Source organism: Pseudomonas sp. Root562, assembly GCF_001427125.1.
Classification (GTDB): Bacteria; Pseudomonadota; Gammaproteobacteria; order Pseudomonadales; family Pseudomonadaceae; genus Aquipseudomonas.
The window spans coordinates 57,672-111,874 of the sequence record NZ_LMGK01000025.1 but is presented as its reverse complement, the minus strand read 5'-3'; the positions used below and the strand labels follow the sequence as shown (position 1 = coordinate 111,874).

59 protein-coding genes (1 of these 59 only partly in view) are annotated in these 54,203 nt (G+C 58.3%); 30 read left to right on the top strand and 29 right to left on the bottom strand.

Annotated features, from left to right (window positions below; all coding sequences use genetic code 11):
* The 3 genes from ASD60_RS24210 to ASD60_RS24200 form a co-directional block, all read left to right on the top strand.
* On the top strand, window positions 1–7 hold the 3' portion of the coding sequence (locus ASD60_RS24210; protein WP_056856409.1) for an arylesterase. 599 nt of this gene lie to the left of the window's left edge; only the last 7 of its 606 coding nucleotides appear in the window; its start codon lies beyond the left edge, outside the window; the stop codon is at window positions 5–7.
* 56 nt (window positions 8–63) lie between these two features.
* Window positions 64–357, top strand: coding sequence for a hypothetical protein (locus tag ASD60_RS24205; RefSeq protein ID WP_003226812.1), 294 nt, complete (start codon window positions 64–66; stop codon window positions 355–357).
* A 639-nt stretch (window positions 358–996) separates the two neighbouring features.
* Window positions 997–1,968, top strand: a complete 972-nt coding sequence (locus ASD60_RS24200; protein WP_056856408.1) for a L,D-transpeptidase family protein — start codon at window positions 997–999, stop codon at window positions 1,966–1,968.
* Between the two features lie 123 nt (window positions 1,969–2,091).
* On the opposite strand, the gene oprI is transcribed toward ASD60_RS24200, so the two are convergent.
* On the bottom strand, window positions 2,092–2,343 hold the full coding sequence (oprI, locus tag ASD60_RS24195; RefSeq protein ID WP_003183784.1) for an outer membrane lipoprotei OprI: 252 nt from the start codon (window positions 2,341–2,343) through the stop codon (window positions 2,092–2,094).
* Window positions 2,344–2,980: 637 nt separating this feature from the next.
* Here oprI and ASD60_RS24190 point away from each other — a divergent pair.
* Entirely contained in the window at window positions 2,981–3,268 is a 288-nt protein-coding gene (locus ASD60_RS24190; RefSeq protein ID WP_020800382.1) for a GNAT family N-acetyltransferase, read from the top strand.
* A 72-nt stretch (window positions 3,269–3,340) separates the two neighbouring features.
* Here ASD60_RS24190 and ASD60_RS24185 read toward each other — a convergent pair whose 3' ends face one another.
* On the bottom strand, window positions 3,341–4,417 hold the full coding sequence (locus ASD60_RS24185; protein WP_056856407.1) for a 3-deoxy-7-phosphoheptulonate synthase: 1,077 nt from the start codon (window positions 4,415–4,417) through the stop codon (window positions 3,341–3,343).
* A 128-nt stretch (window positions 4,418–4,545) separates the two neighbouring features.
* Complete coding sequence (locus ASD60_RS24180; protein WP_056856406.1) at window positions 4,546–4,989, bottom strand: PilZ domain-containing protein; 444 nt, start codon at window positions 4,987–4,989, stop codon at window positions 4,546–4,548.
* Here ASD60_RS24180 and ASD60_RS24175 point away from each other — a divergent pair.
* From ASD60_RS24175 to cysB, 5 genes are all read left to right on the top strand, one after another.
* Window positions 4,988–5,374 (top strand): thioredoxin family protein, encoded by a 387-nt coding sequence (locus ASD60_RS24175; RefSeq protein WP_056856405.1) that lies wholly within the window; start codon window positions 4,988–4,990, stop codon window positions 5,372–5,374. The two genes, ASD60_RS24180 and ASD60_RS24175, sit on opposite strands and share 2 nt — an antisense overlap.
* Window positions 5,371–6,324, top strand: a complete 954-nt coding sequence (locus tag ASD60_RS24170; protein ID WP_056856404.1) for a putative 2-dehydropantoate 2-reductase — start codon at window positions 5,371–5,373, stop codon at window positions 6,322–6,324. The genes ASD60_RS24175 and ASD60_RS24170 overlap by 4 nt, the downstream gene beginning before the upstream one ends.
* A gap of 26 nt (window positions 6,325–6,350) precedes the next feature.
* Complete coding sequence (locus ASD60_RS24165) at window positions 6,351–7,256, top strand: 5'-nucleotidase (RefSeq protein ID WP_056856403.1); 906 nt, start codon at window positions 6,351–6,353, stop codon at window positions 7,254–7,256.
* Between the two features lie 94 nt (window positions 7,257–7,350).
* Window positions 7,351–7,854 carry a universal stress protein gene (locus tag ASD60_RS24160; RefSeq protein WP_056856402.1) on the top strand — a complete coding sequence of 168 codons (504 nt, stop codon included), beginning with the start codon at window positions 7,351–7,353 and terminating at the stop codon, window positions 7,852–7,854.
* A 113-nt stretch (window positions 7,855–7,967) separates the two neighbouring features.
* Complete coding sequence (gene cysB, locus ASD60_RS24155) at window positions 7,968–8,942, top strand: HTH-type transcriptional regulator CysB (protein WP_007899921.1); 975 nt, start codon at window positions 7,968–7,970, stop codon at window positions 8,940–8,942.
* Window positions 8,943–8,948: 6 nt separating this feature from the next.
* Here the strand turns inward: cysB and ASD60_RS24150 are convergent, their stop codons facing one another.
* Together ASD60_RS24150 and ASD60_RS24145 are read right to left on the bottom strand one after the other, a co-directional pair.
* Window positions 8,949–9,431 (bottom strand): GreA/GreB family elongation factor, encoded by a 483-nt coding sequence (locus ASD60_RS24150; protein WP_056856401.1) that lies wholly within the window; start codon window positions 9,429–9,431, stop codon window positions 8,949–8,951.
* Window positions 9,432–9,433: 2 nt separating this feature from the next.
* On the bottom strand, window positions 9,434–9,841 hold the full coding sequence (locus ASD60_RS24145) for a hypothetical protein (RefSeq protein WP_056856400.1): 408 nt from the start codon (window positions 9,839–9,841) through the stop codon (window positions 9,434–9,436).
* A gap of 124 nt (window positions 9,842–9,965) precedes the next feature.
* On the opposite strand from ASD60_RS24145, the gene earP reads away from it, so the two are divergent.
* Both earP and ASD60_RS24135 read left to right on the top strand, forming a co-directional pair.
* Window positions 9,966–11,108 carry an elongation factor P maturation arginine rhamnosyltransferase EarP gene (gene earP / locus ASD60_RS24140; protein WP_056856399.1) on the top strand — a complete coding sequence of 381 codons (1,143 nt, stop codon included), beginning with the start codon at window positions 9,966–9,968 and terminating at the stop codon, window positions 11,106–11,108.
* A gap of 48 nt (window positions 11,109–11,156) precedes the next feature.
* Window positions 11,157–11,726 (top strand): elongation factor P, encoded by a 570-nt coding sequence (locus tag ASD60_RS24135; protein WP_056856398.1) that lies wholly within the window; start codon window positions 11,157–11,159, stop codon window positions 11,724–11,726.
* A 327-nt stretch (window positions 11,727–12,053) separates the two neighbouring features.
* Here ASD60_RS24135 and ASD60_RS24130 read toward each other — a convergent pair whose 3' ends face one another.
* From ASD60_RS24130 to ASD60_RS24115, 4 genes are all read right to left on the bottom strand, one after another.
* Window positions 12,054–13,067, bottom strand: coding sequence for an alpha/beta hydrolase (locus ASD60_RS24130; RefSeq protein ID WP_056856397.1), 1,014 nt, complete (start codon window positions 13,065–13,067; stop codon window positions 12,054–12,056).
* A 35-nt stretch (window positions 13,068–13,102) separates the two neighbouring features.
* Window positions 13,103–13,522: an organic hydroperoxide resistance protein gene (locus tag ASD60_RS24125; RefSeq protein WP_056856396.1), complete on the bottom strand. Its 420-nt coding sequence runs from the start codon at window positions 13,520–13,522 to the stop codon at window positions 13,103–13,105.
* 344 nt (window positions 13,523–13,866) lie between these two features.
* On the bottom strand, window positions 13,867–14,328 hold the full coding sequence (locus tag ASD60_RS24120) for a MarR family winged helix-turn-helix transcriptional regulator (RefSeq protein ID WP_056856395.1): 462 nt from the start codon (window positions 14,326–14,328) through the stop codon (window positions 13,867–13,869).
* 64 nt (window positions 14,329–14,392) lie between these two features.
* Window positions 14,393–15,355, bottom strand: coding sequence for a LysR family transcriptional regulator (locus tag ASD60_RS24115; RefSeq protein WP_056856394.1), 963 nt, complete (start codon window positions 15,353–15,355; stop codon window positions 14,393–14,395).
* A gap of 109 nt (window positions 15,356–15,464) precedes the next feature.
* Between ASD60_RS24115 and ASD60_RS24110 the strand changes: the two genes are divergently transcribed.
* On the top strand, window positions 15,465–16,214 hold the full coding sequence (locus ASD60_RS24110; protein ID WP_082557657.1) for a sulfite exporter TauE/SafE family protein: 750 nt from the start codon (window positions 15,465–15,467) through the stop codon (window positions 16,212–16,214).
* Here ASD60_RS24110 and ASD60_RS24105 read toward each other — a convergent pair.
* The gene (locus ASD60_RS24105; protein WP_056856392.1) at window positions 16,204–17,058 is read right to left on the bottom strand and encodes a LysR substrate-binding domain-containing protein; all 855 of its coding nucleotides are present in this window, start codon (window positions 17,056–17,058) and stop codon (window positions 16,204–16,206) included. The genes ASD60_RS24110 and ASD60_RS24105 overlap by 11 nt on opposite strands.
* Before the next feature lie 95 nt (window positions 17,059–17,153).
* On the opposite strand from ASD60_RS24105, the gene ASD60_RS24100 reads away from it, so the two are divergent.
* Together ASD60_RS24100 and ASD60_RS24095 are read left to right on the top strand one after the other, a co-directional pair.
* Entirely contained in the window at window positions 17,154–17,369 is a 216-nt protein-coding gene (locus tag ASD60_RS24100) for a DUF1127 domain-containing protein (RefSeq protein WP_056856391.1), read from the top strand.
* An 81-nt stretch (window positions 17,370–17,450) separates the two neighbouring features.
* Window positions 17,451–18,680, top strand: a complete 1,230-nt coding sequence (locus tag ASD60_RS24095; RefSeq protein WP_056856390.1) for a winged helix-turn-helix domain-containing protein — start codon at window positions 17,451–17,453, stop codon at window positions 18,678–18,680.
* Between the two features lie 146 nt (window positions 18,681–18,826).
* Here ASD60_RS24095 and ASD60_RS24090 read toward each other — a convergent pair whose 3' ends face one another.
* Window positions 18,827–20,173, bottom strand: a complete 1,347-nt coding sequence (locus tag ASD60_RS24090) for a class II 3-deoxy-7-phosphoheptulonate synthase (protein ID WP_056856389.1) — start codon at window positions 20,171–20,173, stop codon at window positions 18,827–18,829.
* Window positions 20,174–20,321: 148 nt separating this feature from the next.
* Here ASD60_RS24090 and ASD60_RS24085 point away from each other — a divergent pair, with 148 nt between their 5' ends.
* On the top strand, window positions 20,322–21,077 hold the full coding sequence (locus tag ASD60_RS24085) for a spermidine synthase (RefSeq protein WP_056856388.1): 756 nt from the start codon (window positions 20,322–20,324) through the stop codon (window positions 21,075–21,077).
* 127 nt (window positions 21,078–21,204) lie between these two features.
* Here ASD60_RS24085 and ASD60_RS24080 read toward each other — a convergent pair whose 3' ends face one another.
* Entirely contained in the window at window positions 21,205–21,996 is a 792-nt protein-coding gene (locus ASD60_RS24080) for a crotonase/enoyl-CoA hydratase family protein (protein WP_056856387.1), read from the bottom strand.
* Between the two features lie 420 nt (window positions 21,997–22,416).
* Between ASD60_RS24080 and ASD60_RS24075 the strand changes: the two genes are divergently transcribed.
* On the top strand, window positions 22,417–24,090 hold the full coding sequence (locus tag ASD60_RS24075; protein ID WP_056856386.1) for a DEAD/DEAH box helicase: 1,674 nt from the start codon (window positions 22,417–22,419) through the stop codon (window positions 24,088–24,090).
* A gap of 81 nt (window positions 24,091–24,171) precedes the next feature.
* On the opposite strand, the gene ASD60_RS24070 is transcribed toward ASD60_RS24075, so the two are convergent.
* A complete protein-coding gene (locus ASD60_RS24070; protein ID WP_056856385.1) occupies window positions 24,172–24,939 on the bottom strand; it encodes a DODA-type extradiol aromatic ring-opening family dioxygenase in 768 nt (255 codons plus the stop codon).
* 102 nt (window positions 24,940–25,041) lie between these two features.
* On the opposite strand from ASD60_RS24070, the gene ASD60_RS24065 reads away from it, so the two are divergent.
* The gene (locus ASD60_RS24065) at window positions 25,042–25,698 is read left to right on the top strand and encodes a thiopurine S-methyltransferase (RefSeq protein WP_056856384.1); all 657 of its coding nucleotides are present in this window, start codon (window positions 25,042–25,044) and stop codon (window positions 25,696–25,698) included.
* Window positions 25,699–25,870: 172 nt separating this feature from the next.
* Here the strand turns inward: ASD60_RS24065 and htpX are convergent, their stop codons facing one another.
* Entirely contained in the window at window positions 25,871–26,761 is an 891-nt protein-coding gene (htpX, locus tag ASD60_RS24060; RefSeq protein WP_007973520.1) for a protease HtpX, read from the bottom strand.
* Between the two features lie 319 nt (window positions 26,762–27,080).
* Window positions 27,081–28,292, bottom strand: coding sequence for a pyridoxal phosphate-dependent aminotransferase (locus ASD60_RS24055; protein ID WP_056856383.1), 1,212 nt, complete (start codon window positions 28,290–28,292; stop codon window positions 27,081–27,083).
* A 225-nt stretch (window positions 28,293–28,517) separates the two neighbouring features.
* Here ASD60_RS24055 and msrB point away from each other — a divergent pair, with 225 nt between their 5' ends.
* The 3 genes from msrB to ASD60_RS24040 all read left to right on the top strand — a co-directional run bounded on the left by msrB (window position 28,518) and on the right by ASD60_RS24040 (window position 30,017).
* Window positions 28,518–28,913: a peptide-methionine (R)-S-oxide reductase MsrB gene (gene msrB / locus ASD60_RS24050; protein WP_056856382.1), complete on the top strand. Its 396-nt coding sequence runs from the start codon at window positions 28,518–28,520 to the stop codon at window positions 28,911–28,913.
* 160 nt (window positions 28,914–29,073) lie between these two features.
* Entirely contained in the window at window positions 29,074–29,559 is a 486-nt protein-coding gene (locus tag ASD60_RS24045; protein ID WP_056856381.1) for a glutathione peroxidase, read from the top strand.
* The gene (locus ASD60_RS24040; protein ID WP_056856380.1) at window positions 29,556–30,017 is read left to right on the top strand and encodes a MarR family winged helix-turn-helix transcriptional regulator; all 462 of its coding nucleotides are present in this window, start codon (window positions 29,556–29,558) and stop codon (window positions 30,015–30,017) included. The genes ASD60_RS24045 and ASD60_RS24040 overlap by 4 nt, the downstream gene beginning before the upstream one ends.
* On the opposite strand, the gene ASD60_RS24035 is transcribed toward ASD60_RS24040, so the two are convergent.
* Entirely contained in the window at window positions 30,001–32,328 is a 2,328-nt protein-coding gene (locus ASD60_RS24035) for a hybrid sensor histidine kinase/response regulator (RefSeq protein WP_177336605.1), read from the bottom strand. The genes ASD60_RS24040 and ASD60_RS24035 overlap by 17 nt on opposite strands.
* Before the next feature lie 163 nt (window positions 32,329–32,491).
* On the opposite strand from ASD60_RS24035, the gene ASD60_RS24030 reads away from it, so the two are divergent.
* Together ASD60_RS24030 and ASD60_RS24025 are read left to right on the top strand one after the other, a co-directional pair.
* On the top strand, window positions 32,492–33,382 hold the full coding sequence (locus tag ASD60_RS24030) for an ATP-binding protein (protein ID WP_056856378.1): 891 nt from the start codon (window positions 32,492–32,494) through the stop codon (window positions 33,380–33,382).
* Window positions 33,379–33,861, top strand: a complete 483-nt coding sequence (locus tag ASD60_RS24025) for a GAF domain-containing protein (protein ID WP_056856377.1) — start codon at window positions 33,379–33,381, stop codon at window positions 33,859–33,861. The genes ASD60_RS24030 and ASD60_RS24025 overlap by 4 nt, the downstream gene beginning before the upstream one ends.
* Here the strand turns inward: ASD60_RS24025 and ASD60_RS24020 are convergent, their stop codons facing one another.
* The 8 genes from ASD60_RS24020 to ASD60_RS23985 all read right to left on the bottom strand — a co-directional run bounded on the left by ASD60_RS24020 (window position 33,862) and on the right by ASD60_RS23985 (window position 44,454).
* Entirely contained in the window at window positions 33,862–36,807 is a 2,946-nt protein-coding gene (locus ASD60_RS24020) for an HD domain-containing phosphohydrolase (protein ID WP_056856376.1), read from the bottom strand. It abuts the gene before it with no gap.
* Between the two features lie 48 nt (window positions 36,808–36,855).
* Window positions 36,856–40,497: a transporter substrate-binding domain-containing protein gene (locus tag ASD60_RS24015; protein WP_056856375.1), complete on the bottom strand. Its 3,642-nt coding sequence runs from the start codon at window positions 40,495–40,497 to the stop codon at window positions 36,856–36,858.
* A gap of 8 nt (window positions 40,498–40,505) precedes the next feature.
* Window positions 40,506–41,132 carry a response regulator transcription factor gene (locus ASD60_RS24010; RefSeq protein WP_056856374.1) on the bottom strand — a complete coding sequence of 209 codons (627 nt, stop codon included), beginning with the start codon at window positions 41,130–41,132 and terminating at the stop codon, window positions 40,506–40,508.
* Between the two features lie 246 nt (window positions 41,133–41,378).
* Window positions 41,379–41,765 (bottom strand): response regulator, encoded by a 387-nt coding sequence (locus tag ASD60_RS24005; protein ID WP_056856887.1) that lies wholly within the window; start codon window positions 41,763–41,765, stop codon window positions 41,379–41,381.
* Window positions 41,766–41,937: 172 nt separating this feature from the next.
* Complete coding sequence (locus tag ASD60_RS24000; protein ID WP_056856373.1) at window positions 41,938–43,266, bottom strand: deoxyguanosinetriphosphate triphosphohydrolase; 1,329 nt, start codon at window positions 43,264–43,266, stop codon at window positions 41,938–41,940.
* A gap of 140 nt (window positions 43,267–43,406) precedes the next feature.
* The gene (locus ASD60_RS23995; RefSeq protein WP_056856372.1) at window positions 43,407–43,751 is read right to left on the bottom strand and encodes a hypothetical protein; all 345 of its coding nucleotides are present in this window, start codon (window positions 43,749–43,751) and stop codon (window positions 43,407–43,409) included.
* Complete coding sequence (locus ASD60_RS23990; RefSeq protein WP_056856371.1) at window positions 43,748–44,137, bottom strand: phage holin family protein; 390 nt, start codon at window positions 44,135–44,137, stop codon at window positions 43,748–43,750. The genes ASD60_RS23995 and ASD60_RS23990 overlap by 4 nt, the downstream gene beginning before the upstream one ends.
* A 2-nt stretch (window positions 44,138–44,139) precedes the next feature.
* On the bottom strand, window positions 44,140–44,454 hold the full coding sequence (locus ASD60_RS23985) for a DUF883 family protein (protein WP_008055105.1): 315 nt from the start codon (window positions 44,452–44,454) through the stop codon (window positions 44,140–44,142).
* A gap of 327 nt (window positions 44,455–44,781) precedes the next feature.
* On the opposite strand from ASD60_RS23985, the gene ASD60_RS23980 reads away from it, so the two are divergent.
* The 5 genes from ASD60_RS23980 to ASD60_RS23960 all read left to right on the top strand — a co-directional run bounded on the left by ASD60_RS23980 (window position 44,782) and on the right by ASD60_RS23960 (window position 48,220).
* A complete protein-coding gene (locus tag ASD60_RS23980; RefSeq protein WP_056856370.1) occupies window positions 44,782–45,990 on the top strand; it encodes an ammonium transporter in 1,209 nt (402 codons plus the stop codon).
* A gap of 141 nt (window positions 45,991–46,131) precedes the next feature.
* On the top strand, window positions 46,132–46,368 hold the full coding sequence (locus ASD60_RS23975; RefSeq protein ID WP_056856369.1) for a glutaredoxin family protein: 237 nt from the start codon (window positions 46,132–46,134) through the stop codon (window positions 46,366–46,368).
* A gap of 167 nt (window positions 46,369–46,535) precedes the next feature.
* Complete coding sequence (locus tag ASD60_RS23970; RefSeq protein ID WP_056856368.1) at window positions 46,536–46,853, top strand: hypothetical protein; 318 nt, start codon at window positions 46,536–46,538, stop codon at window positions 46,851–46,853.
* Window positions 46,854–46,924: 71 nt separating this feature from the next.
* Window positions 46,925–47,815 carry a pseudouridine synthase gene (locus ASD60_RS23965; RefSeq protein WP_056856367.1) on the top strand — a complete coding sequence of 297 codons (891 nt, stop codon included), beginning with the start codon at window positions 46,925–46,927 and terminating at the stop codon, window positions 47,813–47,815.
* 126 nt (window positions 47,816–47,941) lie between these two features.
* On the top strand, window positions 47,942–48,220 hold the full coding sequence (locus ASD60_RS23960; protein ID WP_056856366.1) for a hypothetical protein: 279 nt from the start codon (window positions 47,942–47,944) through the stop codon (window positions 48,218–48,220).
* A gap of 79 nt (window positions 48,221–48,299) precedes the next feature.
* Here the strand turns inward: ASD60_RS23960 and ASD60_RS23955 are convergent, their stop codons facing one another.
* A complete protein-coding gene (locus ASD60_RS23955; RefSeq protein WP_056856365.1) occupies window positions 48,300–48,521 on the bottom strand; it encodes a YgdI/YgdR family lipoprotein in 222 nt (73 codons plus the stop codon).
* A 77-nt stretch (window positions 48,522–48,598) separates the two neighbouring features.
* Window positions 48,599–49,201, bottom strand: a complete 603-nt coding sequence (mobA, locus tag ASD60_RS23950; protein ID WP_056856364.1) for a molybdenum cofactor guanylyltransferase MobA — start codon at window positions 49,199–49,201, stop codon at window positions 48,599–48,601.
* Between the two features lie 81 nt (window positions 49,202–49,282).
* On the opposite strand from mobA, the gene moaB reads away from it, so the two are divergent.
* A complete protein-coding gene (gene moaB / locus ASD60_RS23945) occupies window positions 49,283–49,822 on the top strand; it encodes a molybdenum cofactor biosynthesis protein B (protein ID WP_046816112.1) in 540 nt (179 codons plus the stop codon).
* The gene (locus ASD60_RS23940; protein WP_056856363.1) at window positions 49,806–51,032 is read left to right on the top strand and encodes a molybdopterin molybdotransferase MoeA; all 1,227 of its coding nucleotides are present in this window, start codon (window positions 49,806–49,808) and stop codon (window positions 51,030–51,032) included. Before moaB ends, ASD60_RS23940 begins: the two co-directional genes overlap by 17 nt.
* A 62-nt stretch (window positions 51,033–51,094) precedes the next feature.
* On the opposite strand, the gene ASD60_RS23935 is transcribed toward ASD60_RS23940, so the two are convergent.
* Window positions 51,095–51,406 (bottom strand): hypothetical protein, encoded by a 312-nt coding sequence (locus ASD60_RS23935; RefSeq protein WP_056856362.1) that lies wholly within the window; start codon window positions 51,404–51,406, stop codon window positions 51,095–51,097.
* Window positions 51,407–51,634: 228 nt separating this feature from the next.
* Between ASD60_RS23935 and yegS the strand changes: the two genes are divergently transcribed.
* Window positions 51,635–52,552, top strand: a complete 918-nt coding sequence (gene yegS / locus ASD60_RS23930; RefSeq protein WP_056856361.1) for a lipid kinase YegS — start codon at window positions 51,635–51,637, stop codon at window positions 52,550–52,552.
* Here the strand turns inward: yegS and ASD60_RS23925 are convergent.
* Both ASD60_RS23925 and ASD60_RS23920 read right to left on the bottom strand, forming a co-directional pair.
* The gene (locus tag ASD60_RS23925) at window positions 52,536–53,192 is read right to left on the bottom strand and encodes a response regulator transcription factor (RefSeq protein WP_056856360.1); all 657 of its coding nucleotides are present in this window, start codon (window positions 53,190–53,192) and stop codon (window positions 52,536–52,538) included. The genes yegS and ASD60_RS23925 overlap by 17 nt on opposite strands.
* On the bottom strand, window positions 53,189–54,082 hold the full coding sequence (locus ASD60_RS23920; protein WP_056856359.1) for a sensor histidine kinase: 894 nt from the start codon (window positions 54,080–54,082) through the stop codon (window positions 53,189–53,191). Before ASD60_RS23920 ends, ASD60_RS23925 begins: the two co-directional genes overlap by 4 nt.
* Between the last annotated feature and the right edge of the window lie 121 nt (window positions 54,083–54,203).

The window sequence follows — 54,203 nt, the reverse complement described above, 5'->3', positions numbered from 1 at the left end:
GTTATGACACTTTTCTAGCGGCAGGCTTTCGGCTAAGGTGGCGCCCCCGATTTGGAGCCCCCGATGCCGCGTCCTGCCTGGTCACTATTTGCCTATCAACTGATCGAGCCTGACGAACAGCTGGATCTGTTCGCCTGCCAGGAAGTACGGGTACATCTTGTGACACGGCAACTGGAGTTGGGCGGCTCGGCGGACCGGACCTTGTGCGGCAGCCTGTTGCCGGCGCAGCCTCGTTGGTCGAGTGTTGATCGTCGGGTGTTCCAGGATCAGCGCCTGTGTTCGCTGTGCCGCGCCATTCTCGAATCGCAAAAACGCGGGACTTCGCCGATCTGGCCTGAGTTGCGGTTTGAGCTTTGATCTGACATCGCGTCTTGACGGTGTACATATCCATTTCTGCGGTAACGGCGGCTTAGGGTTTCGCCCTTACGGCGAGTCACTTTTTTTACAAACGCCTAAAAAAAGTAACCAAAAACTCCGGCATTCATCCGGGGGCATCGCCTCCGGTCTGCTTCGCGACGACCTCCTCTCGATGTGTGCGGCTACGCCGCACGGCGCTGCGCGCCCACCCCCAGGATGAACGCCTCCACTCAGCCTGCCGAGGGGGCGGGTGAATCAAAAGCGGCAGGCGAGCTAACGCTCGGCCTGGAGTGGTTAAAAGCAACGGCAGGCGAGCTAACGCTCGACCTAGAGTGGTTAAAAGCAACGGCGCTTGTGTGGCGTTGTGCTGTTGCTTTTTGATGTGAGTACCACAAGACCCTGTGGGAGCTGGCTTGCCAGCGATGGGGGCCTCACAGCCGACCAATCTCTACCAACTGCCGCCAATCCAACTGTAGGAGCCAGCCTGCTCGCAAAAACGTCCAGACTCCACTTTCATCCCGACAGGGCACATCATCGTTGAGACCATCGCCAGCAATCAGGCAACCTCCCCGAAATAACAGACAGCGGTGTACAATCGCGTTCTTATACCCTCTGTTGATCATGCGAAGGATTTTCCGGATGTTGCCGCGCTTTCCTGCCGTCACCCGCTGCCTGACACTTGCCGCTCTCTGTGTAGCGGGCCCCGTCGCAGCATTGGAGCTGCCACTACCACCGCCTGGGGAAGACATCGTCGGCCAGGTGCAAGTGATCAAGGCCAAATACGAAGATACCTTCGCCGACCTTGGCACCACCTACGACCTGGGCTACACGGAAATGGTCGCGGCCAACCCGGGCGTGGACCCATGGCTGCCGGGCGCCGGCACCGAAATCGTGCTGCCGACCCGCTTCATTCTGCCGCCGGGGCCGCGTGAAGGCATCGTCATCAACCTCGCCGAGTACCGCCTCTACTACTTCCCGAAAGGCCGGAACGTGGTCTACACCTTCCCGCTGGGAATCGGTCGTGAAGGCTGGGGCTCGCCGATTGCCCACACCAGCATCATCGCCAAGACGCCAAACCCGACCTGGACGCCTCCAGCATCGATCAAGGCCGAGCACGCCGCCGACGGCGACCCGTTGCCGAATGTGGTGCCGGCCGGCCCGGACAACCCGCTGGGGCCGTTCAAGTTCACCCTGGGCACCCCGGGCTACCTGATCCACGGTTCGAACAAGAAATTCGGCATCGGCATGCGCACCAGCCACGGCTGCTTCCGCATGTTCAACAACAACGTGCTGGAAATGGCCGGCATGGTGCCAGTCGGGACGTCGGTGCGGATCATCAACGACTCCTACAAGTTCGGCGTGAGTGGCGGCAAGGTTTACCTGGAAGCGCACACACCACTGGACGACAAGGGCAATCCGTCGGTGGTCGACAAGCACACGGCTGTGATCAATGCGATGCTCAAGCGTGAAGACATCACCAATAATCTGCGCATGAATTGGGATGTGGTACGTGATGTAGTGGCAGCCGAAGATGGTCTGCCGGTGGAAATCGGCGTACCGAGCACGGCCGCTCCGATGGTATCGAGCGCACCCCTCGACCCGCTGCAGTAATGCTTGAAAGGAGCCCGTCGATGTTGCTCGCATCGACGGGTTTTTTTATGCCTGCATCAAAAGCCGGGCAATAAAAAAGCCGACCCAAAAATGGGTCGGCTTGATAACAATCCCGAAGGACTATTACTTGCGGCTAGCTTTTTCCAGCATGCGCAGAGCACGCTCGTTAGCTTCGTCAGCAGTCTGTTGTGCTTTTTGAGCAGCAGCCAGAGCTTCATCAGCTTTACGGTAAGCTTCGTCTGCACGAGCCTGGGAGCGAGCAGCTGCGTCTTCAGTAGCGGTCAGACGTGCTTCGGTTTCTTTCGATGCGCTGCTGCAACCGGTAGCCAGAACTGCGGCCAGAGCCAGAGCAGAGAATTTCAGAACGTTGTTCATCGTGTTCCCCTTCAAGGACTTTCTATTAAGTAGCTGTCTCCTCAGAGTGAGGAAATAGCCGGCGTACATACTACCCATAAGTTGTAGTAAGTAAAACTGACGTGACGCAAGAAGCCTAAAAAATTGTAGGCGTTGATTCTTTTTCGAGCAACTTTTAACTGCGCTGTATAAAAAATATCCAGCTAGAAGGCCCGAGCTGAGCGAGCCGGCGAAGAAAAGTTCCCGAGGTTCGAGGCTCTTTTTCCAGTCTTGGCTAAAGTCTGGCTAGATGGACTGTCTACACTTTTGTTCGAATTCTGCGTGGCGCCTCTCAATATCTTTCTCCTTATTCAGGTGACTTTAACAACGGGCGCTCGTCTTAAGTCTCAATATCCGGCAATGTTCAGGCTTGCGACCTTGGTGATCTTCGGTCGAGCCCGTCCTGCGTGACCCGGAGCGGCACCTGCCAACCTGCATGATGACGAGCGTACCTTGAGCATTTCTGCCAATGGTGCCTACTATTTGTACGTGCTCGGTTGCGCGAGATCGGTGTAGCTCTTCTCGGTGTCCATTCAGGCACGGGGTGGCGTAGATGTTCCTTCGCCGGAAAAACATCGGTAAGGTAGGGGTCGGAATCCAAGACCCGCGAGGAGTAGTGATGAGCGAGGCGTTGTCCATCCACCATGACCAGGCTGGTCATCAGTTCGAGACCAATGTGGACGGTCATCGTGCCTACCTGACTTATATGGATCTGGGGAAACAGACCCTGGATATCTATCGCACGTTCGTGCCTAACGCACTGCGTGGTCGGGGTATTGCAGCGGCACTGACCGAGCAGGCGTTGCAGTACGCCGAAGAGATGGGCTACACGGTTATCCCGTCGTGTTCCTACGTCGAACGCTACATGGAGCGTCACCAGCGGCATGCGGCCAAGCTGAGCCAGTGACCTTCAACAAAACGAATGCATAAAAAAACGCCGGGTTCAGCCCGGCGTTTTTTTGTCTGCCGCAAATGGCGATCAGGTGCGTTTGCGTTTCGGCAGCACGTCCTTGAGCTTGGCATGCATGCTGCGCAAGGTGTTTTCGGTCGCTGTCCAGTCGATGCAGGCATCGGTGATCGACACACCGTATTGCAGGTCGGCGAGGTCTTTCGGGATAGCCTGGCAACCCCAGTTCAGGTGGCTTTCGACCATCAGGCCGATGATCGACTGGTTGCCTTCGAGGATCTGGTTGGCGACGTTCTCCATCACCAGCGGTTGCAGGGCCGGATCCTTGTTGGAGTTGGCGTGGCTGCAATCGACCATGATGTTCGGCTTGATCTTCGCTTTGTTCAGCGCTTGCTCGCACAGAGCGACGCTGACCGAGTCGTAGTTAGGCTTGCCGTTGCCGCCGCGCAGCACGACGTGACCGTAGGCGTTGCCCTTGGTGGTCACGATCGACACGCCACCTTCCTGGTTGATCCCCAGGAAGCGGTGCGGGCTGGAAACCGATTGCAGGGCGTTGATCGCCACGGTCAGGCCGCCATCGGTGCCGTTCTTGAAGCCGACAGCCGAGGACAGGCCGGAGGCCATTTCACGGTGAGTCTGCGATTCGGTGGTGCGCGCGCCGATGGCCGACCAGCTGATCAGGTCCTGCAGATATTGCGGGGAGATCGGATCGAGGGCTTCGGTGGCGGTTGGCAAGCCCATTTCGGCCAGGTCCAGCAGCAGTTGACGACCGATGTGCAGCCCGTCCTGGATCTTGAACGAGTCGTCCAGATACGGATCGTTGATCAAGCCTTTCCAGCCGACGGTGGTGCGTGGCTTCTCGAAATACACACGCATGACCAGATACAGGGTATCGGACACTTCTGCGGCGAGAACCTTCAGGCGCTCGGCGTATTCGTGGGCTGCCTTGATGTCGTGGATCGAGCAAGGCCCGATGACGACGAACAGGCGATGGTCGGTGCCATCGAGAATATTGCGAATGACTTCGCGGCCCTTGGTCACGGTGCGCAACGCAGCGTCGCTCAGGGGAATATCGCGCTTGAGCTGATCGGGGGTGATCAGTGTCTCGTTGGAGGCGACGTTTAGGTCGTTGATCGGTAAATCAGCCATCGTTTACTCGTCAGGTCACGGGTGCCGGCCGCCAGCGAACCCGCGCGGCGGAGCACAGCAAATTAAGCGCGTCGGGGAGCCGAACCTTAGCGCGTTACACCGTGGCTAGACAATGGGCTGGCAGCGCTTTAATCCAGTACAGGCTGTGCAAATGCCTTGCGAACCGTTTCGTGAGAGAACTCGTCGGCGTGTTCCTGGACCCACTCGAGCGCCAGTGCCTGAACTTCCTGCAGGTCATTGTGGGGATCGTGCTGGCGGCAATAACGCTCGATCTGGCACACCTGCTCACCCATTCGGGCACTGAACAGCGTCTGTTCGTCGACGAAGGCAATGCCAACCAGATAGCCATGTTTTCGTCGCAGGCACCAGGCTACATAGCCCGGAAAACGCAGGTCGGGATTGAGCGTCGGCATGCGCACTTCGAGCGCCGTGCCGTGGCGCCACGCGCGGTGATAATTGCATGCCATGCCCCCGAGGCTGATAGTGTGCAGCTGTCGTCGCGAAATACACTCGGGTTTGAGCAACGTTAATTCCACGGGTACATCGTCAGGATGAGGAATGAATCGTCCCATGAACACGGACTCCATGTGTCGGCCATCTGACATTGTTTCTCCCAGTATAGTGGTCGAATCGGAACTGACCGATTTCGACGCCGACCAACGGCTGCTGACGATGAACGGTGTGTCGCTGGTGATTTTCACCAGTGTCGGCTGTTCCAGTTGCCGTTTCGCCCGCGAGCAATTGCCGTCACTCGATCTGGCAGTCGATCGCCTGTGCTGGATCGATGCCGGGAACAATGGCGGGGTGGTCGAGCGATATCAGGTTTTTCATTTGCCGGCGCTGTTCGTGGTACGCGACGGTGAATTCTTCGGGGCATTGCATTCGCGCCTGACCGGCACCGAACTCAATCGGGCGATACGTCAGGCGCTGAGTCGAACAGCAGAGGAGTTGCCATGATAGGGACAGTTGCGAAACCGACCATCGGTATGATCGGAACCGGTGCAATCGGTGGTTTCTACGGGGTGATGCTGGCGCGAGCCGGTTTCGATGTGCATTTTCTGCTGCGCAGCGAGTTTTCCGTGGTGGCCGAACGCGGGTTGCTGGTGAACCATGCAGCCCATGGTGCGCTGACATTGAATCCGGTCAAGGCCTATTCGAGCGCAGAAGACATGCCACCGTGCGACTGGTTGCTGGTCGGCGCCAAGACCACCAGCAACGCGGATCTGGCACCGGCGATCCTGCAAGCCGCCGCACCGAATGCAAAGGTCCTGTTGTTGCAGAATGGCCTGGATGTCGAAGACAGCCTGCGCGAACTGCTTCCTGACTCGCTGCATCTGCTGGGTGGGCTTTGCTATATCTGCGTTCATCGGGAAGGGCCGGGCGTCATTACCCATCAGGCGCTCGGTGCCGTGCATGTCGGCTACCACAGCGGCCCCGCCGATGAATCGGCGCGGATTGCGATCGTCGAAGAAGGTGTCGGCTTGTTCCAGGCCGCGGGCATCGACTCTCAGGCCATGGCGAACCTGCATCAGGCACGTTGGCAAAAACTGGTCTGGAATATCCCTTACAACGGTCTGTCGGTGTTGCTCGGGGCCAGCACCACACCCTTGATGGCCGATGCCGACAGCCGGGAAATGATCAAGGCGCTGATGGCCGAGGTGGTGCAGGGCGCAATCGCCTGTGGTCACGAGGTGCCAGCGGGTTACGCCGAGCACCTGTTCCTGATGACCGAGAAAATGCCTGACTACTGGCCGAGCATGTATCACGATTTTCTGCACAAGCGACCGCTGGAGCTACAGGCTATCTATGCCCGGCCACTGGCCGCGGCCAAAGCGGCGGGATGTGAACTGCCACGAATCGAGGCGTTGTATCGCAGCTTGAGTTTTATCGATCGACGTAATACTTGAGTTGATCAAGGCAATGGGGGAAGGGGATGCCAAACGTAATTGACGACAAACTGGTGCTGGCGATTTCGTCGCGCGCATTGTTCGACCTGAGTGACAGCCACAAGGTCTACCTGTCGAGCGGCGTCGAAGCTTACCGGCAATATCAGATCGAACACGAAGACGAAATCCTCGAGCCCGGTGACGCGTTTCCCTTGGTGCAAAAACTCCTGAATCTCAACGCCAGCCTTGGACGTGCCCGGGTCGAGGTGGTCCTGGTGTCGCGCAACAGCGCCGATACCGGTCTGCGGGTATTCAATTCGATTCATCACTACGGGCTGGCGATCTCCCGCGCGGCATTCGTTGGCGGGCGCAGTCCTTACCCATACCTCAAGGCGTTTGGCTGCGATCTGTTTCTTTCGACTCACGCCGAAGACGTGCGCAGTGCGCTGGACGCGGGTTTCGCCGCGGCAACCATTTTGTCCGGCGGTGCCAGCCGCGCGGCCAGCGACGAACTGCGCATCGCGTTTGACGGCGATGCGGTGCTGTTTTCCGATGAGTCGGAGCGCGTTTACCAGGCCGGTGGTCTGGAGGCATTTCAGGCCAGTGAACGCGAAGCGGCGCGCCAGCCTTTGCGCGGCGGGCCGTTCAAGGGCTTCCTCGCCGCTCTCAATTTGTTGCAGCGCGAGTTCCCGGATGGCGAATGCCCCATCCGCACGGCGCTGGTGACCGCACGTTCGGCGCCGGCCCATGAACGGGTGATTCGCACATTGCGCGAATGGGATATTCGTCTGGACGAGTCGCTGTTCCTCGGTGGCCTGACCAAGTCGGCATTCCTCGAAGCCTTTGCCGCGGATGTGTTTTTCGATGATCAGGCCGGTCACTGCGAGCTGGCCCGTGAAGTCGTCGCCACCGGTCATGTGCCACATGGCATAAGCAACGAACAAAAGATTTAAGCCTGCCGTTCAACGCGTTACACCGGACGTCGTACTCGCCAAGGCGCTGCTAAGCTGAATCAATCTCCGCCATGTTGGCATTCGAGGAGGTCATATGATCCGTTCGATGCTGTATGCCACTGACCTCGGCCTGTACGCCCCCGTGGTGATGCAACACGCCCTGGAATTGGCTCGGACATTCGATGCCGACTTGTACGTAGTGCACGCGGTGGAACCCATGGGCCTGTTTGCCGAATCGGTGCTTCAGAGCTACCTCGACGAGCAAGCGTTGAACGAGTTTCACAGCCAGGGCTTGAACACGGTCATTGCGAGTATCGAGCAGCGGGTGCTGGATAGCTTTCGTGAGGAGTTGGGCGGCGAGGGTGAGTTGGACCTGAAAAGAATCCAGGCAGTACGGGTGCTGCAGGGCGATCCGTCGCAGGTGATTCTCGACCAGGCGCAGAAACTCTCTGTGGATTTGCTGATCGTAGGTAGTCACAGCCACGGGGCTGGTGCGGAAACGCCATTGGGCCGCACCGCGGCGCGGGTGTTGCAGTTGGCCAAAGTGCCGGTTTATCTGGTGCCGCTGGTGCAACGCCGTCGCCAAGGGGATCGCTAGGCTGCGAATAGCAGGACTTTGATAAAAAAGTTCTAGATTTATTCTTCAAACCATTAATATAGTTATATACCGTCGCTGATGCCCGTGGCGTCCAACTGCTTTGAGGGATTCATATGAAGCTTCAACAACTGCGCTACATCTGGGAAGTGGCGCACCACGACCTCAACGTTTCCGCTACAGCCCAAAGCCTTTACACCTCGCAACCGGGCATCAGCAAACAGATCCGCCTGCTGGAAGACGAATTGGGCGTCGAAGTGTTCGCCCGCAGTGGCAAGCACCTGACCCGCGTCACCCCGGCCGGTGAGCGGATCATCACCACCGCTGGCGAAATCCTGCGCAAGGTTGAAAGCATCAAGCAGATCGCTCAGGAATTCTCCAACGAGAAAAAGGGCACCCTGTCGATCGCCACCACCCACACCCAGGCGCGTTATGCGTTGCCGCCGGTGATCAGTAATTTCATCAAGCAGTACCCGGACGTTGCCTTGCACATGCACCAGGGTTCGCCGATGCAGATCGCCGAAATGGCCGCTGATGGCACCGTGGATTTCGCCATCGCCACCGAAGCGCTCGAGCTGTTCGGTGATTTGGTCATGATGCCGTGCTACCGCTGGAACCGCTGCGTGGTCGTGCCTCAGGGCCACCCACTGACCAAGCTGTCGAAGCTGACCCTCGAAGCCCTCGCTGAATACCCGATCGTGACTTACGTGTTCGGTTTCACTGGCCGTTCGAAGCTCGACGAAGCCTTCAGCCATCGCGGCCTGACGCCGAAAGTGGTGTTCACCGCTGCCGACGCCGACGTGATCAAGACCTACGTTCGCCTGGGCCTGGGTGTGGGTATCGTGGCGAAAATGGCCGTCGACACCAAACTCGACAGCGACCTGGTGGTGCTCGATGCCAGCGAATTGTTCGAATCCAGCATCACCAAGATCGGCTTCCGTCGCGGCACCTTCCTGCGTGGTTTCATGTGCGACTTCATCGAGAAGTTCGCCCCGCACCTGACCCGCGAAGTCATGGCCAAAGCCATCCAGTGCCACAACAAGCAAGAACTGGAAGAACTGTTCGACGGCGTCGAACTGCCGGTTCACTAAGCCTGTTTATACGACCTCGGTAACAGCGAACTGTTGCCGAGTGCCCGCCACCAGAATCTCCACTTCATCACCTTCGAACTTGCCCAGCAGGCTTTTGCCCAGCGGTGAGCGCGGGGTGATGACAGTAATCAACTGCCCCACCAGATCGACCTTCAGACCCGCCGCATCAGGCGCCAGAAACAGCCATTGCTCTCGACCTTTTTCGTCTTCCAGACCCAGCAGGGCGCCGACTTCAATGCCGCGTCGCTCGTCATACGCACGCAGCACCAGGTTTTGACACAACGCCAGTGACTGGCGAATTTCCTCCACACGCCTGGCCTGCCCGGCTGCCAGATATGACGCCTCGAGCCCCAACGTGTCGTATTTGTTCTCGGCGATGTTTTCTTCATGGGTCGCGGTTTCGTAAGCGGTCTGTGCGGCCCGTTCAGCGATGTCGAGATCGACTCGCAGCTTGTCGAGAATCAGTTGGTGGACAGTTTGTTTGTTCATGATCAATCGCAGAATTGCAGGACATTGGCGCGGCTTTTTTCGCTGGGTGCCGTCTGGTCCTGTTGCAGCCAGAACTGACATTTGGCGTTCGACAGATTGCGGTTGCTGCTGCGCGCCTGATCGAGTCGTTGCGCCTGTTCGTCCTTGCGCAGGTTCTGTTCATACTGCTCGAACAGCGGACTCTGTGGTGGGATATCCGGAACCTGTTGCACCACCGGCGGGTTGGCCATTTGCTGTACCGCTTGGGCCACCGGGGCCAATTGCTCGCTGAAAAACAGGCGCGAGGCGAGCCAGCAGGTCAGCGCGATGGCGAGAAAGCCCAGCCACAGACCGAGGGCGATACTGCCGGTCAATTGCAAGGCATTGAGCTGGATCGGCAACGAGCGGCGCGGATTGGTACGGTAGGGCATGACTGCCTCCTGGCGGTGGGGCGCGGGCGAGTGCCGATTGTCGCACGAAGATTAATCGTCGTCGGCTCTTCTGCGCAGGGTAATTTATGCGGACAATCGCGGCTTTTGCCAACGGGAACCTGGAATGCCTGAAATGAAACCCCGCTGGGATATTTTTTGCACCGTGGTCGATAACTACGGCGACATCGGTGTGACCTGGCGCCTGGCTCGGCAGTTGGTGGCCGAGCATTCGCTGGCGGTGCGTTTATGGGTCGACGACCTGCGTGCCTTTGAGCGCATGTGCCCCGAGATCGATATCCATGTTGCGCAGCAGTGGCAGCAAGGTGTCGAGGTGCGGCAGTGGCCCGCCGAGTGGCTGCCGACAGAAGCGGCGGATGTGGTGATAGCCGCATTCGCCTGCCAGTTGCCCGCTGCCTATATGGAAGCGATGGCCGAGCGCCAAAAAACACCGTTGTGGATGAACCTCGATTACCTGAGTGCCGAGGATTGGGTGGTCGGCTGTCACGGCTTGCCTTCGGTGAAGTACAAGCACGTACAGAAATTCTTCTTCTTTCCGGGATTCCAGAAAGGCACGGGCGGCTTGTTGCGTGAAAACGGATTGCTCGAACGACGTTGGCGGTTTCAGCAGGATCCCGAGGCTCGGCGCACCTTTCTGCAGGGCTTGGGTGTCGAGTGTGCAGCCGGTGCGCAGCTGATGTCGTTGTTCGCCTATGAAAATGCCGGGCTTGCCAGTTGGCTGGATGCGCTGGCCAGTGATTCGACGGCCACTCATCTGCTGGTGCCGGAAGGGCGGATCCTCGGCGATGTAGAACGCTGGCTGGGCGTGAATGATTTGCAGGCCGGCGCGTTGCACGTGCGTGAGGCCGTGACCGTGCAGGTGCTGCCGTTTGTCCGCCAGGATCAATATGACCTGTTGCTGTGGAGTTGTGATTTCAACGCCGTGCGTGGTGAAGATTCCTTCGTCCGCGCGCAATGGGCGGGTCGGCCTCTGCTCTGGCATATCTATCAGCAGGAAGAAGATGTCCACCTGGACAAGCTCGAAGCCTTTCTGTCGTTGTATGTGAAAGGGCTGTCGGAACCTGCTCGGGAGGCGATCAGCGGTCTTTGGCGGGCGTGGAACGCCGGCGAAAAAATGACCGACCACTGGCAATCCACTCGTAAACACTGGCCGGAGCTGGAAAAACACGCCGAGTCATGGTGTCTGGAACAAGCCTTGCAGGCCGATCTTGCCACGGCGCTGGTACAGTTTTATGGAAATTGGATATGATACGCGGCCTAGATTTTTGTAAATCCCATCCAAATTCGGATATTCGCAATGAAAACTGGTAAAGAACTGAAACCCGGTACCGTGATCCGTCTCGAAAACGATCCTTGGCTGGTTCAGAAAGCTGAATTCACCAAGTCGGGTCGTAACAGCGCGATCATGAAGACCAAGCTGAAAAACCTGCTGACCGGTTACAAGACCGAGATCGTTTACAGCGCTGACGACAAACTGGACGACGTGATCCTCGACCGCAAAGAAGCGACCCTGTCCTTCATCAGCGGCGACACCTACACGTTCATGGACACCACTGACTACACCATGTACGAGCTGAACGCTGAAGACATCGAAAGCGTTCTGCCGTTCATCGAAGAAGGCATGACCGACGTTTGCGAAGCCGTGTTCTTCGAAGACCGTCTGGTATCCGTAGAGCTGCCGACCACCATCGTGCGTCAGATCGACTACACCGAAGGTTCCGCTCGCGGCGACACTTCCGGCAAGGTAATGAAGCCTGCCAAACTGAAGAACGGTACCGAGCTGTCGGTTGCTGACTTCATCGAAATCGGCGACATGATCGAGATCGATACCCGCGAAGGCGGTTCCTACAAAGGCCGTGCTAAATAAGCACTGCTTGAGGAATGAAAAAGCCCGACCATTGAGTCGGGCTTTTTTGTGCCTGGATGAAACATCCAGTTCTGCTGTAGGAGCGAGCCTGCTCGCGATGGGCTGCGCAGCAGTCCCTTTCAGGGCCGCTTCGCGCCCCAGCGGGAGCAAGCTCCCTCGCCACGGTCCAGTGTTCGTCCTTGAGTGAACTGAATCAGACCTTGGAGTCGGGCTTTTTTGTGCCTGTGGATCCTGTTCAAGCTGACACTGAACCCGTAGAAGCCAGGCTTGCCGGCGAAGGCGTACTTGAGCTCGCTTTCGCCGGCAAGCCTGGCTCCTGCAGGGCAGTTATTTCTTCAGGTGTTCCTTGAGTTCCTGCGAAGCCTGCAACATTGCCGAACGAACCGCTGGAACCTGGCTCACCACGTTGAGCAAACCGTAGTCGTGGATCATGCCGTTGTAGCGAACCGAAGTTACAGGTACACCGGCCTCATCGAGTTTGCGGGCGTAGGCTTCACCTTCGTCGCGCAGCACATCCGCTTGCGCCGTTTGCACCAGCGCCGGTGGCAGACCCTTGAGTTGCGCAGGGGTAGCCCGCAACGGCGAGGCATAGATCTCGTTACGCTGCTTGGCGTCGGTGGTGTAGTTGTCCCAGAACCACTTCATCATGTTTTTGCTGAGGAAGTGCCCTTCGGCAAACTGGTTGTAGGATGCCGTCTCGAAGTTGGCATCGGTCACCGGCCACAGCAATACCTGGAACTTGATCGCTGGCGTGCCTTTGTCTTTTGCCATCAGCGCAACCACGGCCGCCATGTTGCCACCGACGCTGTTGCCGGCCACGGCCAGGCGTTTGCCATCGACGTTGATCTCTTTACCGTGTTCAGCTACCCATTTGGTCGCGGCGTACGCCTGGTTGATCGCCACCGGGTAATGCGCTTCCGGCGACGGCGTGTAGTTGACGAAGACCGCCGCTGCGCCCGAACCGACAACCAGGTCACGAACCAGTCGTTCGTGGGTCGGGAAATCTCCCAGTACCCAGCCACCGCCGTGGAAGAACATGAACACTGGCAGCTCGCCCTTGACCCCGGCCGGCCGGACGATAGTCAGGCTCAGCGGTTGGCCGTCGACCTGAATGGTCTTCTGGCTGACATCGGCTTTTGGCAGCGTCAGCTTGACCCCGGCCTGCGCACCCACTAGCACGGCGCGGGCTTGTGCAGGCGTCATTTGCTCGATCGGCTTGCCGGTGCCGGCATTCAACACGTCGAGGAATGCCTGGGTGTTGTGCTCGACATCACCGGCGAACGCGTTGTTGATCGACAGAGCGAGAAGGGTACCGGTCAAGACTTTGCTGAAAGTGTTCATGTTCATTTCCTGTTCGGGCCTGAGTGGGTCAGTGATTAGACGGTGACGTGCAGACGTACTTCGACATTGCCGCGGGTGGCATTGGAGTACGGGCAAACCTGGTGGGCAGCATCGACCAGGGCTTGCGCGTCGGCTTGTTCAAGGCCCGGCAAGCTGATGTGCAGGTCGATGTCCAGACCGAAACCGCCAGGAATCTGGCCGATACCGACGTGGGCGGTGATCGACGCATCGCTCGGGATGCTGCGCTTGCTCTGGCTGGCAACGAATTTCAGGGCGCCGATGAAGCAGGCGGAGTAGCCGGCTGCGAACAGCTGTTCAGGGTTGGTCGCCGCACCGCCAGCACCGCCGAGTTCTTTCGGGGTAGCCAGTTTGACGTCGAGAATGTTGTCGCTGGAAACAGCACGACCGTCACGGCCACCGGTGGAAGTTGCAACTGCGGTGTAGAGAGTTTGCATGGTGAAAGCCTCGTTCGGGTTTGATTGTTTGCGCTAAATGTTTGCGCGTTAAGTAAGTGCGAGGTGAATGTATCGCGCTAATGTTTAGTGCGCAAGATAAATTTTGGAAAAAAAACCGGGAAATTTAAAAACCTGATGATGGTCTTCGCTTGAAAGGCTTGAACTAGAGCTGTGGAAGGGGAGTTTTCAGGGGTGCGGAGCGAACTGGATTTTCGCTTCAACGCAAAACAACTGTAGGAGTGAGCCTGCTCGCGATGGCGGTGAGTCAGTCGACACTCATGCGAATGTCGAGCCGCTATCGCGAGCAGGCTCACTCCTACAGGGATGTGCGCTGGTAGAAAGAGTTACAGACTGTCTTGCAAGTGACGACGCAGCGCTTGCAGTTCCGCCTGCAGTTTCTGCAATCGCTCAAGGGTCATGCCGCTGGCGCCGAGGATGCATTGAGGAATGCCACGGGCCTTGTCACGCAGGGCGCGACCTTTTTCGGTGAGTTCGATGATCACCACGCGTTCGTCTTCGCGGCTGCGGGTGCGGCTGAGCACACCTTCGGCTTCCAGGCGTTTGAGCAGCGGGGTGAGCGAGCCGGGATCAGTCAGCAGGCGCGTGCTGATTTCGCCCACGGTCAAGCCGTCCTTTTCCCACAACACCATCATCGCCAGGTACTGCGGATAAGTCAGGCCCAACGCCTGCAGCAAGGGCTTGTAGACCTTGGTCAACATCAGTGAGGTGGAGTGCAAGGCGAAGCAGGCCTGGTTGTCCAGCAGCAGGTCGTCGCAGTTGTCCGGGGTGTCGCGCTCGGTGGTCATTTCGAAGCCTTTGATCGGTGATCATCATGAATCTAGCGGGCAAATCTTTAATGCGCCAGATAATTCAGGACGAGTGGTGGTCCAGGTGGGTTTGCAGGACCAGATCCCAGGGGGGGATGGGGCTGAAGCGGGTTTTCAGGTATTCCAGCAGCAATCGGCTGCGCGAACTGGATTGTTGTTGCAGGCGCAAGGCATAGATTCCCGAACTCTCCGGTTTGGGCAGGCCATTGTCGCAGAACAGCGGCACCAGTTCCCCGCGCAACAGATACTCACTGGCCAGCCATGTCGGCAAATGCGCGATACCCAGCCCGGCGAGCGCACCGCAGACCAGGGCTTCGGCATTGTTGGCGCTCATGCGGATGCGCGAGGGGCGATGCAAATGCATTTGGCCTTCACGTTCGAAGCGCCAGGCAAAAGGTGGCGCCAGGCCGTCCCAGTCAAGACCGTCGTGTTCAATCAATTGTGCCGGATCATTGGGCACGCCACGTCGTTTCAGATAGTCAGGGCTGGCGCAGGCGATGCGCACCATGCTCGCCAGCGGTGTGGCCACCAATCGCGTGTCGGCCATCTGTCCGGCACGCAATACCAGATCGACCTTGCCCAGGTTCAAGCCCTGCATGTCGACGAAACTGTCGATCAGGTGCAATTGCACATCAAGGCCGGGATACAGCATCAGGAAGTCAGCAATGACCGGCGCCAGATGCCGACGCCCGAACGCGGCAGGCGCATCCACCCGAATCAAGCCTTCTGGAGCGCTGCTCAGGGACACAGCTTCGGCGCGGGCCAGGCGTAACTCGGCGACGATCCGCCGCGCCCGTTCGGCAAACGCCAGGCCGGCCGGCGTTGCACGGACCGCGTGGGTGCTGCGAATGAACAATTGGCTGCCGACAGCGTTTTCCAGGCTATCAATGCGTCGCGCGACGGCCGATGGGGTCAACGGATGACGGCGCGAGGCCGCGGAAAAGCTGCCGGTTTCCAGTACATCCAGAAACAAGCCCAGTTGCTCGGTCAATTGATCGGGATTCATCGTCTGTAACGCTTATGCGAAGTTGGCACAGCCATTGTGCGTTGCTGTGCGTTTCCGCGCCAGAACCAACTGCGTAGGATGAATCGCCTGACGTAGGAGGAAAACGCCTGTGATTGAGTTTTTGATGTATTTGGCCTTTGGCGCTGCCTTGGGTACGCTCGGCGGAATATTTGGCATCGGAGGTGGCTTGATCGCCATTCCGCTGCTGGGCGTTTTATTCGGGCTCGATCAACAGATCGCCCAAGGGACTGCGCTGGTGATGGTGGTACCGAACGTGATGCTGGCGTTGTGGCGTTATCACCAACGCAACAGGATCGAGTTGCATCACGCGCTGCCGCTGGCCTCGATGGGGTTCTGCTTCGCCTGGATCGGCTCGATCTGGGCGGTGGGGATAGATGCGCAAACCATGCGTATTGGCTTCGTCGCTTTTCTGATCGCGCTTTCGGCCTACAACTTGATGCGCATGTTCCTCGCCAGCGCACCGGCCTCTTCACAGATGAACTATGGATGGCCCTGGCTGGGTGTGCTCGGTGCGGCATCCGGCACCATGGGCGGGTTGTTCGGCGTGGGCGGGGCAGTGGTGGCAACGCCCGTGCTGACCAGCCTGTTTGGCACCACTCAAGTGGTCGCGCAGGGTTTGTCGTTGGCGCTCGCATTGCCAAGCACCGGCGTCACTCTGGTGACCTATGCCGTGCATCATCAAGTGGACTGGTGGGTGGGCGTACCGCTGGCAATCGGTGGACTGATGAGCATCAGTTGGGGCGTGAAGATTGCTCACGCCATGCCGGAGCGCCTGTTGCGCGCGCTGTTCTGCGGTTTCCTGGTGCTTTGTGCGGTGATGCTCGCCTTTAAAGTTTGAAGCCTTCGACGATGTGTTCGGCCAGGCATTCGGTGATCGGCGACGGATTGTGCAGATTACGCACGAGCATGATGCTGGCCTCGGGCAGCAACGGCAGGTCTTCAGCTTCACCGAGGATGCGCATGTCCGCGGTGATCAGGCTTTCCAGCTGCGCGGTGACCGCCAGGCCGGCACTGACCACCGCCATGATCGCCGACAGACTGTCGCTGTTGTACGCCACGCGGTAATCGCGGCCTTGGGCATCGAGGGCGTTGCAGGCCCACAGGCGGCAGAAGCAATCGCTGTTGAACATGGCCAGCGGCAGCGGCGTTTGTTCGTGGGCGCTGTAGCATTGCGCTTCGGCCCAGACAAAACGCTCCTTGCGCAATAACTGGCCGATTTCGCTGCCCGGTTCGCGGGTGACGATGGACAGGTCCAGGTCCTGGCGCATCAGCAATTGTTTTGATGATTCGCAATGCACTTCGATCTGGATCAGCGGATAGGACTGGGCAAACCGCCGCAGGATGCCCGGGAGGAAACGCATCACATAATCGTCTGGCGTACCAATGCGCACGGTGCCGATCATGTCTGGCTCGCGCAGGGTGTTGAAGACTTCGCTGTGCAACTTGAGGATGCGCCGCGCATACCCCAGCAGCACCTGGCCCTCGGCGGTGAGCCGCACTTGACGGCCGTCGCGCTGGAACAACTGGCGCTGCAGCACGTCTTCCTCCAGCCGTTTCATCTGCATGCTGACGGCCGACTGGGTGCGATGGACCAATTCACCGGCGCGGGTAAAGCCGCCCTGGTCGGCAATCGCGACAAAGGTGCGCAACACTTCGGTATCGATCGTCGGGTAGCTCGACATACATCAATCTCCGAGATGATTGCCATCAGAAACATTTGTTGGATTGATCTTAGACCCGGCGCGAGACTGGAGCCATCCAAACGGAGGGCAACAAGATGAAAGGTCAACATGAGTTCCAAGGCACAGAACACCATTCGGTTCACCTGATATCCGATCTGCTGCACAAGATCAGCCGCTGGTACGAGTTGCATCGTGAGCGCGAACTGCTGGCAAGCCTGAGCGACGAGGCATTGAAGGACATTGGCATGAGCCGGGCGGATGTCGAGCACGAGTCGATCAAGCCGTTCTGGAACGACCCGATGCATAAATGAACCCGATCAATAAATGATGAGAACGACGCTACACAAACCCCTTACCGGTGAGGTAGGTTGCGAGCAGACAAGGAGATGCTCATGCCCGCAACGTTGTCCTTTACCCTCAAACAGGCTCGGCGTCTGGCACTGGCCGCCCAAGGATTCAACGGGCGCCAGCCGCCAGCGGCGATCAAGTCTGCCCAGCTCAACCGCCTGATCGAACGGCTGGGTCTCCTGCAAATCGATTCGGTCAACGCCGTGGTGCGCTCGCACTACCTGCCGCTGTTTTCCCGTCTGGGTTCCTATTCTTCTGACTTGCTCGACCAGGCTGCCTGGAGTTCGGGGCGACGTCGCACGCTGTTTGAATATTGGGGCCACGAAGCGTCGTTACTGCCGATGTCGATGTACCCGCTGATGCGCTGGCGCATGCAGCGTGCCACGCGTGGCGAAGACATTTATCAACAACTGGCGCGTTTCGGTCGTGAACAGCAAGACACCATTCGCCGGGTATTGGCCTCGGTTGAAGAACTGGGCGCGTTGGGCGCCGGCAGCCTGTCGACCCGACAGGAACGGGCCGGGCCATGGTGGGACTGGAGTGCGGAAAAGCACGCGCTGGAATGGTTGTTTGCCGCCGGCGAAGTGACCGTGGCTGGCCGGCGCGGATTCGAGCGGCTTTATGACTTGCCGGAGCGAGTCATTCCTTCACAGGTTCTGGCGCTGCCGTTGCTCACTGAAGCCGAGGCCCAGCGTGGCTTGCTGGTGCATGCCGCGACAGCCTTGGGCGTGGGCACCGAGAAAGACTTGCGCGACTACTTCCGCCTGAACCCCGGCGACAGCCGCCCGCGTCTGGCTGAATTGGTCGAGGCGGGCGAGTTGCTCACCTGCGAAGTCCAGGGCTGGAAGCAACCGGCCTATTGCCTGCCCGAGCCCAAGGTGCCGCGCAGGGTCGAGGCCAGTGCACTGCTTTCACCGTTCGATTCGCTGATCTGGGAGCGCAGCCGCACCGAGCGTCTGTTCGATTTTCGCTATCGGCTGGAGATTTACACGCCGCAGGAAAAACGGGTCTACGGCTATTACGTCTTGCCGTTTTTGCACAACGAGCGGATTGCCGCGCGAGTCGATTTGCGCGCCGAACGGGCGGCAGGGCGGCTGGCAGTGCATGCGGTGCATGAGGAAGAGGCGGGGCTGGATGACGAAGGGATGCTGGCGTTGGCGGTGAATCTGCGGCGGATTGCGGACTGGTTGGGGCTGGAGCGGGTGCAGTTGAATTGCCCAAGGGCGAGTGCGGATCGGTTGCGGGTGGCATTAGCGCAGATTGAGGGTGACTGAGCTGACGCCATCGCTGGCAAGCCAGCTCCCACAATGACCGCGCCATTCACAAATTATGTGTACAACGCTATCCCTGTGGGAGCGGCGGTGCGACGATTCAACTTGCCCGCGATGGCTGCCTGTCAGGCAATCAAAGATTTAATGACTCACCGCCTAACTTGCTTCAAGGTCTCTGCAATCAAAAACGCCAGTTCCAGCGACTGATCGGCATTCATCCGCGGGTCGCAGTGGGTGTGATATCGATCCGACAACCCATCTTCGGTAATCGGCCGCGCGCCACCGATGCACTCGGTGACATTCTGCCCGGTCATCTCGATGTGGATACCACCGGCGTAGGAACCTTCCGCCTCGTGCACCTGGAAGAACTGCTTCACCTCACCCAGAATCTGCGCAAAGTCGCGGGTCTTGTAGCCGCTGCTGGCCTTGATGGTGTTGCCGTGCATCGGGTCGGAACTCCACAGTACTTGCTTGCCTTCACGCTGCACCGCACGAATCAGCTGCGGCAAGTGATCGCCGACCTTGTTCGCGCCCATCCGGGCGATCAGGTTCAGGCGACCGGGGTCGTTGTCCGGGTTAAGCACATCGATCAGGCGGATCAGGTCGTCAGGATTCATGCTCGGGCCGACTTTGACCCCGATCGGGTTGTTCACTCCGCGCAGGAATTCGACGTGGGCGCCGTCGAGCTGGCGGGTGCGGTCGCCGATCCACAGCATGTGCGCCGAGCAATCGTAGTAATCGTTGGTCAGGCTGTCGCGCCGCACGAAGGCTTCTTCGTAGTTCAGCAGCAGCGCTTCGTGGGCGGTGAAGAAGCTGGTTTCGCGCAGTTGCGGCGAGCTGTCCATGCCGCAGGCACGCATGAAGGCCAGGGTTTCATCGATGCGGTCGGCGAGATGGCTGTACTTTTCCGCCAGGGCCGAATTGGCGATGAAGTCCAGGTTCCACTTGTGCACCTGATGCAGATCGGCAAACCCGCCCTGGGCGAAGGCGCGCAAAAGGTTCAGGGTGGCGGTGGACTGGTGATAGGACTGGAGCAGGCGTTCCGGGTCCGGCACACGGCTTTTTTCGTCGAAACCGATGCCGTTGACGATGTCGCCACGGTAGGCCGGCAGGGTGATGCCGTCGATGGTCTCGTCGTTGGCTGAACGCGGTTTGGCGAATTGCCCGGCCATGCGTCCAACCTTGACCACCGGGCAACCGGCCGCGAAGGTCATGACAATTGCCATTTGCAGCAACACTTTGAACGTATCGCGAATTTTTGCGGCGGAGAACTCGGCGAAGCTTTCGGCGCAATCGCCGCCCTGCAACAGAAACGCGCGGCCCTGGGTCACTTCGGCAAACTGACGACGCAATTCCCGCGCTTCGCCGGCAAACACCAGCGGTGGATAGCTGGCCAGCGTTTGCTCGACCTGCTGCAAATGCGCAGCGTCGGGATATTGAGGTTGTTGCTGGATCGGCAAGGCGCGCCAGCTGTCAGGGCTCCAGGGTTGGCTCATCATCATCTCTAGTGTTTTACGCTCGGGCGTCCATGTTATCAGCAATTAGTGCGTGACCTGTTCCCGTCGCTTCGCGGACAATCGCGCCTTTGCCGCTTCATGTTGCGGTGTGTTGCGTTGCCAGGCCCGGCAACGATCGGGAGACGAAATGACTGAGGAGCGCGTCGAGCATTTGCTCGCCGAGGTGCAGGACGAATTTGGTGTGATTCGTGTGCTGGAAGTGGCTGATTACCGTTTTCTCGAATTCGGCGATGCCATCGAGCAAAGCTGCGTGTTCACCGCCGACCCGAGCTGGCTCGAGTATGACTACACCCGGGCGATGCTGATTGGCGCGCTGTGCCACGAACAGCCGGAATCGGCATTGTTCCTCGGCCTCGGTGCAGGCACGTTGACCCAGGCTTGCCTCAAATTCCTGCCGCTGGACGACGTCGAAGCCATTGAGTTGCGCCCGGATGTGCCGCGCCTGGCCATCGAATATTTGGGGCTGGATGACGATCCGCGTCTTTACATCCGTGTGGGTGATGCGCTGGAGTTGCTCGACACCGCCGAGCCCGCGGACCTGATTTTTGTTGATCTTTACACCGACGTAGGCCCGGGAGCCGGGCACTTGGCGTGGACTTTCCTGGAAAACTGCCAGAAACGCCTCAACCCGGGTGGCTGGCTGGTGATCAATCAATGGGCCACCGATGACGGCAAGCCGTTGGGCGCCGCGTTGCTGCGCGGGCTCTATCATCGGCATTACTGGGAACTGCCGGTGAAGGAGGGCAATGTGATTCTGATCGTGCCGTCGGACCTGGATCAGGAGCTGGATATGGAAGGCCTGGTATCCCGGGCCGAAGGGCTGGCGCCGCGGTTGGGGTATTCGTTGCAGTCGTTGATCAAGGCGATTCGCCCGGCGACATGATTCGGTGCCCGTGAGGGCCTCATCGCGGGCAAGCCATGCTCCCACAGTTTTCGTGTCCTTGCGGATGAAACAAAACCTGTAGGAGCAAGGCTTGCCCGCGATAGCGATCTTTATTTCGACGCAAATCTCAGCAGCCTTTGAAGATGCCGGGCCGCCGCTCCACCAGCGACCGCACCCCCTCCTGGGCATCCTCGCTGCTCAGCAACTTTTTCACCTGCGCCGGCAACCCGTGCGCAGCGGCGGTTTCCCCTTCGTAACGCGCCTGTCGCGCCGACATCAACGTCGCCTGCACACCCAGAGGTGCCTGCCGCGCAATCCGTTCAGCCAGTTCAATGGCCCTTGGCAACAAATCCTCGCTGGCCATCACTTCCTGTACCAGGCCCAAGTGCAGCGCATCGTGAGCATCGAACTCGTCGCCGGTCAGCATCCAGCGCATTGCATTGCCCCAACCGGCGACCTGATGCAGGCGCAATGTGGCGCCGCCGAAAGGGAAGATCCCGCGCTGCACTTCCATTTGCGCGAAGCGCGTGTTGCTGGCGCACAGGTTGATATCGGCGGCCAGCATCAACTCGATGCCGATGGTCAGGCAGTAACCCTGCGCGGCGACGATTACCGGTTTGCTGACCCGGGGGCCGGCAAATACGCCCCACGGATCGCAGCCGCCAGGCGGAGCCTGCCAGCCTTCGGTCAGCGCAGCGCTGGCGTTGACCAGATCCAGCCCGGCGGTGAAGTGCTCGCCGTGACCGAATACCACCGCAACCCGCGCATCGCTGTCCGCTTCGAACTCACCATAGGCAAGGCTCAGCTCGTTGAGCAGGTCAAGGTCGAAAGCATTGCGCTTGGCTACCCGATCCAGGCCGATCAACAGGACATGACCGCGCTTTTCACGGCTCACACGGCGGGTGTCGAGCTCTTTCATGGTGCATATCCTCGGGCGGGAAGGGGAGTCAGACCGGCGGTCCGGGTCTTCAAGATGAACCGTTTTAGCGCCATCGCCCGCTGGGCCGGGCCTTTGAAAAATAGACGCTTGCACGATTATCCGCAAAGCCTGTGACAGAACGCCGTATGCGGGAGTTTTGCGATAAAAAAAGCTCCCTTTTTCGGCAAATTCCGGTATAGTGCGCGCCGGCCTTTAGCCGGGCCGCGTTTAGGTAGAGCAATTCCCCGAAGTCAGCTTCGGCTGCACGTCCGTACTACGGACTCTCCCTTGACGATTCTTTTCATTCATTCGTTTTCGCAAATCCCCGCCGACAAAGCTGCCAGGGCGACTCTTGAGTCTCAACACGGCATGCGCAGCTTTGGAGCATGGGTCTTTGCGGATGCACTTAGAGGCAGACCCATGACCCAGGAAATCGGCGGCTTCGCCGCTCTTGAACTTCATCCCAATATTGTCGCTGCAGTAGTCGCTACCGGCTATGAAGAGCCTTCGGCCATTCAGCAGCAGTCGATCCCGATCATTCTCGCCGGTCACGATATGATTGGTCAGGCGCAAACCGGTACCGGTAAAACCGCTGCCTTTGCCCTGCCTATCCTGCACCGCATTGATCCGTCCAAGCGCGAGCCGCAAGCTCTGATCCTGGCCCCAACTCGTGAGTTGGCGCTACAAGTTGCAACCGCTTTCGAAACCTACGCCAAGCAAATGCCGGGCGTAACTGTTGTGGCTGTCTACGGCGGCGCGCCGATGGGCCCACAATTGAAAGCAATCCGTAATGGCGCACAGATCGTTGTCGCCACACCGGGCCGTCTGTGCGACCACCTGCGTCGCGACGAAAAAGTTCTGGCGACCGTGAACCACCTGGTTCTCGACGAAGCAGACGAAATGCTCAAACTGGGCTTCATGGATGACCTGGAAGTTATCTTCAAGGCCATGCCGGAAACCCGTCAGACCGTATTGTTCTCGGCCACCCTGCCGCAATCGATCCGTGCCATCGCTGAGCGCCACCTGCGCGATCCGAAGCACGTGAAGATCCAGAGCAAGACCCAGACCGTTACCGCGATCGAACAGGCTCACCTGTTGGTTCACGCTGACCAGAAGACTTCTGCCGTTCTCAGCTTGCTGGAAGTGGAAGATTTCGACGCCCTGATCATGTTTGTGCGCACCAAGCAAGCGACCCTGGACTTGGCCAGTGCCCTGGAAGCCAAAGGCTACAAAGCCGCTGCGCTGAACGGTGACATCGCCCAGAACCAGCGTGAGCGCGTGATCGACTCCCTCAAAGATGGCCGCCTGGACATCGTTGTGGCGACCGACGTTGCTGCCCGTGGCCTGGACGTTCCGCGCATCACTCACGTATTCAACGTTGACATGCCGTACGATCCGGAATCCTACGTTCACCGTATCGGCCGTACCGGCCGTGCCGGTCGCGAAGGTCGTGCACTGCTGCTGGTGACTCCACGTGAGCGCCGCATGCTGCAAGTGATCGAGCGTGTAACCGGTCAGAAAGTTGCTGAAGTTCGCCTGCCGGACGCTCAAGCCGTTCTGGATGCGCGCATCAAGAAACTGACCAACAGCCTGTCGCCGCTGGTGGCTGATGCCGAATCGACCCACGGTGATCTGCTCGATCGCCTGACCGCCGACATCGGTTGCAGCCCGCGTGCCCTGGCCGCAGCCCTGCTGCGCAAGGCTACCAACGGTCAAGCGCTGAACCTGGCCGCTATCGAGAAAGAGCGTCCACTGGTGCCGAACAACGCGCCACGTGGCGATCGTCCGGAGCGTTCCGGTGATCGTCCTGAGCGTGGTGATCGTGAGCGTCGCGCTCCGATGCCATTGGGTGAAGGTCGTGCCCGTTGCCGTACCGCGCTGGGTGCGCGTGACGGTATCGCTGCCAAGAACCTGCTGGGCGCCATCCTCAACGAAGGTGGCCTGGCGCGTGAAGCGATCGGTCGCATTCAGGTGCGTGACAGCTTCAGCCTCGTCGAGCTGCCGGAAGATGGTCTGGAGAAGTTGCTGACCAAACTGAAGGACACTCGCGTTGCCGGTAAGCAGTTGAAGCTGCGTCGCTATCGCGAAGATTGATCCGCCTTTGGGCTGATTGATCGAACATGAAAAATCCCCGACTGGTTCGGGGATTTTTTTGCCTTTGAAAAAGATCGCAGGTCAGCCGAAGCGATAGATGTCCATGCCCAGCGCCCCCATGGTGAATCCCTTGTGCGCAACACTGAAATCACCTCCGGCACTGCGGGCAAAGTACAGCGGCAGCAAGTGCTCATCGCTCGGATGGTTGCGTACGGCATGCGGTGCCTGCGCGCGATAGTCATGCAGCGCGGCCTCATCGTTGGCGGCAAGTTTCTCGATCATCCAGTCGCGGAACGCTTGTGCCCAGGGTTCAACGCTTTCCGAGCCGGCATGCCAATCCAGTTCCCGCAGGTTGTGGGTAATGCTGCCGGAGCCGATCAGCAATACGCCGTGCTCGCGCAGGCTGGACAGGGCATGGCCGACGCGGGTTTGCAGGGCAGGGCCGCCACGGGTGGGCAGCGACACCTGAACGATCGGGATGTCCGCCTGTGGATACATCAACGACAAAGGTACCCATACGCCATGGTCGAAGGGGCGCTGGGGATCGATGCGTGCCGGAAGGTCGCTGGCCTTCAACTGCTCGACAACTTCGGCGGCCAGTTGGGGGTCCCCAGGCGCCGGGTATTGCACTTCGAACAGGGCTTTGGGGAAACCACCGAAATCGTGCCAGGTGTCAGGTTGCGGATTGCCGCCGACCAGCAGCTCGTTGCTTTCCCAGTGTGCAGAAACAATCACGATGGCTTTTGGCTTCGGCATTTCAGCTGCCAGGCGAGCGAGGGCCGGCCCACTGGCGCCGGGTTCCAGGGCTAGCATCGGGGAGCCATGGGAGATGTACAGGCTGGGGAACATGTTTAAGCTCCAGAGAGTAAGATGGCGCCATCTTCAATCAGATCATTGATCTAAATCTAATATAAGTTTTAGGGTGTTTTGATCGAATTTTCGGGGTTATCTATGCAGCCGGAGTTTTGGCACAAGAAGTGGGCGGCAAATCAGATCGGCTTTCATCTGCCGCGGGTGAACCCGTATCTGCAACGGTTCTGGCCGTCGTTAGGGCTGGAGGAGGGGGCTCGTGTGCTGGTTCCCTTGTGCGGAAAAAGTCTGGACCTGCTTTGGCTTGCCCATCAGGGGCATGAGGTTCTGGGGATCGAATTGTCGGAGAAGGCCGTGGAGGATTTCTTCAGCGAACACGGCTTTGATCCTGCCGTCAGCGAGCAAGGGCCTTTCAAGGTTTATCGGGCAGGTTCGATAGAGTTGTGGTGCGGTGATTTCTTTGCGCTGACTGCCGGCGACGTGGCCGATTGTTCTGCGCTCTATGACCGTGCCGCATTGATCGCGTTACCCCAGGCAATGCGTGAGGAATATGCGGATCATTTGAAGCGGATATTGCCCAAAGAGTCCCGGGGTCTACTGATCACTCTGGACTATGACCAGACGCAGATGCCTGGCCCGCCGTTTGCCGTTGTCGATGATGAAGTGCAGCGGCTGTTTGGCGATTCGTGGGCGCTGAAGATCCTGGAAGATCAGGATGTGCTGAGTGAGAGCGGGAAATTTCTGGAGGCGGGTGTTACTCGGCTTGAAGAGCGGGTGTACCGGGTTTCCATTCAATAAAAGGTGTGTTGTCTGTACTGGCCCTTTCGCGGGCGAGGCTCGCTCCTGCAAGGGGTGGATCTTCAGTAGGGGCGAGGCTTGCCCGCGAAGAGGCCCTGAAGAAAACCGCATCAATCAGCAGACAAAAAAAGGCCCGCATCTCTGCGGGCCTTCCTGTTTATTGCGTTGCCACTTAGCCCCGACGACGAGCCAGAGCGTCGATACGCTCTTCCAGAGGCGGGTGGCTCATGAACATGCGGGCGAAGCCCTGTTTGATGCCACCGTTGATGCCGAAGGCGTTCAGGGTGTCGGGCATGTGCACCGGCAGGCCTTGTTCGGCGCGCAGGCGTTGCAGGGCGCCGATCATCGCGGCGGTGCCGGCCAGGTTGGCGCCGGCTTCGTCAGCGCGGAATTCGCGTTTGCGCGAGAACCACATGACGATGGCACTGGCCAGGATGCCCAGAACCAGTTCGGCGAAGATGGTTGCCACGTAGTAGGCAATACCCTGGCCTTCTTCATTCTTGAAGATCACCTTGTCGACAAAGTTGCCGATGATCCGCGCGAAGAACATCACGAAGGTGTTCACGACGCCCTGGATCAACGCAAGTGTGACCATGTCGCCGTTAGCCACGTGGCCGATTTCGTGGGCGAGAACGGCTTTCACTTCATCCGGCGAAAAACGTTCGAGCAAGCCCTGGCTGACCGCCACCAGTGCATCGTTCTTGTTCCAGCCGGTAGCGAAGGCGTTCGCCTCGTAGGCCGGGAAAATCCCGACTTCGGGCATCTTGATCCCGGCTTCGCGGGACAGTTGCTCGACTGTTTGCAGCAGCCATTGCTCGTGACGCGTGCGTGGCTGGGTGATGATCTGGGTGCTGGTGCTCATCTTCGCCATCCACTTGGAGATGAACAGCGAGAACAGGGAACCGGCGAAACCAAAGACCGCACAGAAAATCAGCAGCTGATTGAGGTTGAGATCAACCCCGTTGGCCGCCATGAACCCGTTGAAGCCGAAAAGGCTCAGGGTGATGCTGGCAATCAGCACGACCGCCAGGTTAGTGGCCAAAAACAGCAGGATGCGCATCATGGTTGTAGAAATCTCCTTATGCTAAAAATGTAGCGTACTGCGGGGTATATAAGGTGCTGCACCGGGGTATTCAACCGGGTGACTATTTCAAACTGTGTCCTACGGTAAAAGCTTAGCTGCTTGCAGGGCATTTCCGACATTGATGCAGGAAGTGTTTGTAGGCCGGCAGGTCTCATTTGCCCCGTCGGCGTTGGACCGGAGCAGGCAGCGCAGTATTGATCAAGGCTAGAAGTGTCAGTGCTCGACTGGGTGCAAACATATGTTGCTGAATGAATCACCGTGCGACTCTGCAAGCGCCGTCGCACGGTAAACCGGTCATTTACTGCCGATAGGACTTGAGGAAATTGCCGATGCGGCCGATGGCCATGTCCAGGTCATCGACGCGAGGCAGGGTCACGACGCGGAAGTGGTCCGGCCACGGCCAGTTGAACGCAGTGCCCTGAACCACCAACAGCTTCTCGGAGAGCAGCAGGTCGAGGACGAATTTTTCGTCGTTGTGGATCGGGCAGACTTTTGGGTCGATCCGCGGGAAGGCATACAGAGCGCCCATCGGCTTGACGCAACTCACGCCCGGGATGTCGTTGAGCAGTTCCCATGTGCGGTTGCGCTGCTCCAACAGACGACCCGGTGGCAGCACCAGGTCGTTGATGCTCTGATAGCCACCCAACGCGGTCTGGATCGCGTGCTGGCTCGGCACGTTGGCACACAAGCGCATGTTGGCCAGCATGTCGATGCCTTCGATGTAGCTCTGGGCATGGTGTTTCGGCCCGGAAATGGCGATCCAGCCAGAGCGGAAACCGGCTACGCGGTAGGACTTGGACAGGCCGTTGAAGGTCAGGCACAGCAAGTCCGGCGCCAGGGAAGCAGTGCAGATGTGCACGGCATCGTCGTAGAGGATCTTGTCGTAGATCTCGTCGGAGAACACCACCAGGTTGTGCTGGCGGGCCAGTTCCAGCATGCCCAGCAGGACTTCCCTGGAGTACACCGCACCGGTCGGGTTGTTCGGGTTGATGATCACCAGGGCTTTGGTGTTCGGGGTGATCTTGGCCTTGATGTCGGCCAGGTCCGGCCACCAGTTGGCCTGCTCGTCACACAGATAATGCACCGGGTTGCCGCCCGACAGGCTCACGGCGGCAGTCCACAGCGGATAGTCGGGAGCCGGCACCAGCACTTCATCGCCGTTGTTGAGCAGGGCCTGCATCGACATCACGATGAGCTCGGAAACGCCGTTACCCAGGTAAATGTCTTCGATGCCGACGCCTTCCACCTGCTTTTGCTGGTAGTACTGCATCACGGCTTTGCGCGCGCTGAACAGGCCTTTGGAGTCGCTGTAGCCCTGGGCGGTCGGCAAGTTGCGGATGACGTCCTGGAGAATTTCATCCGGCGCTTCGAAACCAAAGGGCGCCGGGTTGCCGATGTTCAGCTTGAGGATGCGATGGCCTTCCTCTTCCAGGCGTTTGGCGTGCTTGAGCACTGGGCCGCGAATGTCGTAGCAGACGTTGGCGAGCTTGTTCGATTTGCTGACCTGCATGGCGATGTGTTCCCGAAAATGAACGATCCAGGCGGCGTATGAACAACCGTACTGGGAATCCTGCGTAATCACACAGGCCTGACGCCTTGGAGGCTGCACCCATAAATCTGTTTGAATGCGCGTGGTCTGGCTGCCAGACTGGCGTTTGACGAGGCGCAATCATACGTGCCGCCCGATCCGTGGAAAAGGTACAGATCGGGCTTTTTCAGCCGCCGAGGTGTGATGATGGAAAAGTTGGAAAAAACCCTGGAAGAATGGAAAGCCATGCTCGATCCGGAGCAGTACAACGTATGCCGGCTCAAGGGCACGGAGCGGCCGTTTTCCGGCAAATACAACGACAGCAAGGTCGACGGTATCTACCACTGCATCTGCTGTAACGAGCCGTTGTTCGATTCCACAACCAAATTCGATTCCGGCTGCGGCTGGCCAAGTTTTTATGCGCCGATCGGCGACAGTGCCATGACGGAAATCCGCGATGTCAGCCACGGCATGATCCGCACTGAAGTGGTCTGCGCCAAATGCGATGCGCACCTGGGCCACGTGTTTCCTGACGGACCACCGCCGACCGGGCTGCGGTACTGCATCAACTCGGTGTGCCTGGACCTGGTACCACGGGGATAACACTTATCCGTAGGAGCAAGGCTTGCCCGCGATGGCGATCTCAAGAACGCCATCGCGGGCAAGCCTTGCTCCTACAGTAGCGTGGCGTCCGGTAATTTAAATTGCACACAATTCAATTGCACTCTATTTTGTATCCCTCATCTCTTCCAGAGCGCAAATCATGAGCGACAATCTGCTGAACATTCCTTGCACCACGATCAAGGGCGAGCAAAAGACTCTGGCGGATTTCGCTGGCAAGGCCGTGCTGGTGGTCAACACGGCCAGCAAGTGCGGTTTCACGCCGCAGTACAAAGGCCTCGAGGAACTGTGGCAGACCTACAAGGATCAAGGCCTGGTGGTGCTCGGCTTTCCCTGCAATCAATTCGGCAAGCAAGAGCCCGGTAACGAAGGCGCGATCAGTGAGTTTTGCGAGCTGAACTACGGTGTCAGTTTCCCGCTGTTCAAAAAGATTGAAGTCAACGGCGCGGGTGCCCATCCGCTGTTCGTACAGTTGAAGCAGCGTGCGCCCGGCGTGCTCGGCTCCCAAGGCATCAAATGGAATTTCACCAAGTTCCTGATCGGCAAGGACGGCCAGTTGGTCAAGCGTTTTGCCCCTGCCACCAAGCCGCAGGATCTGAGCCGCGAGATCGAAGCCCTGCTCAAATGAACAGCGTGTCAGTCGATTCCCTGAATCTCGACAGTCAGCTGTGCTTCAAGCTGTACGCCGCTTCCCGCGCGGTGATTCGTGCCTACAAGCCGATGCTCGATCAACTGGGGCTGACGTACCCGCAGTACCTGGCCATGCTGGTGTTGTGGGAATGGCAAGAGACCGCCCCGGAGCAACCGACCGTCAAGGCATTGGGCGAGCGTCTGGCGCTGGATTCCGGCACGCTGACGCCGTTGCTCAAGCGATTGGAGCAACTGCAACTGGTTCAGCGCCAACGCTCGGCGCGCGATGAGCGCGAGGTGCACCTGAGCCTGTCGCCCGCCGGTACGGCATTGCGCGATCAAGTCGGACCGCTCAAGGCTCGGTTGTTATGCGACAGCGGCGTGGACCTCAATCGCCTGAATGATTTGCGCCAGGGGCTGGACCATCTTTTGGGGCAGATCAGGGCTCTGTCGTAACGGGAACCCACAGGTCCAGCAGTGAGGCCAGTTCTTCGCGGCGGAAGGGTTTGGCCAGGTAGTCGCTCATGCCCGCCGCGCGGCATCGTTCGCGTTCCTCCGACATGGCGTTGGCGGTCAGGGCGACGATCGGCAGTTCCGGCCATCGTCCGCTACGACGGATTTGCCGACTGGCTTCATAGCCGTCCATCACTGGCATGTTGCAGTCCATCAGCACCAGATCGAATTCATCATTCTCCAGCCGGTCGAGCGCCTCGGCTCCGTGAGCGGCGACGGTTACGTCGCAGCCGAGTTTGCCGAGCATGCCTTTGGCCACCAATTGATTGACCGGGTTGTCCTCGACCAACAGCACCCGTGCCCGGCGCTGCGGGCTGAGGATATCCACCGGCGTATCGCTGACGGTGCTGATTTGCGGTTGCAGGATTCGTCGCAAGGTCTGGTGCAGAGCGTTGCGTGCCAGGGGCCGCGCTTGCTGCTGCAAGGGGGCGAGGGCGTTGACTTGCTCTCCGGGCATGAAATTGCCGTAAGCGGTCACCAGCAGAATTGGCGCACTGAAAGTCGGGCGCAGGTTGAACAGGCATTCGGGGCAATCGGTGATCAGCACATCAGGATTCAAACCTAGAAGGGATTCATCAATGGCGCGTTGCTGATATTCCAGCCCCCAACCCGGCAGCAGGCTGCCCAGCAGTTCCGCCAAGCCACTGCTTGCGGCGGTAATGGCGACGACCTTGCCCTGCAATGGCAGCGGCGGCAGGGCTCGCGTGTGGCGAGGCAACGGCAATTCTGCGCAGAACTGACTGCCGAAACCTGCTTCTGAGCTGATGGTCAGGCGCCCGTGCATCGCTTCACAGAGGTTGTAGGTCAGGGCCAGCCCCAACCCGGTGCCGCCGAACTGCCGGGTAATACCGGCGCCGGCCTGGGTGAAGGGCTGGAAGATTTTGACCTGGGCATCCTGGGGAATACCGATGCCGGTGTCACAAACCTCGATTCGTACGCCATCGCCGTCGCCGATGCTCGACAGACGGACGTCGACCCTGCCGAAACGGGTAAATTTGAGGGCGTTGGAGAGCAGGTTGCTGACGATTTGCCTGACCCGCGTCGGATCGCCGAGCACCAGCGCCGGGAAGTGTGGGTCGATCAGGCAAGTCAGCTCGACACTTGGTGCGGCGTTTTGCGACAACAGGTTGGCCGTGTCTTCGACCAATGAGCCAAGGTCAAACGGGATGTTTTCAAGTTCAAGCTGACCGGCATCGAACTTCGACAGATCGAGAATATCGTTGAGCAATTCCACCAGAACTTTGCCCGAGTCGTGAGCAATCGACAGCTGTTGCTGTTGTTCGGCAGTCAATGGCCCATCGAGCGATAGCGCAATCATGCCCAACAGACCATTGAGCGGCGTACGGATTTCGTGGCTCATGTTGGCCAGGAATACCGAGCGTGCTTCGGCCATGTCCAGCGCCGTACTGCGAGCCAGTTCCAGTTCCTGATTGGACTGACTGAGCCGGGTGTTGATTGCCTTGAGCTCCGCTGTGCGCGCCGAGACGATGTTTTCCAGTTGGCCGAGGTAATCGGTCAGGCGGTTTTCGGCGTTGCGCCGCTGCTGGATTTCAGTGGTGACGTTCTCGAATTGTTGGTTGGCGACTTTCACCAGCACGCCGATTTCATCGTTGGCGTGCCCTGCCGGACATTCCAGAGGCGTGGGTTCCCCGCTGCGTGAATCCCGGCTACTGAGTTCGTGAATCAGCCGCACCAGAGGTTTGGTCAACATTACATAGAACAGTGTCAGCAGAATGCCGGTCAGGATCAGGCTGCGGGCGAAGCCGTTGAGCAGCGTCACCTCGGCCCGACGCAGGAAGCGATAGCCGAACGAATAAGTGTCGACGTCCAGTTTTAGTGTGCCAAGGGATTCGTTGGGCAGGTGGTCCAGATAGAGGCGGTCTTCGAACTGTCGTTCGGCGCCGAACAACAGGTCGCTGATCATGCGATAGCCACTTTGCTGGCCGGGGCGCTTGACGTCGGCCAGCACGTTGCCGTTGTTATCGATCAGTCTGGCTCCGATGATTGCCGGAGAACGCAGCAGGCCCAGTGTCAGTTCCTGAGCGAGTTCGGCGTCGATGTTATAGGCGATGCGCGAGGCGGGGTTGTGGCTGATTTCCAGCAAAGACAGTATTTCGCGGTTGATGGAGGCGTCTTCACTGGCATAATCGATGCCTATTTGCAGCAGGCTGAGCAGCATGCCCAAAATGAAACCAACCAGCACGGTAAGCCGGGCTTGCTTGTAGGACAGCCGGTTGGTGAACTTGATATCCATGGGGTGCTGAACCACTTCCGTTTCCCTTCGCTGCTCAAGCATAGTCGATCATGCATGTATACCGATGTTCTCGCGACCCCGTGTACCGGGGTGATCGCTCATTGAACGCTAAGTTTCGTCGATGTATCACCATCATTACCGTGAACGTGCCCGAGGAAAAGACGTGGACTCCCGATTGAATGCTTTTCTTGAACGTGCCGACGCCGTTCTGGCTCGAATCGAACCGTTGCTGCCCGCACCTCGGCAAGCCATAGACTGGTCCCATTGCCTGGCAGCGCGCTGGCAGCGCGAGGGACGAAGCGGGTTTCTGCTGCCACTGCAAGTCAGCCTCGACATGCGCCTGTCCGACCTGATCGGCGTTGACCGGCAACTGGAGCAACTGGGACGCAATACCCGGCAGTTCCTCGATGGCATGCCGGCCAACCACGCGTTGCTTTGGGGTTCGCGCGGTACCGGCAAGTCGTCGCTGGTGCGTGCCTTGCTGGCCGAGCATGCCAAGGGTGGATTGCGCCTGATCGAGATTGAACGCGATCACCTGGCCGACTTGCCGCGAGTGGTCGAACAGATCGCCAAATTGCCGCAACGTTTCGTGCTGTTCTGCGATGACTTGTCGTTCGAGTCGGGCGAGGGTGACTACCGCGTGCTCAAGAGCGTGCTCGACGGTTCGCTCGAACAAGCGCCGGACAATGTATTGCTGTACGCCACTTCGAACCGTCGCCACCTGGTGCCGGAGAAAGAAAGCGATAACGAAAACTGGAAACGCGTCGACGGCGAACTGCACCCCAGCGAAGCGGTGGAAGACAAGATCGCGCTGTCGGATCGCTTCGGTCTGTGGCTGTCGTTTTATCCGTTTACCCAAGAGCACTATCTCAACGTCGTCGAACACTGGATCGGCCAACTGGCGGACAAGGCCGGCCTCAAGTGGCAACGGGACGAAGCGCTGGACATCCTCGCCGTGCGTTGGGCCACGGGACGCGGCAATCGCAACGGTCGTTGCGCGTATCAATTTGCCCGCTATTGGGTTGGGCTGAAACTGTTGGAGCACAAGGCATGATCGATTTACAAAAAAGCGGCCAGGGCCTCGAAGGTTACGGCATGCTGCACGCGCAGCTCGAATCGTTGCTGGCGGACGAGCGGGATTTCATCGCCAACGCCGCGCAATTTTCGGCGTTTCTGTTCAATCAGCTCGATGACCTGAACTGGGCGGGCTTCTACCTCAATCGCAACGAAGAACTGGTGCTGGGCCCGTTTCAAGGGCAGATCGCTTGTGTGCGTATCCCGTTTGGCCGTGGAGTATGCGGAACGGCGGCTGCGACCTTGCAGACGCAACTGGTCGAAGACGTGCACGCCTTCCCAGGGCACATCGCTTGTGACAGTGCATCAAACAGTGAACTGGTGGTGCCGCTGATCAAGGATGGCCGACTGATCGGCGTGCTTGACCTCGACAGCCCGAAACTTTCGCGTTTCACGGCACAGGATCAGGCCGGAATCGAGCAGTTGGCCGCGATTTTCCTGCGCCTGACCGATTGCTGATCACCCCTTCAGGCCTGCCTTGATCAGCAGGCCTTGCACGTCCACCGCATCGATCTGTTGAGGGTCGAGAAAGCGTTCGGCGTAGAGCAGATAGATGCGCGCGTTGATGAACAGTCCAAACAGTTGCGGGTCGATGTGGGCGTCCCGGCACATGAATGCCATGATGCCCAGCGCTTCGCTCAAGGACTTGGCTTTCTTGTAGGGGCGGTCGGCGGCGGTCAGTGCTTCGAAAATATCGGCAATCGCCATCATTCGCGCCGGCAGGCTCATTTCCTCGCGTTTGAGCCGTTTCGGATAACCGGTGCCGTCCATTTTTTCGTGATGACCACCGGCGATTTCCGGAACGTTGCGCAGGTGTTCCGGGAAAGGCAGGTGGTTGAGCATCAGGATGGTCTGCACCATGTGATGGTTGATGATGTATCGCTCTTCGTTCGTCAGGGTGCCGCGGGTAATGCTCAGGTTGTAGAGTTCGCCGCGGTTGTACTTGAAGGGTGGCACATTGAGCTTGAAACCCGAGGGATTGTCCGGCGCTATCAGTTCAACTGCCGGGCGTTCGAACAGATGCTCGGGTTTGTCGGCCAGCAGTGATTCAATGACCGGCAGAGTCGCCGCCGGGGTGCGGGCCTGACGCCGGTTTTCTTCCCATGAAACTCCCAAGCGGTCATCCAGGGTTCGGGTCCAGGTGCGTTGAGCGATGCTGTGCAGGCGTTGCAGATCGGCTTCGGCCATGGCTTCGCCACCGAGATTGCAACGCGCGATGAACGCAAAATCCTCATCGAGCGCCGTCAGCGCTGTATCACGTAGCGGCGCCAGTTGTTGTTCGTCGCCACCCTGGGCAATGCCTCGCCAATAACCGATCCAGACATCGCGCTTGAGCACTTCGACGCGAGTGCGGATTTCGTGGATACGGTCGTTCAGGGTTTCCAGTTTCGTGGCTTTATCGACGACGTATTCCGGGGTGGTGATCTTGCCGCAATCGTGTAGCCAGGCGGCGATGTGCAGCGCCTCCCATTCATCGTCCGTGGGTTGGTAGCTGGCGAACTCCGGGGCCTGGCTGGCCGCTGCAGCCTCGGCGAGCATCAGGGTCAGTGCTGGCACGCGCTGGCAATGGCCACCGGTGTAGGGGCTTTTCGCGTCAATCGCACCGGCCAGCAGTTTGATGAAAGCGTCCAGCAACTGTTTTTGCCTGACTTGCAGTCGCTGACTCTCGATACTCACCGCGGCCGCGCCAGACACGGCCTGAAGAAACGCTATGCGATCCGGACGCAGTTTCTCCAGATCACTGCGCTCGCCGCTATCGGCCAGCAAAAACACCAGCAGCCCCACGGTTTCGTTGTGGCGATTGTGCAAGCGGATGCCAATCAGATGGACTCGCGGGCAGGCCATTGCCAGCAGTACTTTCTGCAGGTCCCCTGCCTGTTCGAAGCCCAGGTTGGTCACGACGTTGTTGGCGCCCGACAGCTGCCGCAGCCATGTCGGGCTTTGCACGTCTTGCAGTTCATGCGCCTGGATGTCGAAGGATGACAGGGGCTGAGCGACGTCGTTAATCACCAGGCCATGGGGTTCCATGCGGTCCCCGTCGCCTTCGCGCAGGTAAATCAGGCCGGCCTGGGCCTGGCCGATTTTTACCGTTTCGAACAACACCCGTTCCAGCAGCGGCGCAAAGCGGGTCTCGGCGCTCAGGCTGTCGGTGATCTGAAAAAAGCTCGCCAGCGTGTCTTTCATGCGCGCCATCGACACGCTCAGTTGGTCAATCTCCAGCACCGGGGATCGCCGGGACAGCGGAAAGTTGAAATCGAAACTGCGTATCGCGTCCGCTTCCTGCACCAGTGCACGCAGGGGTTTGACCAGGATTCTCGACGTCAGCCAGCCAAGCGGCAGGCACAGCAACAAGGTCGCCAGCGTAATCAGCGCGCCTTGCCAGCGCATGCGGTAGGCGTCAACGAGCAATTCATCTTCCGGCACCAGCATTGCCAGTTGCAGCCCTTGGGGGCCACCCTCCTGCATGCTGCTGCGGGCCACGATCCAGTTGCGACCGGCGGCACTCAGGCGGTTGCCCTGCGTCGGGTTGTTGAGCAATGCGCCAAGACTGGGGTTCAGGTCGGCCGCCTTGATCAGGCGGGCGGACTGATCGTCGATGATCAATCGACTGCTGTCGGGGTAGGCAATGGCATTGCCCTGACCATCGAACAGCACGATTTCGGTAGCCGGCGTCACCACATGCCTGGCCAGGGTAGCGCTGAGTGCGGCCAGGGTCAGGTCGGCGCCCATCACCACATTCTCACCGCCGCGCCGGGCCAGCGTAGTGCCAATTTCGCGGGTGGAGAAAAAAATGTAGGGCTCGGTGGTGATCTGATCGTTGTCGTGGCTGGCGCTGGAGAACCAGGCACGGCTGCGTGGATCGTAATTATCGCCGGGATTGTCCAGGCGACTGATCAACATCAGGTCTTTATCGAAAAAAAGTGATTGGGAATGAACCTGGCCGTTAGCGTCATGTTCGATGCTCCATACCTGGAATGCCGCTGTATCCGGGGCTTTGAGCAGGGCTTTCAGAGGCGCGGAGCGCAGCGGCCGCACCATGAAGAAGTCACCGTTGTCGTAGCCCAGGTACAACGAGGCGAGGTCGGGATTGTCCTGGAGTGACTGGCTGAACGGCGGGAGTAACGCCAGGCGCTGTTGCAGATCGGGAGCCTGGACTGCAGGCGCGTGCACCAGCAGGCTGAGCAAATGCCGAATCGGTTCGTAGGTCGCGTGCAGGTCCACGCGCACGTCCTGCTCAATTCGATTGAAAAGCCTCTCGCTGCTGGACAGGATGATCTGCGTGGTTTGGTGATAGTTGAAAACACCCAGCACCACCCCGGTCAGCAAAAGCAAAAAGGTGAACATCACGCTGATATGCACGTGCAACGGAAACCGACGTTGATTCGGGCGCAGTGGGCTGGGCATGCAAGTTACTCCATGATGGTTAACACACTGCTCAGCGTCCAAGCATAGTTAAGCCTCTGGCATTTCGCCTTGGTCCGTTTTGTCGATTTGCAGCAGCAATGCCTGCTCCAGTTCGAGCATCGCGTGCTCCAGTTCCGTGCAGCGCTCGGTCACTTTTTCGCGCAGCAAGCGTTCACGGCAGGCGGCTTCGAGCGCCTCGCAACAGTCGATCAGTCGGCAGGCCTGCACGATTCGCGCGGCGCCTTTGATTTTGTGGGCAATGTCCAGAAATGGTTGCGATTCGGTTGACCCCGACAGCGTCTTCAATGCCTGGCGATCCAGACGGTTACTGTTGAGCAACTCGGCCAGCAACCGCTGATTGAGCTGCGGATTGCCTCCGGTCAACTGTTGCAACGCGCGCAGGCTGAAGGCCGGTGTTACAAGAGCAGGTGCCAGGCCGTTGACCCATTGACTCAGGGCGGTCAGCGTCAGGGGCTTGAACAGGCAGTCATCCATACCGGCCTGTTTGCAGCGTTGCACTTCTTCGGGCTGCGCGTTGGCGGTAAAACCCAGCACGGTGCAGGGTGGCAATTGCAGGTGTTGTTCGTGACGGCGAATGGCGCGCGCCAACGCGTAGCCATTCATGACCGGCATGTTGCAATCGGCGATCACCAGATCGAACCTGTCGTTTTTCCACGCCTCGAATGCTGCCTGACCATCCGCCGCAACGCGGAAACGATGGCCCAGAAACTCCAGTTGCTGACACATGAGCAAGCGGTTGGCGGCGTGATCGTCGACCACAAGGACGTGCAACGGAGCAATGGCGGTAGCGAGCGGGGTTTCAATTTTTTCCACCTGCGGCTCGCGCGGCAGCATGGGCAGGCGCAGCAACATTCGCACGTTGGTTCCTGTCCCGGGCTGACTGCTCAATTGCAGTTGGCCACCCATCATTTCGCACAGGCTGCGGCTGATCACCAGGCCAAGCCCGGCACCACCTCTGCCTGACTGGCCGGTGGCATCGGCCTGAGCGAAAGGCGCGAACAGGCGCAGTTGATCCTCTTCACTGATTCCGATGCCGCTGTCTTCGACCTGTAACATCATGTCCACCTGATCGGGTTCGGTGGCGTGCTGCAGTCGGACGACAATCCTGACCTGGCCTTGCTCGGTAAACTTGATGGCGTTGCTGACCAGGTTGGACAGCACCTGTTTGAAGCGCAGAGGATCGAGCAGAACATCCATGGGCGGATCGGCCGATTCGAATTCCAGCAGCAGTTCGAGCGCTTTCTGCCGGGCAAGCCCATCGAAGATACGCACCACCGACGCCACGATCTCTTCAGGATTGACGCGTTCAGGGCTCAGGCTCAGGTGCCCGGATTCGATGCGTGCAATGTCGAGTATGTCTCCGATCAACTCCAGCAGGTCTTTGGCCGAGTGATACGCCACATCGATTGCCGAGCGATCGGGATGGTTGTGTTCAATGCGCTTGAGCGTCAGCTCGAGCATGCCGATCACTGCATTCATGGGGGTGCGGATCTCATGGCTCATGGTCGCCAGGAATGTGCTCTTGGCCCGATTGGCTTCATCGGCGCGTTCTTTCGCCAAGCGCAGATCATCGAACAGTTGTCGCCGTTCGCTGATATCGATCCAGCCACCGATGATGCCTTGAACCTCACCACTTGAATCCCGATACGGAAGAATCCAGTGATAGATCGTCAATCGCCGGCCGCCGATGTGCAGCGCACGGTCGAGAATCAGCGGCGTGCCTTCGGTCACGACACGCTGGTAATCGGCCTGATACTCCAGGGCTTCGAACGCATTGCTCATCGAGCCCTGAATCACGCTTTTACCGATGACGTCTTCGCGTTTTGCGCAGAACGCTTGCAGATAACTGTCATTGCAACTTTGCAGCAAGCCCTGGCGGTCGCGTACGTAAATCGGGTGAGGCGTACCGTTGACCAGTGAACGCATGAATTCGAACTGATCGTTCAGGGCTCGCTCGGCCGCCTTGCGCTGGTTGATCTGGCGCCGCATGTACGCGTTCCAGGCCACGGAAATCATCAGCAATACACCGGCACCTATGACGATTTGGTAGAAGAGCCGGTGCAAGGTTCGCCAGGTGTTTTGCGTGGACTCCGAATACCCTCGCCAGCGGCTGTTGATGATGCCCAGTTCTTCCGGGGCGATGCTCAGCAATGCCTTGTTGAGGATGTCATTGAGCTCCTTGGCCTCGCGGCCGGTTGCCAGGGAAAAGGCTGCCTGCTCGGTGCCGATGGTGGTACTGATCTGCAGCGAGCGCTCGAACAGACGCGATGAAATGAAGTAGTTGGCGATCACCAACGAGTTGACCGCACCTTCGGCCAAACCTTCGGCCAGCATCTCTACGGCGCTGAATGTATCGGGCGTTTCAATGAGTTTTATCCCGGGAAAATCCTTGCGCAGATACTCCACCACCGGGTTGCCTTGGGCGACAGCCAGGCGTTTGCCTTCGAGCTGTTCAAGATTGAGCGGGCTGTCCGGGGCCTTGCGTGTCAGCAAGACGTAGGAGTTTTGCAGGTACGGGCGGCTGAAGTTCAGCAGGGTGTCGCGCTGCGCACTGGGGAGCAGGGCGGCGATCAGGTCGGCCTGGTTGTGCTTGATCCGTTCGATCATGTCGCTGTCACTGCGGCTGCGCTGAATGTCGAAGCGCAACCCGGTACGCAAGCGGATCAGCTCGAGCAAGTCCGCGGCCACGCCACGAAAATTGCCGGCGCTATCAAAAAACGTCAGTGGCGCGAAAGCTTCGTTGACCACCACCCGCACGACTGGATGTTGTGCCAGCCAGCGCTCCTCGCTGTAACTGAGTTCCAGTTTGTGATCGGTGAGCAGAATGTCGCTGCCGGCACTCCAGCGTTTGGCGATGTCTTCCCGGATGCTTACAGGAACCGCCATCAGCATCGCATTGATGATGCCGAGCAGTTGTGGATTGTTTTTGTTCACCGCGAAACTGAAACCGTGGGCTTCGTGTTTGCCGAAGTTGGCCATGCGGATGTTGTTCAGGTAGCCCTTGTTGATCATGTAATGGGTTGAAATGGTATCGCCCAGAAACACATCGGCCTGGTCGAAGGCCACGGCGTTGATCGCATTCTGGTAGGACGGATAGGACGTGATGATTGCCTTCGGATAAAGCGCTTTGACTTCTTCCTGCGGCAAGTAGTGATAGACCATGCTCAATCGCATGCCGGCGAGGCCATCGGTCAACGACCTGGTTTCACCTTCGCGTGTCACCAGTACCGGTTGATCCACGGCATAGGGTGCGGAAAGGACAATGTTGTCATTGTGGGCTTCAAACCCGTTGGCAGTTCCCAGAAGGTCAATCTTGCCGCTTTCCAGTGCCTCGATGGCAGCATTTCTGGTCGCAAAGCGTTGAACCCTGACCGGCAAGCCGGTGACAGTGCCAAGGATGCCTGCGTAATCGGCAGTGAAACCTTCATAATCCTGGCCGCTGAGTGTCAGGTCGAAGGGTGGATAATCCGGTGCTGACGTTCCAAGGACCAGCTCGCGTTTATGCTCGAGCCATTGCCGTTGCGTGGCATCCAGCCGGATTTCCAGGGTGCCGGCCGTGGAGCGACTCAACAGGGCATAGTTTTCAGCGCCCTGTGCCGCGAACAATGAAGTGCTCAGGCACAAGCCTGCGATCATCAGTATCAGGTAATCCGTCAGGCGGCTGGGCATGGTTTTTCTCACACCAAAGCGTTGCGCTTCGCCATTTCGATGAGTTCGACCAGGGATTTGGCTTTGAGCTTTTGCATAAGACGTTTCTTGTAAGTGCTGACAGTCTTGTTGCTCAGGAACATGCCTTTGGCGATTTCCTTGTTGGTGCGGCCTTGTGCAAAAAGTTGCAATACCATCAGCTCACGGTCGTTGACTGACTTGAATAGTTCCAGTTCGGCCCAGCGAATATCATCACTTCGTACAGGGTTCAGCGCCTCGCTCGGGAAATAGTTGTAACCCGACAATACCGCTTTTATCGCGCTGACCAATTCACTGAGTTCTTCCTGTTTGCATACATAGCCCGAGGCCCCGGATTGCATGCAACGAATACCGAAAAGGGTCGGGCATTGTGCAGTTAAAACCAGTGTTTTCAGCGGAGTGCTCATGGCGTTGAAGCGGGCAAGTACTTCCAGCCCGTCAAGTTTGGGAATGCTGATATCGAGAATGACCAGATCAGGCATGCACTCGCGAACCATTTGCATGGCGTCGACCCCGTTATCGGTTTCGCCAACGACTTTAAAACCTTCGTGTTCCAGCAGCATGCGAACGGCAAGTCGGATGACAGGGTGATCGTCGACGATAAAAACGGAGTTCATAATCAAATCCCATGCGAGCTCAATAAAGCGCGCACCTTAGCTCAGATAGTCGAGGTGACGTACAAACAGCTGCGGCTGTACCTGCAATATAGGAAAGTTCCTACAAGTGATAAAGAATAGCCTTACGTGGTAACTAGGTTTTTGATGAGGTTGAATAAAAGTTACTTTGTATGTTTGTGTTTGGCAGGGAGTTTACTTCGGGGCTTTTACTGCTTTTTTTGACTGTTTTAAATTGGCTTTCAATGGTTATGTCAAGGTCAATAGTTGTATAAATTCAGATTGTTTCAATGGTTTTATCAAGTAACCAAGTAAAGGAAGGTCGTGAATATTTGCCGAGTTTTCTATGCCATCCAGTTCTGCGGACGTCAGGCTGCTCAGCAGGATTGCTTGCCTGATCATTCCAAGCTCGCTGGCCAGTTTGACCAGCTCGATTCCAGGCATGTCCGGCAGACATTGGTCACACAATAAAATATCGAACGGCTGCTCGGCGCGGTTCATTTCCTGAAACGCACCTTGGGCACAATCGGTTGTAATCAGTCGGGTAAAACCAAAACTTTCTAATAAATATTGTGTTGCCCTGAGCTGAAACGGATGGTCTTCCACCAGCAAGATGCGCAGATTGTCCTTTATCATCTTTACCACGCTTATGATGTTGTACAAAAATAGTCGTGATTGTTTCCTGACAACTCTGAACAATCGATCAGTTCACTCGACATTGGCTGTAGGGATATTCCGCGAACGTTGAATGCTCTTGAGTTATCCGCGGTTAATCGGCCATTACGAATGACGTAATGGCCGATCTGGCTCAGTGACTGGAGCGTCCGGTCATCTCCAGCGCCATATCGCTGGCGTAGCTGTCGGTCATGCCGGCGATGAAGTCGATCATTCGTAGAAACGAGGTGTGTAAAGGGCCATGCGGGTCGGGCGCGTTGTTGCCCAGCAGGTCGAGAATCCGCCGACTCTTGAAGGATGGCGTGCGACCGTCATGCTGCTCCAGTGCCGCACCGCAAAAGGCGTTGAGCAAAATTTCCAACGTGGTGTAGGCACCGATCTCGTGCAAGGTCTTGCGTTTGTCCTGGAAGATTTTTTTGCGCGCCATGTCTTTTGCATTCAGGACGCAACGCTTGGCAGGGCCGTGCATGTGCTCCACCAGATCCCCGGGGAGCGTTCCGGCCAGCAAGGTGTGCTGCTGCTCGACGAAGGCGCGGGCAGCGGCATTGGTCAGGTGCTCGATGGCCTTGCCACGCAAAATCGCCAGTTTGCGCCGACGTGAATCCCTGGGGCCGAGCTGGCGATAGGTTTCCGGCAAATCGTCACCCACCAGGTCCAATAACAGGGACTCGACTTCGGCGTATTCCAGCAACTCCATTTCCAGGCCGTCTTCCAGATCGATCAGCGCGTAGCAGATGTCATCGGCGGCTTCCATCAGGTACACCAGCGGGTGGCGCGCCCAGCGCTGGTCTTCAAGTTGTGGCAGGCCAAGCTTCTGGGCAATCTGCTCCAGGAGCGGCAGCTCGCTTTGATAGCAGCCGAATTTGTGCTTTTTGTAACCCAGCGAATCGGCGTGCTTGGCCGTCCATGGGTATTTCAGGTAAGTGCCGAGCGTGGCGTAGGTCAATCGCGTGCCGCCATCGAACTGGTGGTACTCCAGTTGAGTCAGTACCCGAAAGCCTTGGGCGTTGCCTTCGAAATTGAGGAAGTCATTGCGCTCGGCTTCGCTCATCGCGTCCAGCCAGCCCCGGCCAGCGGCTTGTTGGAACCAGTGGCGAATCGCATCTTCGCCAGAGTGGCCAAACGGTGGGTTGCCGATGTCATGGGCCAGGCAGGCCGATTGAACGACCATTCCCAGGTCGCTGGGGTCGCACCAGTCTGGCAGGGCGTTGCGAATGGTTTCGCCGACGCGCATCCCCAGCGATCGGCCGACGCAACTGACTTCCAGCGAGTGCGTCAGGCGGGTGTGAATGTGGTCGTTGCTGGACACCGGATGAACCTGGGTCTTGCGTCCGAGGCGGCGGAACGCACCTGAGAAAATGATCCGGTCATGGTCTTTGTGAAAAGGGCTGCGGCCGAGCTCTTGCGGGCTATGCAGCGGCTTCCCAAGGCGTTCGCGGGTAAGCAGGGTATGCCAATCCAAGGCTGGTTCTCTCCGTCAGGTGACTGATGAGCCTAGCTTCCCGGTTCACACTGCGACCTGCAAGTGGCACGCGGGATGACCCCCTCGATGAAGAGGTTCATCCCGCGTGTTTTTGCTGCGTACAAACAACAGCGTGGCCGCTACTGTTTGCGCGAGGAGCCTTGCATGACCAGCTTGACCAGAGGTCCCAGGGTGGTGCCCAGTCGAACCAGCCGAGTCAGGCTGCTGATGCCACCGCCATGTTTTGCGCCCTTGCCGGTCAGAAAACCAAGCAAGGTGACGGCGGCCACACCCCACAGTGGAGCGTGCTTGATACCGAAACCGTCCTGCAAATTTTGCGTCATGCCGCGAACACGCTGCAGGGGCTGCAGCAGTTGGCCCGATTCATGGCGGATTTCCTGGCGATGCATTTCCATGCGCAGGCGGATCAGCGCCTTGCGCATTTCCGTACGCGAACTGTTTCTTGGAAGTTCAGGCAGGTTCATGGCAGCAGACGCTCCCGATCATTGGCCAGTTCTTCCAGGGTGCCATGGAAGGGCGAGGATTCATCGAAGATGGCCGCTCTCAAGCGCATGCCGCAGAAGATCGCTGCCAGGGTATAGAACACGCAGAGCCCGATAATCGCCGCCAGACGATAGGTGTCCCAGAACAGAATCAGCACCAGCGTTGATAGCCCCACGAGCAACAGCAAGGCAAATACCAACGCGAGGCCTGCAAACAGCAGCAAGCTTACGGTGCGGGCCTTCTGCTCTTGCAACTCGATGCCAAACAGTTCGACGTGACTGTGCAGCAAGCCAAGGAATGCAGCACCCAGGCGCCGCGATGAGGAACTTGGGCTGGTCTCGGGCGAGACGGGGTCACCGATCGCCATAATCAGCGCCGTGTCGCCAGAAGGCCAATCAGGAAACCCACGCCGGCGGCAATCCCGACCGATTGCCAAGGGTTGGCCTGGACATAATCTTCAGTGGCGGTGACGGCAGCTTTGCCGCGCTCGCGCAGGGAGTCTTCAGTCAGTTTCAAGGTTTCCCGTGCCCGCAGAAGACTGTCGTGGATCTGGTCTCGCAGCTCATCCGCCTGATCACCGGCCAGAGACGCGGTGTGCTCGAGCAACCGTTCGGTGTCGCTGACCAGTGTCTGAAAATCGCTCATCAGGATTTCTTGAGCAGTCTTTGCCTTGATGCTGGCCATTGGTGATCTCCATAAGTGGCTTTCTGAAACGTTCGAGTATGAGCCTTGCGCGAAGGTTCAGTACAAATGACTGGTACAACTTTTGCTGTGTCGTGGTGCGCCGGCCTGTCCGGATGCGCTGTTGCTGGGCAAGGTTTGCCTGAAACCATAACTCAAACAATCGAAACCCGCGCGATTTGTCCGGCCCCGATCGGACTTGACGAACCCTGTGCCTCAAAGCGGTTCATCGGGAGTGAGCTAGTCGTTTTGATAGGTCACAACTTGGTGCATGGATTGCCCGCGCGAACTGCTTTGGTGCTTTTTTCAGCCTTAAGGTCTGCCAAATCCATGGAAAATATGCAAAGCGCTGTGGACAGCCTGGTCCATAGTTCCAACACGTTGTTCATTCTGATCGGCGCCGTCATGGTTCTGGCCATGCACGCCGGGTTCGCCTTCCTCGAAGTCGGAACGGTCCGACAAAAAAACCAGGTCAACGCATTGTCGAAAATCCTCAGTGACTTTGCGATTTCAACGTTGGCTTACTTCTTTATAGGCTATTGGATCTCCTACGGTGTCACCTTTATGCAACCGGCGGCGGTGATCAATGCCGATCATGGATACGCTCTGGTGAAGTTTTTCTTTTTGCTGACTTTCGCCGCGGCGATCCCGGCAATCATTTCCGGAGGTATCGCCGAACGGGCGAGATTCGTGCCGCAACTGTGTGCGACGGCACTCATCGTGGCGTTCATTTATCCCTTCTTTGAAGGCATCGTCTGGAATGGCAATTTTGGTTTGCAAGCCTGGCTGCTGGCGCATTTCGGCGCCGGTTTCCACGACTTTGCCGGTTCTGTTGTCGTCCATGCCATGGGCGGCTGGCTGGCACTGGCCGCGGTGTTGTTGCTGGGGCCACGCAATGGGCGCTATCGCGAAGGGCGGTTGGTGGCGTTCGCACCGTCGAGTATTCCGTTCCTGGCATTGGGTTCGTGGATTCTCATTGTCGGCTGGTTCGGTTTCAACGTGATGAGTGCGCAAACCTTGCAGGGGGTCAGCGGGCTGGTGGCGATCAACTCCCTGATGGCCATGGTCGGGGGCACAATGGCGGCCCTGATTGTCGGCCGCAACGATCCCGGCTTTCTGCACAACGGCCCATTGGCTGGGCTGGTGGCGATCTGCGCCGGTTCCGACCTCATGCATCCGGTGGGAGCACTCGTGACCGGCGCCGTCGCCGGGGCACTGTTTGTCTGGTGTTTTACCGCCGCGCAAAGCAAATGGCATATCGACGATGTATTGGGGGTCTGGCCGTTGCATGGCTTGTGCGGTGTGTGGGGCGGGATCGCCTGCGGCATCTTCGGCCAGAGCGAATTGGGTGGGCTGGGGGGCGTTAGCCTGATCAGCCAGTTGATCGGTACCGCGTCAGGTGTGATGGTGGCGTTGGCCGGCGGCTTTGCCGTGTACGGCACGATCAAGGCGTTCCACGGTTTGCGACTGAGTCAGGAAGAGGAGTACTACGGCGCGGATTTGTCGGTGCACAAGATCGGTGCTGTCAGTCAGGATTGACCCTTCCACCGCCTTCGGCCAGGGCTGGAAATCGAGCCGGAGGCGGTAGCGGTCCCTGGCTACAGGCCAGATATTACAATGGCTCGACGGTTTTTCAGGGCAGGCCTAGAATGGTCACTTAATTTCTTCGGTTGAGCCCTCATGCTTCCTGAATGTCAGTTGTTCGGCACCCTGGGGTGCCATCTCTGTGAAGTGGCCGAAGCCATGCTGATGGAATTCGTCGAGCGTGGTCTGCTGGTGGAACTGGTGGATATTGCCGACGACGAAACCTGGTTTGCGGCTTACAGCCTGCGCATTCCGGTGTTGCGCCGGGTCGATACAGGGGCTGAACTGGGTTGGCCCTTCAGTGCCGATGATGTGGTGGCATTTTTGCGGTAGAAATTTTCCCTGCACGACGTTCCCGCCTGTCGAACTTTGCGATTGATCCTCTTGGCTTGAAGGATGGTATTCGGATACTGTATGCGCATACAGTTATTCGCAATGCAGCCTTGCCGCCGCCGGTTATCGGCTGAAGCGTGCGGGTGCGGGCGTGAGAGGGAAGAATCGTGGTCAATGTCGAGCAATTGAAAAGCAGCGTCAACCTGATGTCGGTGGACGTGGTACGTGAGGCGGTCCTCGAGTTGCGTCTGGACGGTCTGGTAACGGAGGGAAAAACTCCGTTCAACAAGGTCCACTTCAATACCTGTTTTGCAGAAATCGAAGCCTTGTTCCAGCGTGCTGGCTATCACCGGCAACTGGATGTGGTGGGCTATCAGGGCTTGTTGTATGCGCTCTACGATCCGGGGCGTTGGGAGGCGGTCGATGTACTGCGCTGGCTGAAGGAGTACACCGAGGCAGCGGCGCGCAGGCAGATTCCAGCCTGAAGAATCTCTGCTAGGTTCGCCCCCGTTGCTGTTGGATAATGCCGTTCTGCATTGAGGGTTAGAACGTTCGTATGTCCACTTCATCTTTTTCTGCCGCACACAGCCAGGCCAGCACGCTCTATTTGCCACCTGGCCCGTGGCGGACCGTAATCGAATGCCTGTGCGAGCATTTCAGCGCCATCAGTCGTGATCAGTGGCTGGACAGGGTTGCGCGAGGCCGCGTTCTCGATGGGCACGGAGTGCCGATCGCCGTTGATCTGCCGTACAAGGAAGGTTTACGGATTCACTATTTTCGCGAAGTGCCAGACGAAAAAACCATCCCCGTGACGGAGTCGATCCTGTACGCGGATGAGCATCTGGTCGTGGCGGACAAACCGCATTTTCTTCCCGTGACCCCGGCCGGGGAATACGTGGAGCAGACATTGCTGAGACGGCTGATCCGCCGTCTCGATAATCCCCATCTGGTGCCCCTGCATCGCATCGACCGCCATACCGCTGGCCTGGTGCTGTTTTCCGCCAACCCGCAAAGTCGTTCGGCGTATCAGTCCCTGTTTCCAACACGGCAGATCGAAAAACGCTACGAAGCCATTGCCCGGGCATTACCTGATCTGTCTTTTCCGCTGATCCATAAAAGCCGACTGATTGATGGCGAACCGTTTTTCCGCATGCAGGAAGGTCCGGGCATCAGCAACACCGAGACGGCGGTGGAGGTCAGGGAAAAAAATGGCGATCTGTGGCGTTATGGGCTCTATCCGGTGACGGGCAAGAAGCACCAGTTACGGGTCCACATGACAGCTTTGGGCGCCAGCATCTGTAACGATCCGTTTTATCCCCAGGTACTCAAGGACGTGGAAGATGACTACGCCAATCCTTTGAAGCTACTGGCGCAAGGGCTGAAGTTTGTCGATCCGGTCAGTGGAGAGGACCGGGAATTCGAGAGCTCGATCACCCTGCAATGGTGATCCCGGAACTGAAATAGAATTTTCACCCGGGTTTGCAGTCATTTGATCATGCACCACAAATGTGGCGATCAATGATCCCGGAGCTGCGACACGCAATCCCGGGACTGTCCAATCCTGGAGATACTCATGAAACGTACCGTTTTTGCTGGAATGTTCATTTGCGCTGCAATGCTGGCCTCTCCCGTTTTCGCCGCTGACAATGACCTTTGCGCCATCAAGCTTCAGGAGCTCAAGGACAAAGTAACGAGCCTGCCAGCCACATCCGAAAACACCACCATGGAAATCAAGCGGATGCAGGCAAGCGCTGAAGCAGCCCGGGCGGCCAACGATGACAAGAAATGCATCACCGAAGCCACACAAGCGTTGGCCCGGGTCGATAAACTGAACAACGAGCCGAATCCATAGCCCTTCGGTACTCATGAAACAGACAAAAAAATGCCCCGATTGGTCGGGGCATTTTTTTATCCGGTATTCACCGCGAAGATTACAGCTCTTTAACGGTACGAACCTGATCCTTGTTGATGCGGGTCTGTTTGCCATCCAGCTGTTCAAATTCGTAGAAGCCCGAATCATCGTCATATTGTGGCGTGTCGACGGCCTGGATTTCGCGACCGTCATTCAAGGTGATCACTGTAGGCGATGCGCAACCGGCGAGGGTGGCGAGGCCCAGTGCGAGCATGAAAGTGGCCAGGGTCCGTTGAGTCATGGTGTGTCTCCGAAATGAATTCTTTAGGTTACCTGAGCTTGAGACGTGAACGGCGCCTGCAAGTTCCTTGGGTAGTGTCAGTCTGACACAGTGTCGTGCGTGCTTAACAGGTCCGGCGTGTTGAGGTTGGCCAGGCGAGGGTCGTTATCGGGGCACTGCAGGGCAGTAGCGCCCAACTTGCGCATCAATCGCCCCGGGCTTCGTTCGCCCTCTTGCCAGGCACTTTCAAAGTCTGCGCGAAGGGCTACGGGGATGACGCACAGCAACGGTTCCCAGTGTTCGTCATGGCGCAACATCAACGGTTTGTCGGGATGCAGGCTGGCGGTTTCACGCATGCTGGCAAGCAGGGCAGCATCGATGCGGGGAACGTCACATGGCAAGACCAATAAATGCGAATGGCGGGCTGCTTTCAAGCCGGCACGAATGCCGGCCAGCGGCCCAGGGAAGTCGACTTCGTCGTCATGAACCAACTGGTCGGCGTAGGCGGCATACTTATCCATGTTGCGATTGCAGGAAATGATCAGGTCATCGCTCAGGGGGCGCGTCTTGCGATGCAAATGCGCGATCAGCGGCTCGCCGTGCCATTCCAGTAACCCTTTGTCCTGTCCGCCCATGCGTTGGCCGCGCCCGCCTGCCAGGAGCAGAATGGAGCAGGACGGCAATTGTGCAATCGAAGTCATGGCAGTTCTCCAGGGGGGCGGCGAAAAAAGGGGGCGCTGTGATATAACACCGGGCTGTTTCTCCTACAACTGGACGAGCCTATGAAAGCCAAGGCTGATGTACCTTTCGCGCCGCTGAACATTGCGGTGTTGACGGTCAGCGACACCCGTACCCTGGAAACCGATACATCAGGTCAGGTGTTTGTCGACCGTTTGACGGCGGCCGGCCATAACCTGGCGTGCCGTGTACTGCTCAAAGATGATCTCTACAAAATTCGTGCGCAAGTCGCCAACTGGATTGCCGACGAGGTCGTGCAGGTCGTGCTGATCACTGGCGGCACCGGTTTCACCGGTCGCGACAGTACTCCGGAAGCGGTGAGCTGCCTGCTCGATAAACAAGTTGATGGGTTCGGTGAACTGTTCCGCCAGATCTCCGTGGCGGACATCGGCACGTCTACGGTCCAGTCCCGCGCCTTGGCTGGCCTGGCGAATGGCACGCTGGTCTGCTGCTTGCCTGGTTCGACCAATGCGGTGCGTACCGGTTGGGACGGCATTCTTGGCGAGCAGTTGGATTCACGCCATCGCCCATGCAACTTCGTCACTCATTTGAAACAGGCAGCCCCTTGTGAATCCCGTGGGTAAGCCGGGCAAGACCGGTAGTCTGATGCCCGTTGAGGCAGCACTGGCGCGGTTACTGGAAATGGCGGACGCCACGAGAATTCTTCAACGTGAACGCTTGCCGTTGGCTCAGGTTCAGGGTCGTGTGTTGGCGGATGATCTGCTGTCGACGCTGGATCTCCCGCCATGGCCGAACAGTGCCATGGATGGCTATGCGCTGCGTATTGCTGACTGGACCGGAGAACCGCTGGTTGTCAGCCAGAAAATTTTTGCAGGCAAGGTTCCCGAGCCCTTGCAGCCAGGCACCTGTGCCCGGATATTCACCGGGGCGCCTGTTCCCGCCGGCGCCGATTGTGTCGAGATGCAGGAAAACGCTGAAGTCCAGTCGGACGAGCGAGTAGCGTTTACCGAAGTCATGAAGCCCGGGCAAAACATTCGACCACAGGGCCAGGAAACGACTGTCGGAGAACTGGTTTTGCCAGCGGGTACGCGCCTGGGGCCGATCGAGCAAGGTTTGGCTGCGTCGTTGGGTTGTGCTGAGCTGGACGTGGTTCGCAAGATCCGCGTCGCGGTTCTGTCCACTGGCGACGAGTTGATTGAGCCAGGTCAAGCATTAGGCCCAGGGCAGATCTATAACAGTAACCGTGTGCTGCTCTGCAGTTGGCTGCAGCGTTTGGGTTGTGAAGTGGTCGATGCCGGTATTCTTCCAGACGATCTTGTCACCACGCGCGCGCGACTCGGCGAACTGAAAGATGTCGATTTGATTCTCTCGACCGGCGGTGTATCGGTGGGGGAGGCCGATTTTCTGGGCATTGCCTTGCGGGAAGAGGGTGAGTTGAGTTTGTGGAAGCTCGCTATCAAGCCGGGCAAGCCGCTGACATTCGGACATTTTCGTGGTGTTCCGGTCATCGGTCTGCCGGGTAACCCGGCGTCGACGCTCGTGACCTTCGCCTTGTTGACCAGGCCTTATCTTTTGCGTCGTCTGGGCGTCAAGGATGTCGCGCCGTTGAACATGCAAGTGCAATGCGGGTTTGACTGGCCCATTGCAGGCAATCGACGCGAATACTTGCGTGGTCGCCTTGAGAACGGTCGGGCGATCATCTACAAAAATCAGAGCTCTGGCGTGCTGCGCAGTGCCGCCTGGGCTGATGGACTGGTTGAAGTCATGGAAGGGCGCACGTTGGTCGCAGGTGATAGCGTTAGTTTCATTCCGTTGAGTGAAGTATTGATTTGATTCTCGCGGCAATGAAAGCTCGCAAGCCCGGTTGACGAAACCGGGTTTTGCGTTTGGGTGGCTTAATGAGCCAGCAGCAGTGTGACAAGCTGATCGAAGCGACTGTTGGCGATCCAGCCAAGCAGTCCCAGGACCACCGCCGTTCCGCCCGCGGAATAGGCGAGTCTGTGTTTTATTGACCTGACGTCATTGCGCACTTCTTCCATGTCCTTGCGAATGTATTTCAGGTGTGTCTCCAGCTCGATGACGCGAGGTTCCATATCGACTTCTCCCTTGGGTTTTTTGCTGCTTGCGAAATCCGTCAGATGATCAGTGCGTTGTGCAGCGGTGGGCACGACCGGCATCACTGGAAGCCTGATGTCATGGTTTTGCATGGCACGTCCTTGTGTTTGTCCTGCTGCTGAGTGAAATCCGTAGACACCAAGGTGTACCAATCACAGGTATTGGTCAATTGAGCGGATTCCTAAGGTTTTGTGGGAAAAATCCCGTCTTGCAGGGCTTCTAGGGCGCCCGTCTGGAAAAAGATCGTCAGCGTGCAACTTTTAGTGGGGGCAAGGAGGTCAACATCTTCCATACGCCATTCAATTCCGGGAGTGAACACCATGAGCGAACGCAAGGCGCTGTTGATTCTGCATGGCAAGCAGGCGCTCAACGAGGATGTGCGCGCTGCTGTTGAAGCCAGGCGTGAACAGGGTTGGGAGCTCGCCGTTCGATTGACCTGGGAAGCTGGCGATGCGCAGCGCCTGGTGGAAGAGGCACTGGCCGCGGGTTACCCGAAAATCGTTGCGGGCGGGGGCGACGGCACCTTGCGTGATATTGCCGAGGCCATGGCCGCGCAGTCGACGCAGGCAAGCCTGGTGCTGATGCCTCTTGGAACGGCCAATGACTTTGCGCGCGCCGCTGGCGTTCCTCTGGAACCTGCGCTGGCTCTGGATCTACTGGACGTCGCTGCGAGTTCCATCGATCTGGGGGAGGTCGGTGGGCAAGTCTTTCTCAACATGGCTACGGGGGGATTCGGCAGTCAGGTCACAGCCAATACTTCCGAGGACCTGAAAAAGGTGCTCGGTGGTGCGGCCTATCTGTTCACCGGTTTGTCACGGTTCAGTGAGCTGCACGCCGCTTACGGTGAACTGCAGGGGCCGGACTTTCATTGGAGCGGAGAGCTGCTGGCCCTGGGCATCGGCAATGGCCGGCAGGCTGGCGGCGGACATGAATTATGCCCGCAAGCCCTGGCGGACGATGGACTGCTCGATATCAGCATTTTGCCAGCGCCACAGGAAGTGGTCGGGACCTTGAAAAGCTTGCTGACGGATGGATTCGGCATCGATAGCATGTTTGTCCGCGCCCGACTGCCGTGGGTCGAGATCAAGGTGGCTGAGGGGTTGTACATCAACCTCGATGGCGAACCGCTGGAGGGTGACAATCTGCGCTTCTGCGCGCAGCCGGGAGCATTGCGAGTGCATCTGCCGGTCGACTCTCCATTGTTGAGCGTAAATGAGGTCGTCAATCGTCCAGACTGATGATTTGTTCGCGCACGGCAAACAACACCAGGCCAGCCACATCGTAGATCTGCAGGCGCTTCATGATTTGCGAGCGGTGGGTCTCGACCGTCTTGACGCTCAAGCCCAAGCCGTTGGCAATTTCCCGAGTGGATTTCCCGCGAACGATCAGGCGCAGGATTTCCAGTTGGCGGGCTGTCAGGTTGTGCGAGTCTGCCGGGGCCGGGTGTTTCTGGTTGCGGGTCAGTGCCTGGTTGATCACGGTATGGGCGATCGCCGGGCTGAGGTAGCGTTCATTGTTACGCAAGGCTTCCAGCGCATGCTCCAGTTCAGTAGCCGTCGTGTCTTTGAGTAAATAGCCGTGGGCCCCGGATTCGAGCGCCTGCATGATCAGCGCGGGGTCAGTGTGCATCGACAAGATCAGCACCTTGCTTTGCGGGCGAATCCTTTTGAGTTGCTGCAAGGCTTCAAGGCCGCCGGTCTGCTTCATGGAAATATCCAGCAGGACGATATCCGGGGACAGGTGTTCGACCATCGCGAGCAATTGTGAGCCGTCATTGGCCTCGCCAATGACGTCGTAGCCAGGAAGGTCCAGCACCAGGGCGCGCACGCCAGCCCTGATCAGCGAGTGGTCATCCACCAGAAGTAAGTGACAAGTCAATGCATAACCTTATTCGTACTGGCCCGCTCAAGCGCACGGGGCGCCCAGGGGAAGAGTGCTTGGATTTGCGTGCCTTTGCCAGGCTCGCTGGTAACGGTCAATGTACCGCCCAGCTGGCTGATCCGCTCCGACATTCCAGCCATTCCGCGCTGCCCCTCGCGGCCCGGATCAATGGCAGGCGCAAAACCTTGGCCGTCATCACTGATCAACAAGCTCAATCCCTGGGGCAAGCGTTTAAGACACACCAGCAGATTCTTTGCCTCGGCATGTCGCAGCATATTGGTGACGGCTTCCTGGGTAATGCGAAATGCCGCGACGGCCATTTCTTCCGGTATGCCGGTCAGGCGTTGATGGCATTCCAGGCTCCAATGCACCGGGGAGTTGGCCAGCGTCTTGAGTAAATGCGCGCGCAGACTGGCTTCGAGGCCCAGGCTGGTCAGTTGCCGAGGATTGAGGATGGCAGATACGTCGCGCACTTTGGCGAGCGTCTCCTCCAGCGTGTCGCAAAGTACCGCACATTGCCCCTGAAGCTCTTCCGGCATTCGGCGTTTGAGCCAGTCACTTTGCAGTTTTGCAGCAGTCAGCAATTGGCCGATGTCGTCATGCAGCTCCCGACTCAGGCGATGGCGCTCGTTCTCCTGAACTTGCAGGAGTCGGTCGGCGAGTTCTTGCGGTTGAAACTTGATCGACTTGCGCGACAGGCGATATTGCACCCAGACACAGCCAAGTGCCGCGATATCCAGTATCAGCAGGCCGAGGGGCAGGCGAGTGGACAGGCCGTAGATGAGCAGACTGCCGAGCGTCGAGCTGGCACATAGCAATAGCGTGAACCGGCGAGCGTTTTCTCGTGAGGGTGGCCACATGGTGATTGACTTGAAACTGGCGTACATAGCGGATGGAGCCAATGGAGGTTCGCTGCGGGCAGACCGGTCATGGCTGACGGATCTCTGTTTTGTAGTGTCATGCATGGACTTCAACGGGACGTACTATCTGAATGAGAAATCCAGGATG

Bases quoted from the DNA above. Each gene is read 5' to 3' on its own strand.
- oprI (WP_003183784.1), bottom strand. From the start codon at position 2,343: ATGAACAACGTTCTGAAATTCTCTGCTCTGGCTCTGGCCGCAGTTCTG.
- ASD60_RS24105 (WP_056856392.1), bottom strand. From the start codon at position 17,058: ATGTCGAGCTACCCGACGATCGATACCGAAGTGTTGCGCACCTTTGTC.
- ASD60_RS24205 (WP_003226812.1), top strand. From the start codon at position 64: ATGCCGCGTCCTGCCTGGTCACTATTTGCCTATCAACTGATCGAGCCT.
- ASD60_RS23995 (WP_056856372.1), bottom strand. From the start codon at position 43,751: ATGAACCTGCCTGAACTTCCAAGAAACAGTTCGCGTACGGAAATGCGC.
- ASD60_RS24125 (WP_056856396.1), bottom strand. From the start codon at position 13,522: ATGCAAACTCTCTACACCGCAGTTGCAACTTCCACCGGTGGCCGTGAC.
- msrB (WP_056856382.1), top strand. From the start codon at position 28,518: ATGGAAAAGTTGGAAAAAACCCTGGAAGAATGGAAAGCCATGCTCGAT.
- ASD60_RS24010 (WP_056856374.1), bottom strand. From the start codon at position 41,132: ATGAACTCCGTTTTTATCGTCGACGATCACCCTGTCATCCGACTTGCC.
- ASD60_RS24145 (WP_056856400.1), bottom strand. From the start codon at position 9,841: ATGCCCTACCGTACCAATCCGCGCCGCTCGTTGCCGATCCAGCTCAAT.
- ASD60_RS24095 (WP_056856390.1), top strand. From the start codon at position 17,451: ATGCCCGCAACGTTGTCCTTTACCCTCAAACAGGCTCGGCGTCTGGCA.
- ASD60_RS24130 (WP_056856397.1), bottom strand. From the start codon at position 13,067: ATGAACACTTTCAGCAAAGTCTTGACCGGTACCCTTCTCGCTCTGTCG.
- ASD60_RS24065 (WP_056856384.1), top strand. From the start codon at position 25,042: ATGCAGCCGGAGTTTTGGCACAAGAAGTGGGCGGCAAATCAGATCGGC.
- ASD60_RS24090 (WP_056856389.1), bottom strand. From the start codon at position 20,173: ATGAGCCAACCCTGGAGCCCTGACAGCTGGCGCGCCTTGCCGATCCAG.
- ASD60_RS24190 (WP_020800382.1), top strand. From the start codon at position 2,981: ATGAGCGAGGCGTTGTCCATCCACCATGACCAGGCTGGTCATCAGTTC.
- ASD60_RS24015 (WP_056856375.1), bottom strand. From the start codon at position 40,497: ATGCCCAGCCGCCTGACGGATTACCTGATACTGATGATCGCAGGCTTG.
- ASD60_RS23965 (WP_056856367.1), top strand. From the start codon at position 46,925: ATGTCCACTTCATCTTTTTCTGCCGCACACAGCCAGGCCAGCACGCTC.
- mobA (WP_056856364.1), bottom strand. From the start codon at position 49,201: ATGACTTCGATTGCACAATTGCCGTCCTGCTCCATTCTGCTCCTGGCA.
- ASD60_RS24080 (WP_056856387.1), bottom strand. From the start codon at position 21,996: ATGAAAGAGCTCGACACCCGCCGTGTGAGCCGTGAAAAGCGCGGTCAT.
- ASD60_RS23955 (WP_056856365.1), bottom strand. From the start codon at position 48,521: ATGACTCAACGGACCCTGGCCACTTTCATGCTCGCACTGGGCCTCGCC.
- ASD60_RS24040 (WP_056856380.1), top strand. From the start codon at position 29,556: ATGAACAGCGTGTCAGTCGATTCCCTGAATCTCGACAGTCAGCTGTGC.
- ASD60_RS24120 (WP_056856395.1), bottom strand. From the start codon at position 14,328: ATGACCACCGAGCGCGACACCCCGGACAACTGCGACGACCTGCTGCTG.
- ASD60_RS24070 (WP_056856385.1), bottom strand. From the start codon at position 24,939: ATGTTCCCCAGCCTGTACATCTCCCATGGCTCCCCGATGCTAGCCCTG.
- ASD60_RS23975 (WP_056856369.1), top strand. From the start codon at position 46,132: ATGCTTCCTGAATGTCAGTTGTTCGGCACCCTGGGGTGCCATCTCTGT.
- ASD60_RS23920 (WP_056856359.1), bottom strand. From the start codon at position 54,082: ATGTACGCCAGTTTCAAGTCAATCACCATGTGGCCACCCTCACGAGAA.
- ASD60_RS24115 (WP_056856394.1), bottom strand. From the start codon at position 15,355: ATGAATCCCGATCAATTGACCGAGCAACTGGGCTTGTTTCTGGATGTA.
- ASD60_RS23960 (WP_056856366.1), top strand. From the start codon at position 47,942: ATGAAACGTACCGTTTTTGCTGGAATGTTCATTTGCGCTGCAATGCTG.
- ASD60_RS23990 (WP_056856371.1), bottom strand. From the start codon at position 44,137: ATGGCGATCGGTGACCCCGTCTCGCCCGAGACCAGCCCAAGTTCCTCA.
- ASD60_RS24165 (WP_056856403.1), top strand. From the start codon at position 6,351: ATGCCAAACGTAATTGACGACAAACTGGTGCTGGCGATTTCGTCGCGC.
- ASD60_RS23980 (WP_056856370.1), top strand. From the start codon at position 44,782: ATGGAAAATATGCAAAGCGCTGTGGACAGCCTGGTCCATAGTTCCAAC.
- ASD60_RS24170 (WP_056856404.1), top strand. From the start codon at position 5,371: ATGATAGGGACAGTTGCGAAACCGACCATCGGTATGATCGGAACCGGT.
- ASD60_RS24185 (WP_056856407.1), bottom strand. From the start codon at position 4,417: ATGGCTGATTTACCGATCAACGACCTAAACGTCGCCTCCAACGAGACA.
- htpX (WP_007973520.1), bottom strand. From the start codon at position 26,761: ATGATGCGCATCCTGCTGTTTTTGGCCACTAACCTGGCGGTCGTGCTG.
- ASD60_RS24035 (WP_177336605.1), bottom strand. From the start codon at position 32,328: ATGGATATCAAGTTCACCAACCGGCTGTCCTACAAGCAAGCCCGGCTT.
- cysB (WP_007899921.1), top strand. From the start codon at position 7,968: ATGAAGCTTCAACAACTGCGCTACATCTGGGAAGTGGCGCACCACGAC.
- ASD60_RS24150 (WP_056856401.1), bottom strand. From the start codon at position 9,431: ATGAACAAACAAACTGTCCACCAACTGATTCTCGACAAGCTGCGAGTC.
- ASD60_RS24055 (WP_056856383.1), bottom strand. From the start codon at position 28,292: ATGCAGGTCAGCAAATCGAACAAGCTCGCCAACGTCTGCTACGACATT.
- ASD60_RS24135 (WP_056856398.1), top strand. From the start codon at position 11,157: ATGAAAACTGGTAAAGAACTGAAACCCGGTACCGTGATCCGTCTCGAA.
- ASD60_RS24200 (WP_056856408.1), top strand. From the start codon at position 997: ATGTTGCCGCGCTTTCCTGCCGTCACCCGCTGCCTGACACTTGCCGCT.
- ASD60_RS24045 (WP_056856381.1), top strand. From the start codon at position 29,074: ATGAGCGACAATCTGCTGAACATTCCTTGCACCACGATCAAGGGCGAG.
- ASD60_RS24160 (WP_056856402.1), top strand. From the start codon at position 7,351: ATGATCCGTTCGATGCTGTATGCCACTGACCTCGGCCTGTACGCCCCC.
- ASD60_RS23985 (WP_008055105.1), bottom strand. From the start codon at position 44,454: ATGGCCAGCATCAAGGCAAAGACTGCTCAAGAAATCCTGATGAGCGAT.
- ASD60_RS24085 (WP_056856388.1), top strand. From the start codon at position 20,322: ATGACTGAGGAGCGCGTCGAGCATTTGCTCGCCGAGGTGCAGGACGAA.
- ASD60_RS24020 (WP_056856376.1), bottom strand. From the start codon at position 36,807: ATGCCCAGCCCACTGCGCCCGAATCAACGTCGGTTTCCGTTGCACGTG.
- ASD60_RS24180 (WP_056856406.1), bottom strand. From the start codon at position 4,989: ATGGGACGATTCATTCCTCATCCTGACGATGTACCCGTGGAATTAACG.
- ASD60_RS24005 (WP_056856887.1), bottom strand. From the start codon at position 41,765: ATGATAAAGGACAATCTGCGCATCTTGCTGGTGGAAGACCATCCGTTT.
- ASD60_RS24100 (WP_056856391.1), top strand. From the start codon at position 17,154: ATGAAAGGTCAACATGAGTTCCAAGGCACAGAACACCATTCGGTTCAC.
- moaB (WP_046816112.1), top strand. From the start codon at position 49,283: ATGAAAGCCAAGGCTGATGTACCTTTCGCGCCGCTGAACATTGCGGTG.
- ASD60_RS24075 (WP_056856386.1), top strand. From the start codon at position 22,417: ATGACCCAGGAAATCGGCGGCTTCGCCGCTCTTGAACTTCATCCCAAT.
- ASD60_RS23935 (WP_056856362.1), bottom strand. From the start codon at position 51,406: ATGCAAAACCATGACATCAGGCTTCCAGTGATGCCGGTCGTGCCCACC.
- yegS (WP_056856361.1), top strand. From the start codon at position 51,635: ATGAGCGAACGCAAGGCGCTGTTGATTCTGCATGGCAAGCAGGCGCTC.
- ASD60_RS24175 (WP_056856405.1), top strand. From the start codon at position 4,988: ATGAACACGGACTCCATGTGTCGGCCATCTGACATTGTTTCTCCCAGT.
- earP (WP_056856399.1), top strand. From the start codon at position 9,966: ATGCCTGAAATGAAACCCCGCTGGGATATTTTTTGCACCGTGGTCGAT.
- ASD60_RS24025 (WP_056856377.1), top strand. From the start codon at position 33,379: ATGATCGATTTACAAAAAAGCGGCCAGGGCCTCGAAGGTTACGGCATG.